Annotated in this window: 41 protein-coding genes, 5 tRNA genes and 1 pseudogene (1 of these 47 cut by a window edge); 15 read left to right on the forward strand and 32 right to left on the reverse strand. The window is 55.9% G+C overall.

From position 1 onward, the window contains the following. The 11 genes from HUV30_RS03755 to HUV30_RS03805 all read right to left on the reverse strand — a co-directional run. A protein-coding gene (locus HUV30_RS03755) for a response regulator (protein WP_174404100.1) crosses the window boundary here: on the reverse strand, nt 1-274 show its 5' portion. Its footprint begins 83 nt before the window's first position; the window shows 274 of its 357 coding nt (coding positions 1-274); its start codon is at nt 272-274; its stop codon lies beyond the left edge, outside the window. 96 nt (nt 275-370) lie between these two features. Next, nucleotides 371-1,765, reverse strand: a complete 1,395-nt coding sequence (gene hmcF, locus HUV30_RS03760) for a sulfate respiration complex iron-sulfur protein HmcF (RefSeq protein WP_174404101.1) — start codon at nt 1,763-1,765, stop codon at nt 371-373. Nucleotides 1,766-1,788: 23 nt separating this feature from the next. Then, nucleotides 1,789-2,469, reverse strand: a complete 681-nt coding sequence (hmcE, locus tag HUV30_RS03765; RefSeq protein WP_174404102.1) for a sulfate respiration complex protein HmcE — start codon at nt 2,467-2,469, stop codon at nt 1,789-1,791. Between the two features lie 39 nt (nt 2,470-2,508). Continuing rightward, nucleotides 2,509-2,652, reverse strand: coding sequence for a sulfate respiration complex protein HmcD (hmcD, locus tag HUV30_RS03770; RefSeq protein ID WP_174404103.1), 144 nt, complete (start codon nt 2,650-2,652; stop codon nt 2,509-2,511). A gap of 18 nt (nt 2,653-2,670) precedes the next feature. Further along, on the reverse strand, nt 2,671-3,831 hold the full coding sequence (hmcC, locus tag HUV30_RS03775) for a sulfate respiration complex protein HmcC (protein ID WP_174404104.1): 1,161 nt from the start codon (nt 3,829-3,831) through the stop codon (nt 2,671-2,673). Beyond that, a complete protein-coding gene (gene hmcB, locus HUV30_RS03780; RefSeq protein ID WP_174404105.1) occupies nt 3,832-4,941 on the reverse strand; it encodes a sulfate respiration complex iron-sulfur protein HmcB in 1,110 nt (369 codons plus the stop codon). It abuts the gene before it with no gap. A gap of 18 nt (nt 4,942-4,959) precedes the next feature. Then, entirely contained in the window at nt 4,960-6,567 is a 1,608-nt protein-coding gene (gene hmcA / locus HUV30_RS03785) for a sulfate respiration complex hexadecaheme cytochrome HmcA (RefSeq protein WP_174404106.1), read from the reverse strand. 520 nt (nt 6,568-7,087) lie between these two features. After that, the gene (locus HUV30_RS03790; RefSeq protein WP_174404107.1) at nt 7,088-8,026 is read right to left on the reverse strand and encodes an ATP-grasp domain-containing protein; all 939 of its coding nucleotides are present in this window, start codon (nt 8,024-8,026) and stop codon (nt 7,088-7,090) included. A 163-nt stretch (nt 8,027-8,189) separates the two neighbouring features. Beyond that, on the reverse strand, nt 8,190-8,816 hold the full coding sequence (locus tag HUV30_RS03795; protein ID WP_174404108.1) for an RluA family pseudouridine synthase: 627 nt from the start codon (nt 8,814-8,816) through the stop codon (nt 8,190-8,192). Nucleotides 8,817-8,864: 48 nt separating this feature from the next. Next, nucleotides 8,865-9,830: a hypothetical protein gene (locus HUV30_RS03800; RefSeq protein WP_174404109.1), complete on the reverse strand. Its 966-nt coding sequence runs from the start codon at nt 9,828-9,830 to the stop codon at nt 8,865-8,867. Between the two features lie 27 nt (nt 9,831-9,857). Then, the gene (locus HUV30_RS03805) at nt 9,858-10,463 is read right to left on the reverse strand and encodes a hypothetical protein (RefSeq protein ID WP_174404110.1); all 606 of its coding nucleotides are present in this window, start codon (nt 10,461-10,463) and stop codon (nt 9,858-9,860) included. A 166-nt stretch (nt 10,464-10,629) separates the two neighbouring features. Here HUV30_RS03805 and HUV30_RS03810 point away from each other — a divergent pair, with 166 nt between their 5' ends. After that, nucleotides 10,630-11,529: a helix-turn-helix domain-containing protein gene (locus HUV30_RS03810; RefSeq protein WP_308480937.1), complete on the forward strand. Its 900-nt coding sequence runs from the start codon at nt 10,630-10,632 to the stop codon at nt 11,527-11,529. Between the two features lie 28 nt (nt 11,530-11,557). Then, nucleotides 11,558-11,863: a putative quinol monooxygenase gene (locus HUV30_RS03815; RefSeq protein ID WP_174404112.1), complete on the forward strand. Its 306-nt coding sequence runs from the start codon at nt 11,558-11,560 to the stop codon at nt 11,861-11,863. A 232-nt stretch (nt 11,864-12,095) separates the two neighbouring features. Here HUV30_RS03815 and HUV30_RS03820 read toward each other — a convergent pair whose 3' ends face one another. The 11 genes from HUV30_RS03820 to HUV30_RS03870 form a co-directional block, all read right to left on the reverse strand. Continuing rightward, nucleotides 12,096-12,431, reverse strand: coding sequence for a zinc ribbon domain-containing protein YjdM (locus tag HUV30_RS03820; RefSeq protein WP_174404113.1), 336 nt, complete (start codon nt 12,429-12,431; stop codon nt 12,096-12,098). Between the two features lie 267 nt (nt 12,432-12,698). Beyond that, a tRNA-Asp gene (locus tag HUV30_RS03825) sits at nt 12,699-12,775 on the reverse strand. Between the two features lie 5 nt (nt 12,776-12,780). Next, nucleotides 12,781-12,856: transfer RNA gene (locus HUV30_RS03830), tRNA-Val, on the reverse strand. A gap of 77 nt (nt 12,857-12,933) precedes the next feature. Further along, nucleotides 12,934-13,635 (reverse strand): isochorismatase family protein, encoded by a 702-nt coding sequence (locus tag HUV30_RS03835; protein WP_243452059.1) that lies wholly within the window; start codon nt 13,633-13,635, stop codon nt 12,934-12,936. A gap of 499 nt (nt 13,636-14,134) precedes the next feature. Continuing rightward, a complete protein-coding gene (locus HUV30_RS03840; protein ID WP_174404114.1) occupies nt 14,135-14,575 on the reverse strand; it encodes a flavodoxin in 441 nt (146 codons plus the stop codon). Nucleotides 14,576-14,990: 415 nt separating this feature from the next. Then, on the reverse strand, nt 14,991-15,599 hold the full coding sequence (locus tag HUV30_RS03845; RefSeq protein WP_174404115.1) for an FmdE family protein: 609 nt from the start codon (nt 15,597-15,599) through the stop codon (nt 14,991-14,993). Then, a complete protein-coding gene (locus HUV30_RS03850) occupies nt 15,583-16,368 on the reverse strand; it encodes an ABC transporter ATP-binding protein (protein ID WP_174404116.1) in 786 nt (261 codons plus the stop codon). The genes HUV30_RS03845 and HUV30_RS03850 overlap by 17 nt, the downstream gene beginning before the upstream one ends. After that, complete coding sequence (locus HUV30_RS03855; protein WP_174404117.1) at nt 16,365-17,435, reverse strand: FecCD family ABC transporter permease; 1,071 nt, start codon at nt 17,433-17,435, stop codon at nt 16,365-16,367. Before HUV30_RS03855 ends, HUV30_RS03850 begins: the two co-directional genes overlap by 4 nt. 3 nt (nt 17,436-17,438) lie before the next feature. Next, nucleotides 17,439-18,566 carry an ABC transporter substrate-binding protein gene (locus HUV30_RS03860; RefSeq protein ID WP_243452060.1) on the reverse strand — a complete coding sequence of 376 codons (1,128 nt, stop codon included), beginning with the start codon at nt 18,564-18,566 and terminating at the stop codon, nt 17,439-17,441. 224 nt (nt 18,567-18,790) lie between these two features. Further along, on the reverse strand, nt 18,791-20,107 hold the full coding sequence (locus tag HUV30_RS03865) for a hemolysin family protein (protein ID WP_174404118.1): 1,317 nt from the start codon (nt 20,105-20,107) through the stop codon (nt 18,791-18,793). A 481-nt stretch (nt 20,108-20,588) separates the two neighbouring features. Then, entirely contained in the window at nt 20,589-21,446 is an 858-nt protein-coding gene (locus HUV30_RS03870; protein WP_174404119.1) for a DJ-1/PfpI family protein, read from the reverse strand. Between the two features lie 237 nt (nt 21,447-21,683). Between HUV30_RS03870 and HUV30_RS03875 the strand changes: the two genes are divergently transcribed. Beyond that, complete coding sequence (locus HUV30_RS03875; protein WP_174404120.1) at nt 21,684-22,709, forward strand: GlxA family transcriptional regulator; 1,026 nt, start codon at nt 21,684-21,686, stop codon at nt 22,707-22,709. A 190-nt stretch (nt 22,710-22,899) separates the two neighbouring features. On the opposite strand, the gene HUV30_RS03880 is transcribed toward HUV30_RS03875, so the two are convergent. The 8 genes and pseudogenes from HUV30_RS03880 to HUV30_RS03910 form a co-directional block, all read right to left on the reverse strand. Then, nucleotides 22,900-23,580 (reverse strand): GNAT family N-acetyltransferase, encoded by a 681-nt coding sequence (locus tag HUV30_RS03880; RefSeq protein ID WP_174404121.1) that lies wholly within the window; start codon nt 23,578-23,580, stop codon nt 22,900-22,902. Between the two features lie 317 nt (nt 23,581-23,897). After that, a complete protein-coding gene (locus HUV30_RS03885) occupies nt 23,898-24,659 on the reverse strand; it encodes an HNH endonuclease (RefSeq protein WP_174404122.1) in 762 nt (253 codons plus the stop codon). 285 nt (nt 24,660-24,944) lie between these two features. Further along, nucleotides 24,945-25,175, reverse strand: a complete 231-nt coding sequence (locus tag HUV30_RS03890) for a hypothetical protein (RefSeq protein ID WP_174404123.1) — start codon at nt 25,173-25,175, stop codon at nt 24,945-24,947. Nucleotides 25,176-25,204: 29 nt separating this feature from the next. Then, complete coding sequence (locus tag HUV30_RS18445) at nt 25,205-25,333, reverse strand: hypothetical protein (RefSeq protein WP_276512306.1); 129 nt, start codon at nt 25,331-25,333, stop codon at nt 25,205-25,207. Nucleotides 25,334-25,833: 500 nt separating this feature from the next. Then, nucleotides 25,834-25,910 (reverse strand) — tRNA-Asp (locus tag HUV30_RS03895). Between the two features lie 80 nt (nt 25,911-25,990). After that, nucleotides 25,991-26,067: transfer RNA gene (locus HUV30_RS03900), tRNA-Asp, on the reverse strand. 14 nt (nt 26,068-26,081) lie between these two features. After that, nucleotides 26,082-26,157 (reverse strand) — tRNA-Val (locus tag HUV30_RS03905). A gap of 795 nt (nt 26,158-26,952) precedes the next feature. Beyond that, a pseudogene (locus HUV30_RS03910) lies at nt 26,953-28,083 on the reverse strand (sigma-54 interaction domain-containing protein); the annotation flags it as partial. Nucleotides 28,084-28,693: 610 nt separating this feature from the next. Here HUV30_RS03910 and HUV30_RS03915 point away from each other — a divergent pair. From HUV30_RS03915 to HUV30_RS03925, 3 genes are all read left to right on the forward strand, one after another. After that, nucleotides 28,694-29,686, forward strand: a complete 993-nt coding sequence (locus HUV30_RS03915; RefSeq protein ID WP_174404146.1) for a 4Fe-4S dicluster domain-containing protein — start codon at nt 28,694-28,696, stop codon at nt 29,684-29,686. Continuing rightward, nucleotides 29,679-30,281 (forward strand): hypothetical protein, encoded by a 603-nt coding sequence (locus HUV30_RS03920; protein WP_174404125.1) that lies wholly within the window; start codon nt 29,679-29,681, stop codon nt 30,279-30,281. The genes HUV30_RS03915 and HUV30_RS03920 overlap by 8 nt, the downstream gene beginning before the upstream one ends. Before the next feature lie 429 nt (nt 30,282-30,710). After that, the gene (locus tag HUV30_RS03925; protein WP_174404126.1) at nt 30,711-32,189 is read left to right on the forward strand and encodes a DUF438 domain-containing protein; all 1,479 of its coding nucleotides are present in this window, start codon (nt 30,711-30,713) and stop codon (nt 32,187-32,189) included. Nucleotides 32,190-32,385: 196 nt separating this feature from the next. Here HUV30_RS03925 and HUV30_RS03930 read toward each other — a convergent pair whose 3' ends face one another. Continuing rightward, the gene (locus HUV30_RS03930) at nt 32,386-33,198 is read right to left on the reverse strand and encodes a sugar phosphate isomerase/epimerase family protein (RefSeq protein ID WP_174404127.1); all 813 of its coding nucleotides are present in this window, start codon (nt 33,196-33,198) and stop codon (nt 32,386-32,388) included. A gap of 479 nt (nt 33,199-33,677) precedes the next feature. On the opposite strand from HUV30_RS03930, the gene HUV30_RS03935 reads away from it, so the two are divergent. The 9 genes from HUV30_RS03935 to HUV30_RS03975 all read left to right on the forward strand — a co-directional run bounded on the left by HUV30_RS03935 (nt 33,678) and on the right by HUV30_RS03975 (nt 44,188). Beyond that, the gene (locus HUV30_RS03935) at nt 33,678-35,156 is read left to right on the forward strand and encodes a radical SAM/SPASM domain-containing protein (RefSeq protein WP_174404128.1); all 1,479 of its coding nucleotides are present in this window, start codon (nt 33,678-33,680) and stop codon (nt 35,154-35,156) included. Nucleotides 35,157-35,353: 197 nt separating this feature from the next. Then, nucleotides 35,354-35,692: a hypothetical protein gene (locus HUV30_RS03940; protein ID WP_174404129.1), complete on the forward strand. Its 339-nt coding sequence runs from the start codon at nt 35,354-35,356 to the stop codon at nt 35,690-35,692. 555 nt (nt 35,693-36,247) lie between these two features. Continuing rightward, on the forward strand, nt 36,248-36,484 hold the full coding sequence (locus tag HUV30_RS03945; protein WP_174404130.1) for a hypothetical protein: 237 nt from the start codon (nt 36,248-36,250) through the stop codon (nt 36,482-36,484). Between the two features lie 142 nt (nt 36,485-36,626). After that, complete coding sequence (locus HUV30_RS03950) at nt 36,627-38,063, forward strand: sigma-54-dependent transcriptional regulator (RefSeq protein WP_174404131.1); 1,437 nt, start codon at nt 36,627-36,629, stop codon at nt 38,061-38,063. Between the two features lie 271 nt (nt 38,064-38,334). Further along, entirely contained in the window at nt 38,335-39,672 is a 1,338-nt protein-coding gene (locus HUV30_RS03955) for a KamA family radical SAM protein (protein WP_243452061.1), read from the forward strand. Beyond that, a complete protein-coding gene (locus tag HUV30_RS03960) occupies nt 39,666-40,703 on the forward strand; it encodes a D-alanine--D-alanine ligase family protein (RefSeq protein ID WP_174404132.1) in 1,038 nt (345 codons plus the stop codon). Before HUV30_RS03955 ends, HUV30_RS03960 begins: the two co-directional genes overlap by 7 nt. Before the next feature lie 2 nt (nt 40,704-40,705). Further along, complete coding sequence (locus HUV30_RS03965) at nt 40,706-41,776, forward strand: D-alanine--D-alanine ligase family protein (protein ID WP_174404133.1); 1,071 nt, start codon at nt 40,706-40,708, stop codon at nt 41,774-41,776. A gap of 1 nt (nt 41,777) precedes the next feature. Continuing rightward, entirely contained in the window at nt 41,778-42,287 is a 510-nt protein-coding gene (locus tag HUV30_RS03970) for a GNAT family N-acetyltransferase (protein WP_174404134.1), read from the forward strand. A gap of 146 nt (nt 42,288-42,433) precedes the next feature. After that, complete coding sequence (locus HUV30_RS03975; protein ID WP_174404135.1) at nt 42,434-44,188, forward strand: histone deacetylase family protein; 1,755 nt, start codon at nt 42,434-42,436, stop codon at nt 44,186-44,188. 379 nt (nt 44,189-44,567) lie between these two features. On the opposite strand, the gene HUV30_RS03980 is transcribed toward HUV30_RS03975, so the two are convergent. Then, nucleotides 44,568-44,840, reverse strand: coding sequence for a hypothetical protein (locus tag HUV30_RS03980; RefSeq protein WP_174404136.1), 273 nt, complete (start codon nt 44,838-44,840; stop codon nt 44,568-44,570). Nucleotides 44,841-45,670: the final 830 nt, after the last annotated feature.

Consider the following 45,670-nt stretch of genomic DNA (forward strand, 5'->3'; position numbering starts at 1 on the left):
TGGCATGGTGCAGTCCGGGCAGTCCGCAGATGAGAATGAACGGAGTCTGCGACATGCCGTTCAGTGCCACCATATCCTTATAAAGCAGGGGGCCTGCTTCTCCGGGCATTTCCATGTCCAGTGTTATCAGGTCGGGCGGTTGTGCCGCTGCGTGGCGCACGGCCTGTTCGCGGCTGACCGCTCCTGTTGCTTCGTACCCTTGAGCCGTCAGGATGTTCACGAGATATTCGACGATGTTCTGGTCATCATCGACAACCATGATGCGTAAAGCCATGACGGTCGCTCCTGTTTGCACTGCGTGACAGACGAAGGGGCGCTGCCCTGCGGGCAGGAAATGCGCGGGGAGGCATGTGCCTCCCCGCGTCAGGCTCTATTCGTCTTCGTCTTCCTGCAGCTTCAGGTGATCGGGAATGATCGCCATCTTCAGGATCAGCGGCTTAAGGAAGGTCCAGCGGATGCCGATTTCAAACTCTTCCTCAAGGTCGCGGATGGCGTCCCAGCAGTTGTGGCAGGGAGCCACAACCAGCTTGCAGCCGGTAGCGAGGATCTGGTCGCGCTTGGTCTTCAGCGCTTCGTTACGCTGATGACGGTATTTGCCGATACCGTTGAAGCCGCCGCCGCCACCGCAGCAGTAGTTGTGCTCGCGGTTGGGGGCCATTTCACGGAAGTCTTCGGCAATGTAACTCATGATCTCGCGGGTAATGTTCGCAAGGCCGTGGTTACGCACGTAGTTGCAGGAGTCCTGAAGGGTGACAGGCTCCTTGATCTTCTTGGTCGGGTCGATCTTGATCTTGCCCGTGCGCAGCGCCTCTGCGAGCCATTCCACGTAGTGGATGTAGGGTGCGGGCGTAAGGCCATCTTCACGTCCGGCCCAGTAGGGGCCTTCAATGACGGTGGCACGGTGCGCATGGCCGCATTCGGTACCCACGACGCGCTTGGGGCGCAGGCGTTCGATGGCGGCGTAGACGGTTTCCACCTGCTTCTTGCAGGCAGCCCAGTCACCGGCGAACATGGCAAGAGAGGTCTGTTCCCAGCCGGTGCTCGGCACGGTCCAGTTCTCACCCGCAAGGTGGAAGAGGATTGCCGCTTCCGCAAGGTCTTCCGGATAGTGCTTGGGTTCGCGGGCATTCAGGGTGTACATGATGTCCGCATCTTCCTTGTCTACCGGAATTTCCAGGCCGGGCCATTCTTCGCCGTATTCGTCGGCCATCCATTCGCAGGTATCCACCCAATCTTCTTCGGTCACGTCCATCTGGGCGTTGTACACGCGGTGCATGCCGGAGCCGATCTTCATTTCCCACGGTACAAAACCCTGAGAGTAGAGAAGGCCGCGCAGGTAGCTGAACATGACGCCCATGTCGATGCCGTGGGGGCAGTACATGCCGCAACGGTTGCAGCAGGTGCACTGGGACCATGCAACGTCCACGCAGTGACGCATGAACTCGTTGCTCACATCGCCCTTTTTCTTGACGATTTCGCCAAGGGTGGACTGGATCTTATATGCCGGAACCTGCTTGGGATCACGATCGCTTACGCGATACAGGAAGCAGGAGTCGGCGCACATGCCGCAGTGGGCACAGATTTCGAGCCAGGTGCGGATGCGCGATTTGCAGGTTTTTTCAAGGGTCGCAGCCAGCGCGGGAACATCCACGTCCAGCTTCTTCATTTCCTCGTAGTACTGCGCGCCGCCCTTGTCGCCAAGAAGGGCCTTGAGGTCTTCTTCGGTGTTGACGGGGCGCTTATTGCAGAAAATACCTTCAGGCATTGGTTACTCCTAGAGGCTCGCTGTTACCAGGGGAAGGCGTAGTTCCGCTTCATGCCGCCGCGCTTGATGCTGTAGTCCATGCCCAGCTGACCGCGGGACATGAAGAAGAGCACGATGTGCGAGAGCTTGGTGAAGGGAGCGATGATGAGCAGCAGTTCGCCGGTAAGGATGTGGGCAGTGATCCAGAAATCATAGGTGCCCCAGTGCATACGGGCGACAAAGCCGGTCACGAACGGTGCCACGGAAACAGCCAGAATGAACCAGTCATAAGGCGTGGTGAGAATGCGCACCTCGGTCAGGGCGATGCGGCGCAGGGCCAGCATTACGCCGCCGATGATGGCGAGCACGGTCAGCACGTCTGCAACGATGGAAGGCAGCGCGGGCAGGCTGAAGCCGATAGCCTCTTCCAGCAGGACCTGGTGGCCCAGAAGGAACAGGGGAACCAGCACACCGCCGATGTGGAACAGGAAGAACGCGACAGCCATGAAGGGCTGGTCGCGCCAGCTGTACGTGCCACCGGGAATAAGCCAGCGGCGGATGGAGTGCAGGGCACCCTTGATACCGAGGGCCATATGGGGCTTGTAGGCAACGCGGTCGAGCTGCCAGTTCAGGCCCCTTACATACATGACGGCACGAAACGCGAGTCCCACGAAGAATACCGCGAGGGATATCAGCAGCATCGGTCCGGTAAGGAATCCAATCATTGTCTTCTCCTTGTCTTGCTAATGCGTGCTACGCGCAAGCTAGTACTTCCGGATCTTCTCGTCTCTGCCGGTGATGAACAGCCAGTAGCCGACAAAGCTGACCAGCGCCAGGCCCATCAGAATATAGACGATGGACTTGGTATGCAGCATGAAGTCGTGGAGGGTGTAGAAAATGTGTTCCATTGTTCTTTCTCCTTTGGCCTAGTGGGCGTCCTTGTACTCAGGATGCTCGTACAGAACAGGCATCTTGGTAGCAATGAACCGGTAGGTGGTGACGATCAGGGTTACAACGAAGATGGAGATGCCCACTTCCATCCAGCTGGGGAAGTAGCGCTCAGCAGCGGGAAGCTGCCAGTTGAAGGCAATCATGCTCACGTTGAAACGGTTGATCACGATACCGAGCACGCCGAAGACAGAGGCGATGCGCACGAGCTTGAGGTTCTTTTCACGTACGCCGAGGGCGTAGAGGAAAGAGGGCAGTGCGACAAAACCGAACATTTCGACGAGGAACCATGCACCGTAACCGGTGGCAAGGTACTGCCAGTCGTTGTCCATGGTGATGTCGAACACCTTGATGAAGAAGTAGCCCAGCAGGATGAAGGAGGCGGCCTTGGCCATGCCGAAAGCTACGCCGTCGGCTTCCTTCAGGTGGGTTTCGTCCATCTTGTCGTGCATGCCCTTGTGTGCCAGCGTTCCTTCAAAGATGACCATGGAAGCACCTGCCACCATGGAAGACATGAAGAAGAACACGGGCAGGAAGCTGGAATACCACAGCGGGTGCAGCTTGCCGGGGGCGATGAGGAAGAGCGCGCCGAGCGAGCTCTGGTGCATGGTGGAAAGAACCACGCCGAGAATGGTCAGGGGCAGAGTCAGCCTGATCACGAAGTTACGGATCTTGCGGAAGCCCAGCCATTCCAGAGCGGCGGGAGACCATTCCACGAACAACACGGTCACGTACGTGGCAACGCACAGACCCACTTCGAACAGAAGCGAGGTGGTACCCTGCGAGTATACCAGCGGATAAGGCAGGCGCCACGGATGACCAAGGTCGTACATCAGGGCTACAACAACGAAGAAGTAGCCGAGGAAGGCCGTGGTAATGGCGGGACGCACTGCGGAATGATAGCGCTTGAGCCCGAAAAGGTAGCAGGATGCGGAGGTTACGTACCCGCCGGCGGCGAGTGCTACGCCGCACATGAGGTCAAACCCGATCCAGATGCCCCAGGGGTTGTTGTCGTCAAGATTGGTGACAGCACCGATCCCTTTGTAGAAGCGCAGGAACGTAAGCACCAGACCGCCGGCAAGGATGAAGGCGGTAAGAACGTTGCCCGGCGTCCAGAATGATTTCTGGTTATTGCTCATTTATGCTTCCTCCTCCGGGGAATTCCCGGCGTCGGTGTCTTCTGCTTCGGCAGGAGCCTGCATGGCGGCGAGCTTTTCGTCGAAAGACTGCTGGGCTTCGGCAACGGCCTTCTTCACCTCGCGGTCAACAGCGGCAGCCTTGTCCTTGGCAGCCTTGTCCAGCGCGGTCTTCATGGCGTTGTCTGCATCGGCCTTGGTCTTGTCGATGGCTTCGCGAACTGCGTCGGCCTGTTCTTCCGCAGCGATCTTTTCCTTACGCTTGCTGATGCCGTAGGCACCTGCCAGCAGTACGGGCCAGATACCCACAACCATGGGAACCGCACCCAGTGCGCCGGAGGTAAGCTCGGGCGCGGAGGTCTTGCCCACTACGGGCATGCCCAGCTCGGTGTGCGGCACGGCAGACAGGTACAGCCAGCTGGTGCCGCCTGCTTCCTTTTCGCCGTAGATGTGGTTCTCGTAGCGCTCGGGGTACTTGCGGATGCGGTCACGGGCAATGGCGAGAAGGTCCTCGCGTCTGCCGAAGGTGAGCGCTTCCTTGGGGCACTTTTCAACGCAGCCGGGCAGCTTGCCTTCCTGAATACGGGGATGGCACATGGTGCACTTCTGCACCAGCGGATCCAGCGGATCATCGTATTCGAAGGTGGGCACGCCGAAGGGACATGCGACCATGCAGTAGCGGCAGCCGACACACAGGTCGCCGTTGTAGGTAACGGAACCGTCAGGATTCTTGGTGAACGCCTTGACGAAGCAGGCGGACGCACAAGCGGGTTCCTGACAGTGGTTACACTGCTGCTTGCGGAAGATGGGATGATCAAGACCGGCGGTGTTGTACTTGTTCACAACGGTGTAGGTCTTGGCATCGGTTCTGCGCTTGGTGTCCAGCACGGTCAGGTCGTCATAGGCGACCTCGGGCTTGGGCAGATTGTTCACCTCTGCACAGGCCTGCTCGCATTTGCGGCAGCCGATGCAGCGGGTGCTGTCATGCAGGACGCCCATGGCGTCCGGATAACCGTTGAAGGTGTGGGTTCCTGCGGCCTTGACCTTGGTTGCGCCCATGGCAGAGGCAAGACCGGCACCACCCAACAGGCTCAGGAATTTTCTGCGATCCATAACTGATCCTCCCGGGTCCTAGTTAGTGCGCTCGGCGTGACATTCCTTGCACGCCGTGGCCTTGGGCTTTTCAAGCTTCATGGCTGCGTGGCAGCCCATGCACTGCTGATGGTATGCAGCCTTCAGGCCGGGGCGGTCGCCCTTGTCGGCTTCGAAAGGCTTGCCGTGGCAGCTCTGACACTTGGGCGGCGTCTTGCTGACGGGGCTGTTATGATGGCAGCCCTGGCAGAAGGTGCCGGGATCGGTGTGGAAGCTTGCAGCCATCTTGTTGCCGGCCACTGCTGCGATCATGGTCTTCACGATCTTGCGGTGGGGCATCTTGGAAGGCTCGTACTTGTCGGCAATGGCGCCGATTTCAACGAACTCGGGAATGTCCTCGTCGCCGTAGACAGGCATGGTGGTCGGGCGTGCGCTCACAAGAGCGGATGCTGCGGCCAGCTTCTGATCCTTGTCCATGGCAGCCAGTTCATCACCCTTGGGAGCGTTCTTCTCGTGGCAGGTAGCACAGGACTGCTCGGAAGGAGCGGCCTTGGGCATCAGGCTGTGGCAGCCGGCACAGGAAGGATCGGTCTTGGCGGTGTTATGGCAGCCCACGCAGGAAGTCTTGCTCTTGACGGCGTGCATTGCCTGTTCCAGCTGAACGAAATTGCCTTCTTTCTTGCCTGCCACGGTGTGGCATTCAGTACAGGAGGCGATCTTTTCATGGTGACAGGTGCGGCAGTTGTCCAGAGAGGCTTCGTGCAGCTTGTGGTTGAAGGCCACTGCGGGCAGCTTTGCCTTCTTCAGGTCGTCAGCAACAACGAGGGTGGCATCAGGCTGGCCGCGTTCGAGACGGGGCACTTCCGTAACCACTTTGTACTGCTTCTGCGCTTCGGCGGTGTGGCAACCTGCACAGGTGACGGGACCGGTATCACCGGTGGTCTTCACGTGGCAGAGCACACAGGATTCGTGAGCGGCAACCTTGAAGGCGGGCTTCATCTTGTCAGCGCCTTCGGCAACGGGAGTAGGCTCGCTCTTATGACAGGCGCGGCAGGAATCTTCGGTATTCTTCTTCCATTCGGCCTTCTTGGTAGCGGGATCATACACGTGGTGGCATGCGCCACAGTTCACATCCTGTCCTGCAACCTTGATGGTCTTGGCGGAAATGTGACGGTAATGCAGGGACTTATCCATTCCCACTTCCTTCCATGCGGAAGCATCTGCGGGATTGGGATTGTGACAGGCGCGGCATTCGCCTTCCTGCGGTCCCGTGTTGTTGCCTGCGGCAGCCTGTTCGGCATGGCAGGCGAAACAGTTAGTGTGATAGAGTTTCTTGAGTTCTTCTGCGCTACCGTCCTCGGTGCGCATGAACTTAAGAGACATTTTACCATCCTGCGTTTTGTGACAAGCGGAGCAATCTTTGTTCAACTTTTTCATTGCTTCCGTATGCAGGTCATGGCGATAGGTAACAGCCGGCAACTCGGTGTTCCCCATTTTCCCGATCACATCGATGGTGACGATGTCAGCATAGCTACCGGCAGAGGATACCTCGGCCTTGGAGCTCCGCGCCTCGTGTCCCCAGACCGAGACGAGTGCTACCGCAACCAGCAGTCCCGCCCATCGCAGCAGTGATCTTCCTTTCATCATAGTGGCAGTCCTTTCGATGAAATTACAAACACGTCCTTCAGACTTCCCTCAGCCGATCGCCCTTCGCTCCGGTTCCCTGCGGAACGGCGGGACAGGTTGTAACCTTGCTGCATAGAAACGTGACAACAAGCTGGCAACTTGCTGTCATAACAGGCTATTCCATGCTGCTCATATCCTTTTGTCTACCTTGCGGGGCAAGCCCTTACAGGGTGGAACAAACCCATACCGTGTAGCGGTAAAAACCTACCATGTTGGTATGAGTTAAATCCTACCCATCAGGTAGGCGAAATGACTATGTGCGTCAAGGACAATTTTAGATTTTGCCGACAAGACTACGCGTGGATAATTGGCTGATTTAATTGGGATCATGATTGGTCAGATGACCAGTCCGGATGCGCCTAACTGTTCAAGAAGCAAGGCGCGGGAAGGGTTATGTACGACTCCGGTAGGAAATGATTCGCACCCGGAGGAAGGTGAAAAAAATCTTGGGGAAAGAGATAAAAAGGAAGGGAAAGGCGGATTAATGCCAGAGAATGTGGCCGAGCACGGTTTCAGCCAGATCCGTGCCGGTAAGATCGCGGATGGTGCGTATGCCGCCGGGGCTGAGCACATTGAATTCAATGACGTAGGGGAAGACAAGGTCGATGCCCGCGAAGGATACCCCCCTCTCCATGAGCCATGTGCCGAGCCGTGCGCACAGGGCAGCTTCATCCGCCGTGAGGGAATATGGTTCGCTGCTGGCCCCCTGCGCCAGATTGGTACGGTGGTCGTGCACGGCCTTGCGTCTGTACTGACCCACCACCTTGCCCGCAGCCATGAGCACGCGCACCTCGCCCTGCCGTATTTCCGGCACATAGCGCTGCAGCAGGCAGTAGCGGCCTTCGCCGTTGCCGGTCATGTTATGCAGAATGGCCCGTGCGTTGGTGTCCGTGCGGGAAATGAGAAACACATCACGGCCGAAGGCTTCCGCCGGGGGTTTGACAATCCATTTCTCGTCCGCAGGCGCATCGGGAGAGGCAACCACGGACCACAGGTAGTCCGCGTCGCATGAGGCGTAGGTTTCCGGATAGCGGAATACATCGCCCATGCCAGCCATGTAGTACTTGCTGTTCAGGTGCATGAGCGCGTCCACGGAATTGGCCACGGGGGTGGTTTCCGCGAGCAGGCGCAGCAGTTGCAGCTTGTCGAGAAAGGCTCCGCGCCTGCCGAAGCTGAGCACTTGCACGTGGTCGAAATCACGCAGCGGCATGTTCTGCGGTTCGGGGGCAATGTGCAGTTCGCCGGATTTCGTCAGCGAGGGCGCGTAGGTATCGCACACCACCATGCCGTTGCGCAGCCCCAGCGTGTCCATGGCCCCGAAACGAGGAGCCAGCCCCATGCGCAGAGCTGCGCGGGCGAATTCAACGCCGTTTTCCGGATCGTCAAAGGGACTGCGGACAAGAAGGCAGATGGTGGTCATGGTTGTATGAAGGTTACCTGTTTATGAGTTAGTCGCTGGATTGTATAGACTATCAGCGCCTTCATGAAGTCTTTTTTATGCTATCGGGTTGCGGTTGATCTGTGCGGGGGGCGCACCTGATGCGCATCCTCGCCAAGACACAATGCTCACATGCTCCGGTTCCCTAAAATTCGGGTACGGAGCAGAAGGCCATCTCTTCTTCCGTTGCCGGATGGCAAAAGCGCAGATAGGCCGCATGCAGATGCAGCATGTCGCCGTCTTCGGCATTGCCGTAGAGAAAATCGCCCACGATGGGGCAGCCCAGCCCGAACTTATGCGCGGCATGAAACCGCAGCTGGTGGGTGCGGCCGGTTATGGGGATGAATTCCACACGCGTGCGGCCCCGTCTGCGTTCCAGCACGCCCCATTCGGTGATGCCGATCTTGCCGTGGATGGGATCATATATCTGATAGGGGCGGTTGAAGATGTCCAGTCGTGTGGGCAGGGTTATTTCGCCGGAATCACCACGCACGTCGCCTTCCAGTACGGCGATGTAGCGCTTGTCCACACGGCGTTTGGCAAACTGGATGGAAAGCTCGCGCTGCGCGAAGGCCGAAATGCCGAATACCAGCAGGCCGGCTGTGGCCTGATCGAGCCGGTGCACAACGGGAATCTCGACACTCTCGGGAAACAGCGCACGCACGCGGTTCATGGCGCAATCCTGCTTGTGCGGTCCCACGCCGGGGACGGAAAGCAGGCCGCCGGGCTTGTTGACCACTACGATATGTTCGTCGCTGTACAGTATTTCCACAGGGTGTCCTTTGCATTCGGGTGCTGTTTCAGGGCAGGGAAGCGGGGTTTATCCGGTTACCGCCCGTTCTTCAAGCCCGCAGAGCATATAGCCGAGAATGGGGTAGCACTTGTCCTGACAGGATGGGTAGAACTCCCCGTGTTGGCGTGCGCCCGAGCGGCTTTCACGCCCCCAGTAGAATTCGGCCAGCCCCAGCGGAGTCATGTTGTGCAGAATGGCATATTGCAGCAGCTTGGGGGCGCAGCAGTCGCCCGTGCCGGTGGGAACACCGCGCCCTGCGGGGAAAATCTCGAACAGCGAGGCCGCCCTGTCCGCCCTGTTGCCGAAGCTGTGCACGCGGTACAATTCGTGGATGGCCCGCATGGAACGCTGCGAAAGGCCCTTGCGCTCGTCAACGAGGGCGGCGCGTTCACGCATGAGCAGGTCGATCCGTGTCGGGGCAGGGGCTTCGTCAACAGACATGGGGCCAGTGCCTGCCGTGACTACAGGGGCTGTAGTGTCGGGGATGCCTTGTGGTGCCTGCTCAGCCGCGTCGCGCTCATCGGCAATGGCCGCATCCAGTTCCCGTATGCGTCTGCCCAGCGCGTTGATGACGGGGTCATCCTTGGCAACCTGCGCGTCAAAGGCCGCAATATCTATGAGCGGCGGAACCCAGCCAGCCACATGCCACACCCGGTTGTACTGGGCGGAAAAAGCGCGCAGCGTGCCATAGCCACCGTCCTGTGTGCGGACAACCAGCACGCCGAACATCTGGCCCCGTGCCACGCCGTGCAGATAGTCCAGCGAGAAATGCGGATCGGCGGCATCGTCCGGTGCCTGCATGTCTATGCGCCCATGCTGCTCAAGAAGGCGCATGAGCGATGCGCATTCGGCACGCGCCACGCCTGCGGGCAGGGTATGTTCCCTTCCGCAACGCGGGCACAGGCCGCGCGTGGTGACAGCGGCATCATACAGCGGGTGCGATGCATCCGGTGCGGCGCCGTGCGGCAGGTCTATGGTTAGCGGGAAAAGCATATGCGGGTTTTCCGTGCGGCAGAGCGGTTAGCGCAGAATGCGTCCTGCCTGCTGCAGGCGGGCGGCCTTCCATACGAAATTGGCCACATCCTTGTTCACGTTGCTCTCGAACCGCTTGATCTGATTCACCACATCCTTGTCGAGCTGGTCCGATTCCGTACCGACGTACACTTCGCCCCAGAGGCGCTGGATGACAAAGGAGCAGGCCGAGAGAATGGCCACAAGTCCGCATGCCTCGTCGGTGAGTTCGGACGAATCCTTGCCCTGCAGAAAGCCTGCATGCAGCGAGTTGATCTCGCCGCCGCGCACGTTCAGGTAGTGTTCAAGCTGCGCCCCTGTGGTGGGTACATCCAGCCTCGTGAGGCGGAAGGGGGATTTCTTCTTGGTGTGCTCGCCAAGGCGATGCCAGAACGCGGTGAAGGCTCCGTAAAATGTCTGCGATGCAGCCTTATCCGCAAAGGCGGGCTGTTCTTCCCAGAAGATGGTGAAGAGGGCTACCGGATTGATTTCCGCAGGGGCAACCGTTTCACCCATCAGAAAAGCTCTTATGGCGGCGAAATCATAGGTGCAGGGGTACAGAGCAAGCTGGTTTTCTACCTGCTCACGTATGGCAGTATCGGAAAGAGTGGTCACTGGCAGCCTCCGTGCAGTTTCAGAAAAGAGTCCGGCGCCGGCGGAAAAAGTAAATCCCGCATGCGCCGGGTATCAGTAGCTCAGAGTGCCGCATATGTGAAGAGCCGCATGCAGAGGGGCAACGTCCCTCTTGCCGGGACGGGGTTCATGCAGTAACTCGCACGCCATGATACTCCGTAAGGATTCTTCCGCGCCGTGCCCGACAGGCTCAGAGTCTGCATCTCGGCGTGGTGAACAGGCCTTTCCTTGTCCGGCACTGCGTCCTTTTGTGGACAGATACTGGACATGGGAAGCTGGTTCCAGCCAATCTACCCTGCAGCCACGATTCTTTCCCGGAACCGGGATGGAATTGATTTTTCATTACGGCCCACCATTCAATTACCGGCTTGGAGCGGGAGAGTTACGACAAGCCGCTCCGGCACATGTTATGTGCCTCAGAGAAACATCGGCGGAACTGTTTCCGGCAGAGCATACGGGATTTCTGTCTGTGCGGTTGCGTTCGGGCGCGTTTAACCGCTTTTGTCCGACACCGGCCGGACATCTGACAGACGGGTTTACAGATGCCCGAGATCTGTTTGGCGTAGCTTTGGGTGACATGGAATTGCGCATTGCCGAGGCTGGAGACTTTTTTTCCAGAGTTGCGTTGGTGGAGGCATTTCTGCTGGAATGCTTCACGGCCAGGGCCGGTGAGTGGGATGAGCGAATTTTTGCTGCTGCCCAGCAACTATATTATGGATATGCCGAGGGGATCGTAGATTCCGCGCTGGCTCTTGCCGGAGTAGGGATACGCCAGTTCCAGCGGAGATTTCAGGAAGATATGGGGATGGGACCCAGGCAATTCATCAAGATATCGCGTTTTCACCATGCGGTGCGCTCTTTGTTGCTGAATGAAGCGGAGTCTCTTCTTGAAGTCGCCCTGCAGCACGGATATTATGATCAGTCGCATTGCATCCGCGATTTCAGGATGTTCGCTTCAATGCGGCCATCAGAATTTTTGCCAGTTACGCCTCGCATGACGCATTTTTACAATACGAGTCGGCCGGCGGGGTTTAGAGACGCTCCATGATAAACAATAACTTTCATGGAGGTAGCGAATGATAATTCTCATAGCGACGTTTCAAGCAATACATGGCAAGAGTTATGAACTAGAAGCAGCCTTTCGCGGAATGATGGGGCCGACTACAGCTGAACAGGGTGCGTTGGAATACCGCCTGCATCGTTCTCTGGAACGTAATGATACGTTTTTCTTTTACGAGAAATATGCTGACAAGGCTGCTATGGATTTGCATCTGGCGTCTTCACACTTTGCTGTCCTGATGGAAAAAGTGCAGCCGATGCTGGCGGGAGCACCGCAGGTGGATACGCTTGAGTTTCTGGAGGGGATTCCGGAAAGAGGATAACAAAAGGGGCCGCAAAAGCGGCCCTTTTTGTTTAATTGCGTTGTGAGCATGATTCCGGTCCGGGGATGCGGAAGAGCACGGGGTTAAGTATTGCCATGTATCACGCTTGATAATTGAATAAGACCCTATTGTTTAATGCGGTCTTCGTTCTTGAGTTCACGGCTTGAAGGTCGTCGGAGATTAGCTTTGTGCAGCTGTGTTGCCGGGGTGGGCTTTATTGGTCTCCGGAAAATCAGCCTTTCTTGACCACGGAGGTCTTCAGCATCATTGCGCCGAAGCCGGGAATCTTGCAGGAAATGTCGTGCACGCCGTCTTCGGGTTCGACGAGCTTGATGCCCTTGACCTTGGTGCCCTTCTTGATGGCGGAGGCAGCGCCCTTGACCTTCAGATCCTGAATGATGATGACGGTGTCGCCATCCACCAGCACGTTGCCGTTGGCATCCTTGTAGACACGTTCCCCGGTTTCGCCGGGCTTCATTTCAAAACCGCATTCCGGGCAGATGATCATGTTGCCGTCGGAGTACATGTATGCGGAGTTGCACTGCGGGCAATTGGGGATGTTATCCATGAGCTTCCAACCTGTAGTTTTGCCTCTCAGTTCCGGAGGCGTGTATCGAAAAAGGCCTGTTGGCCGCATCCTGACGCGATATTGCGATAAGGACAAGCAATCTTCGGTTCATGCGGCCTGTCCTGCTGGCAGGGAGCCGGTTGCCGTCTGCGCACGCGGTGGCAGGGGCCGGATGCTGACGGCACGGCAGGTTTCTGCAATTCCTGACCGCCCGGCAGCGGATAAAAGTAAAGGGCCGCATCTTGCGATGCGGCCCCTTGACTACCGTGGCGGAGCGGACGGGACTCGAACCCGCGGCCTCCGGCGTGACAGGCCGGCGTTATAACCGACTTAACTACCGCTCCGTTTGTGGTGGACGGTGCAGGGCTTGAACCTGTGACCCCCGCCGTGTGAAGGCGATGCTCTACCAGCTGAGCTAACCGTCCGTGAAGGAGCACTGTTTATATGGAGTCCGTTCCGCTGTCAACAGGATTGCGACACCTTTGTGACGGTTTCTGAAAAATTATTCTATGCTGATGTCAGCGGTGCGCGTCAGCACTGTTCTCTGGGCTGTTGCCGGGCCTGTGTGCAGCAGCCACACTGCGGCCTGTTCTATGTAGAGCGAAGAGGCGGAAAGGCCGTCCACCGGCAATATGACCTGCAATCCACGCTGGGCCGCACCCGTGGCCGTGTGCAATACCGCCCCGTGGGCTGCGGTGCCGGTGATGATGACGGCGTTAACCCGCAGGTCTTCAAGAATGGTCTGCAAGGGAGTGTTCAGAAACTTGTCCACGCTTGCCTGCACGATGGGGTCGCCATTTTCCGGAGTAACGGGCGGCAGGATGGTTTCGCGCGTGCCTTTGGTGGTGAGGCTGTAGACAACGGGCATTCCGGCCTTGCGGGCCTTGTCCATCAAGGCGGCTATGCGCGGCACGGTTTCAAGACAGCGTGGCCGGCGGTCTGCGTTGCAGGTGCGCTCTTCAATATCCAGTATGAGCAGAGCTGTTGTGGTGTGGTCCACAGACACGGACTGCAAGGGGGGAGGTGCGGGTGCCTCGGCACCTGACCATACTTCGGATATGTCTTTGTATTCGGCGGCGCGCACGGGCAGGGCGGCCAGCAGTACAAAGGCCATGCCCAGCATGGCAAGCTGCAGCAGGTGCCGCGTGAAAGATGACGAAAGGGCAACGGTGTGCGCTTTGGCAGTGTGGTTGAATCTGGACATGGCATACTCTCATGGCACTTGGCGGGCCGGTTGGGGGTTGCCGATAGAGGGGCATGGGGCCGACAGGGATATCTATTGAGGAGACCGGATATGGGAACTCCAGTATTCAGCATTGCCTTATGGTGGAAAGGTGTCAATGAAATCCTTTGGCGAGGCTTCCGTCTGGAAATCGGCGGTTCCGGTTTGGAAACCGTCAGGCAACCGTGAGGCAGCAGGCAAGGACTGGCCAGATGCCGGTCAAATCTCTGCCAGATACTGTTCAGATACCGGCTGGCTCCACAGTTCAGACAGCGGGAATGCAGGGGGCCAGTTACAATACAAGAAAAGGGCCGCCCTGGTAAAGGCGGCCCGTTTTTTGCCGGATGGCATCTATATATGGATGCAGTGTGTGCTTGAAGCGCGTGTCAGCATATTCATGTTGATGCACTATTGCCAGCTGGTGATGTCCGTGGAGATAGTCGTGGCGAGATCCGCCACTTCCCCCGCATCGGCACCGTGCCTACATCTTGCCGAGTACTTCCTCAGCCCACGCAACAACGTCTCCCTTGTCAGGATCGCCGTCAATCTTGAGGCCGTCCGTGACAATGTCTGCGCCAAGGGCTTCCAGCTTTTCTTCAATGGCATCCACTGCGCCGCAGAAATAGGTGTATGAGGAATCGCCGCATCCGAACACGGCAACCTTTTTGCCGCCAAGGCCGCTGTTTTCAAGTTCGTCGTACAGGGGGATGAAGTCATCCTGCAGTTCGATTTCCTCGTCGCCCCATGTGGAGCAACCGAGCAGCACGAGATCGTAGTCGCCACCAAGCGCCACGGCAGGAACGTCTGCCGCATTTTTCATTTCAACCTCAAACCCCTTGCGGGAAGCGGTGTCTGCAATATAGCGGGCCGTGGTTTCCGTATTGCCTGTGGTGGAACCGAACACGATAAGAGCCTTGGGCATGGTCATATCCTTTGGTTGCAGGTTGCGGGAGTGTTCCCGTTCATGATTGTGACTTGATATTGAAATTCAATTTCAATTGCAAGACCTATTTTGCGATGCGGAGAAAAATTTGGTTGCGCCTCGGCAGCGGGCCGTATGATTCTTATAGGAAGCAATGGAAACAGCCCTGTCACTCAGGTGGCAGGGCTGTGATGGTTGATGACAAAACTTCGTTTTCAGTAAACCCACATTCCCGTTAAGCCGGGACTGAAGTTCAAAAACGGATTTGCATCGCTTATACGAGGTGCAGGAACGTTAGGTTCCTGCCCGGCGGAGCCAAATTATACCAGAAATGACTTTGTCAGTAGTCTGAACAGCTCTGTCACTCAGGTGGTAGGGCTGCGATGGTTCAGAATGGGCACCTGACGGCAGCTAATCAGCGCTTCTGCTCCATGGTTTCAAAGCAGGGTATGCACAGGGTCTGTCCGGCAAAGCGTCTGGTGCGCGATTCCATGGTCATCTCGCCGCATTTGCCGCAGCACAGGCTGGCCAGTATGCATGCCGGACTCGGGGGCGGGGTTTCCAGCTCCTGCACATCGAAGAGGTTTTGCAGCGCTTCGCTCATGAGATAGGCCTGCTGATTGCTGCGCAGTTCTTCCGATTCTTTTTTCTCTTCCGCCGTGGCAACACCCTTGAGCACTTTGCCCATCAGTTCGCCCATGCGGGCCGTGTTTCCGCGTGCCTCGGGGCGCAGCAGGGCACGAAAGCCCTCTTGGGCAGGGCGGTTGTAAAAGGAAAATGCCATTTTGCCGTAATCGCGGTGGATGAGGTTGCCCTTGCCGTAGGTGCAGCCTAGCAGGTGCTGGATGGCGTCCACCCCGCACATGTCCGTTTCAACCACGGCAACAAGGTCGCTGTCGCGCGCGTCCGGCCAGCGCAGGCGGGCCAGTTCTGCCGCACGGATGCCTATGCTGAGTCCCGGACAGCTGTGTCCGTGGAAGTCGATAACCTTCCGGATGCGTTCTTCACTAAAGGTGGCGGGCATGGGCAGGTTCCTCCATGTGCATGGGCACCACAAACGGGTAGCCGTTGAGTTGATGAATTTCCACGGGCAGGCCGTATACCTCTTCCACAAGGCTGCCGCATAGCTCGGTGGTATTTCCGGCTGCGAACACCTTGCCGTCTTTCAGAAAAAGGTATTTGTGGGCGAACCGCAGGGCCGTGTTGAGATCGTGCATGGTCATCACGGCGGCAAGGCCATGGCTGTCCACGATATGTTTGAGTAGGGTCATTATCTCCATCTGGTTCCGCATATCCAGTGCGCTGGTGGGCTCGTCGAGCAGCAGAAGGCGCGGCTCCTGTACCAGCGCACGGGCAATGGCCACCTTTTGCAGCTCGCCACCGCTCAACTGGTCTATGAAGCGCAGTTCCATGTGCTTCAGGCCCAGTTGTCTGAGCACCGCATCCGTCATGCACAGGTCTCGCTCACCTGTTCCCCATCGTATGTGCGGTTTGCGGCCCATGAGCACGGCGTCGAACACGGTGAGCCGTGAAACCTCGTTGCGCTGGGCCACGTAGCCCACTTTTTGCGCTATCTTGAGCGGGGTGCAGGCGAGCACGTTGAGATCTTCCACCTGCACGCTGCCCGCTGCGGGCCGATGAATGGCGTTGATGCATTTGAGCAGGGTAGTCTTGCCCACGCCGTTGGGGCCGAGAATGGCCAACAGTTCGCCGCGTTTTACCTCGAATCGGACATCATCCAGCACCGGATGGCTGTTGTACTGGAACAGCAGTCCATGCACGTTGAGAATCATCGTCTTGTCCCCCGTATGATGAGGTAGATGAGAACCGGTGCGCCCATGAAGGCCGTAAGCACGGAAACAGGGAGCACCTGCGGCGCAAAGAGGAGCCGTGCCGCCGTGTCGGACACCAGAAGCAGCAAGCCACCGGCAAGTGCCGATGCGGGCAGCAGGAAACGGTGGTCTGCTCCTATGGCGCGACGCACCAGATGGGGCACTACAAGGCCCACAAAGCCGATTATGCCCAGAAACGCGATGATGACGGAGGTGAGCAGCGATGCCATGAACATGCCGAGCATGCGCACGGCATCCACCCGCACTCCAAGGCCGCGTGCTGTTTCGTCACCTGCATCGATGGCGTTGTAGTTCCAGCTGTTCGCAAGAAAGAACAGGGTGCAGCCGCCCGTTGCCATTGCGATGATGCCAAGCTCTTTCCATGACGCCCGGGCCACATCGCCGAAGGTCCAGAACACCATGGCCGCAAGCTGCACATCGTCCGCAAAGTATTGCAGGAACATGGTGGCCGCCGTGAACAGGGCGCCGAGAGTAACGCCGGAGAGCACCATCACTTCGGGCGTGGCACCCCGCGTGCGGGATATGAGAATGATAACGCCCGCCGCCAACAGGCTGCAGCCAAGAGCACAGCCGGTGGTGATGGCCGGATGCGTTATGGAAACCGCACCCACGGCGGATGATGTCATTGTGCCTGCAGAGAGAATCATGACGCTGAAGGCGGCACCGAAGGCCGCCGCGTGGGATATGCCGAGGGTGAACGGCGAGCCGAGCGGGTTGCGCAGAATGGATTGCATGGCCGCGCCGGAGACGGAAAGCCCTGCTCCGGCCACGATGGCTGTGAGAATCTGGGGCAGGCGTATGTTCCACACAATGGCCTGCACCTGCCTGCTGACCTCCAGTCCCGCAAGACTTCTGATCACTTCGGCTACGGGGATGCTGGCCGCCCCCGAGGCGATGGAAAAAACAATGCCCAGTGCCAGCGCACAGCAGGTAGCCAGCATGAACAGCAGCTTCATGCACAGGTAGCGGCGATAGGATGCCGGTGCCTGCCCGTCTTCAAGGTGCATGGGCTACCTCAGAGGCAGGGGCGAGAAGGCCAGCCCGCCGAACATGGCGTTCATTTCCGCAAAGACCGGCTTGCCCACGAGGAACGTGTAAATGCGGTCTGCCTGCACGGCGGGGTCTATGTCAGCAAAGGCATCGGGATAGAGAAGCGTACCTGTGTACCAGGCGTTGGCCAGAATGGAGCCGAAGTTCTGGGTGTACCAGTTGTAGGGCAGCACGCCGTACGCCGCGTCGCGTTTCACGGCGTGCAGGGTTGCATAGGCAGGGTCTGTCTGCAGTTCGTGCAGGCCGCTGGTTTCCTCACCCAGTTGCAGGGTGGCGAGATCGAGGAAAAGGTAGTCCGGATTCCACACCACGATCATTTCTTTTGAGATGTTCGCATTCTGCGTGGTCGTGGAAGCGACTTTGCCGGATTCGAGCGCAAGGTTGCGGGTTTTCACGAACATGAAGGGCGGATATGCCGGTTCGGTGGACTGAAAGCCGTGTGGGCCTTTGAAGGCCACCCCGCCGAGAAAGACGGATGGCGCATCCGCCGTGTTGATGCTCTCGCAGCGTTTCGCCAGTTGCGCAATCTGGTCTTCGAAAAAGGCAATGACTTCTTCTGCGCGCTGCTGTTTGCCGAGCACCTCGCCCATAACGCGCAGCGAGGAATAGAGCGTCTGCCGTTTGTCCGTGAGGTTGCCGTAATCGAGAGGCACAACGGTGATGCCGGTTTTCTGCTGCAGCTCACCCGCATCGTATCCTGCCGCAGGGTTGGTTTTGAAGATGATCTGCGGTTGGGGTTGCAGCCCCAGAATAAGCTCGGAATTATCATGCCCGCGGAACTCTCCGAAAATGGGCATGGTCTTGAACTGGGGATTGGCCAGAGCATAGGGGCGCGCGTCAAAGCTGCGGCGTCTGGTTTCTATGTCGTCCACGGCCACAATGCGGTCCTGTGCCTGCAGATAGACCAGCAGCCGCAGGCAGCCGGAGCCGGAACAGATGACATGCTGCGCATTGGTTACGGTCACCGGATTGCCGAGCGCATCCGTTACTGGGGTCTTTGCCCCGCATACACTGGCGGCAAGCAGCAGGCTGAGGGTCATGAGAGTGGACAGCATGCTTTTCCGCAACAGGTTTTCACGCAGCGTCATATCTATCCTCTGTGCTAAAATTAATTTTTTAGTAACACGTTTTGATTATGGCATAGAAAACTGTGCGTCAAGCGTATCCGATTATTGTTGAGGTAGTATCCCCCTCCGGTGTTCGGGGAAAAGAGAAGGGCAGGGTGAATAGTTCCGCCAGATATGCACAGGGCATGACAAAGGGCTGCATCGGCAGATGCAGCCCTTAAGGTTTTCAGGAGAGGCGGAAGAAATTAGTTGTGTGTATCCGGCTGCCTGTGTGCAGGGTCGGGCAGACGGCTGGCCATGACCTTGTCTATTCGGTTGCCGTCAAGGTCTACCACCTCAAGCCGCCAACCCTGCCATTCCGTGCTGTCAGCCGTGCGTGGCACCCGGCCGAAGAGCCACATCATCATCCCGTTCAGCGTATGGAAGCGGCCCTTGCCTTCTTCCGGCACAGATTTGAGGCCAAGGCGGTCCTTGAGATCGGATACGGGAATCATGCCGTCCAGCAGCAGGGAGCCGTCTTCACGCTGCACGGCCCACACGTCTTCGGGGTCACGGGGTCTGAACTCGCCTGCCAGCGCTTCCAGCAGGTCCTGCAGGGTGATAAGGCCAAGAATATCGCCGTATTCATCCACGACAAAGACCATCTGCACGCCGGATTCGCGGAACTGTTCCAGCAGCTTCATGCCGGTGAGAGATTCCGGAACATAGACTGCGGGTTGCAGGTATTCCGTGATGGTATCAGGGGGATCGCCTTTGAGCTGCTGCTTGAGCAGGCGCTTGGCCGTAATGACGCCGAGTACCTCATGCAGGTTTCCCCGGCATACGGGGTAACGGCTATGGTTGGAAGCGACAAGGAAGTCCAGGTGTGCTTCAAACGGCTGTTCGATGTCCAGAAAGACAATCTCGTTTCGGGGGGTCATCAGCGAGGCAATATGACGATCGTCGAGCCGGAACACGTTTTTGAGCATTTCGTGTTCCTGCTTTTCAATGATGCCCGATTCAGAGCCTTCCACCAGTATGGCGTGGATATCTTCTTCGGTTATGTCGCCGCTGTCGTGATTCCGTTTGCCCAGCAGCTTGAGAAGGCCGTCGGTGGAAACGGAAAGCAGGCACACAAAAGGCCGTGAAAGGAGCGCGAGCAGGGCAATGGGCCGTGCCATGAGCCGGGCAATGCGTTCGGCATTGGACTGGGCAAAGCGTTTGGGAACCAGTTCGCCGATTACGATGGAAAAATAGGTAATGCCCGCCACAACAGTGGTGGTGGCCACGATGGAGCTGGTTTTCTGTGCCATGCCCAGGTTGCGGAGTTGCTCTGCAAGAGGACCGGCAAGCGCAGCCTCGCCGACAATGCCGTTGAGAATGCCAATGGCGGTAATGCCGATCTGCACCGTGGAGAGAAACTGGGTGGGCTCTTCGCCGAGCCGGATAGCGGTGGCGGCGGAACTGTCGCCGTTGTCAGCCAGTTTTTGCAGGCGGCTTCTGCGGGCGGTGACAAGCGCTATTTCTGACATGGCGAAAACGCCATTGAGAAGTATCAGGGCAAAGAGCAGGGCGATGTCCAAAAAAGAACTCCTTTGAACGGTAGTGAGTTGGGGAGGGCGGTTCAACCTGTCATCAGTCCTACCCGTCCTACCCGTCCGGCCCGTCCGGTATGTCGGGCCTGTCCAGTATGTCGGGCCTGTCCAGTATGTCGGGCCTGACTGCCAAATCCGTCAGGTCTGCGAAATCTGCCATGTCTGGCAGGAGCTTCAGGTCTGGCAAGTGCTTCAGGTCTGGCAACCCAGGTAAGTCTGGCAGATCCGGATCGGGGCTGAAACCCGGAAGAACATCACTATACATAAGAAAGCTGGAACGAAAGACAAGGGAGCGGGCTGCCTGTTCATCTGTTTAGCCGAAAGATTGTTTGTTACGGGAAGGACCACGCGCCACAAGGGGCGATCGGGTATCACGATTCGCGCCATACCCGTTACACGAAGGGTGCGCCCAATGCGAAACAGCCCTGACGGTGTACCGTCAGGGCTTGCAGGTTCTTGATAAGGCTTTTTACGACGCTGCTGGGAGTGTTACCCCCAGCCGTGCGGCGTGTTCCTTCAGCAGTTGTGCTGCATCGGGGGCAACCTGCTTGAGATAGCCACCATATTGTTCCTGCACTGTTTTGACGAGTTCGGGTTCCGCCACCCTGGGAGAGCCGCAGTTGAACGGCGGGTGCGGATCATATTCAAGCACAAGCTGCTTAGCCATGGCCGTTTGGGTGTCGCACAGCAGTGAGAGCAGGGTGAGGCCAAAGTCTATACCCGAGGTGACGCCTGCTCCTGTCACGCGGTTGCGGTCGTGCACAACTCGCTCTGCAACCGGCACCGCGCCGAAATAGGCGAGCTGCGGGGCAAGGCTCCAGTGTGATGTGGCCCTGTAGCCTTTGAGCAGACCCGCCGCACCGAGGATGAATGAGCCTGTGCACACGCTGGTTACCCACTGCGCCTGCGCGCCCGTTGCGGCAACCCATTCGATCATGTCGTGCTTTGCGATCTGCACATACGGGTTGCTTGTGCCGGGTACGCAGAGAATATCCGTGCTCGAAATGTCAGCGTAGGTTGCCGTGGGAACAAGGCCCAGCCGCCTGTCTGACCGGTTCTCGGCAAACACGGGATTACGGTCTGCCGCCACAAAGTCCACGGAGAATTCGGCACCGGCAAGCACCTCCACTGGACCGATGAGGTCCAGCGCGGTCATGCCCTCATAGAGCAGAAAGGCGATGTGCGGCTTGCCCGGTATCCGTCCTGCCTGCTGTGAAGCGGACGGCTGCTCTCCGGAACCGGTCTGCGTGGAAAAGGCGCGGGTGGCAGGGGCAGCAAGGGCGGCCATGGCACCAAGGCAGGCTATGGAAAAGGTACGACGGTTCATGTTGTCTCCTTGATGGGGTTGCGGTTGCAGCAGACGGTAAGCACAGGGTGACCGGATGAATGGCAACGGTTGTTGCCGATGGCAGAAAGCTGTCGGCTGCGATTGGAGCAAGATACGCCCATGCGGGTGACCATGAAATCAGGGAGAAGGACATTAACCGAAAGAAATTCGCCAATACCAAAGGAAACGCGAGGTTGGTGATTGCCGGAATATCCTGCCGGTATTAGAAATGACGCCATGAATAAGCATTCTGCTAACGACGGCATACATCCCGCCTATCCTGCCGACGGCTCCGGCGTGGCGAAATCCCGTAATGCGCACAAGGTTGCCATTCTGGCGGTTCCTGATTTTGTTCCCTTCGACATCAGCATCCCGTATCAGGTGTTCCCGCTGGTACGGCTGGCAGACGGCCTTGCACCGTATGAAACGTGTTTCTGCGGACCGGAGGATGCAGCCGGCAGCCGAGAGTTCTCCATTCGCGCCGTGCATTCTTATGAGCATGCCCTGTTGTGCGACACGATTATGGTGCCGGGAGTGTATGACCCATTCGGTGTGGACGATGAAGCGTTGTTCCGCATGCTGCGCATGGCCGCGGCCAAGGGCATAAGAATCGCTTCCATATGCACTGGGGCCTGCCTGCTTGCGGCATCCGGCGTGCTGGACGGGCTTTCGGCCACGAGTCATTGGGAAATTACGCAGGCATTGGCGCAGCGGTATCCGGCCGTGCAGGTGGTGCCGGATGTACTTTTCGTGGACAACGGGCAGGTGCTCACCTCGGCCGGGCTGGCTTCAGGGTTGGACCTGTGCCTGCATATCATCAGAAAGGATTATGGCGTCTCTGCCGCTGAGCGGATTGCCGACTTCTTTGTCATGCCGCTGGAGCGCGAAGCAGGGCACTGTCAGGTTATCCGCCGGTATCCCGCGCATGAAAAGGACCGTCTCGCCGAGCTGCAACTCTGGATTCTGGAAAATCTGCATAAAGAGTTGTCGCTGGAAGGGCTGGCCGGACAGGTGTGCATGAGCACGCGCACCCTGCACCGCCGGTTCAGGGAGCAGGCAGGCGATGCCCCCATGGTGTGGGTTGCTAAAGCGCGTATCCGCAGGGCGCAGGCTCTGCTTGAATCGGGCAGTATGTCTGTGGAACAGATAGCGGCTGTAACAGGTTTTGGTTCAGCCACGGCGCTGCGCGATGGCTTCCGGCGGCACGTGGGCAGCAGTCCCTCTGCGTGGCGCAGAGCGTTTGCGCAGCGCGAAGCTTCATGATGACACTATGCTGCTCCCGTGTCGTATGAGCCCTGAAGAGAAAAAAGCCCTGACGCGTATTGCATCTGGGCTTTGTATTTCTGTGCCGGAGCCCTGACGAACGGGATGGTTTTGCGTTCGCAGTACTGGGGAATGCGCTGTAAATCGGCCGGAAAGGTAATCAAGATAAGGATTCTGTCTGACCGAGTGTCTATTTTGTGAGTGTGTAGATCAGGTGCAGCATCGGTTTGGATTTAACCATTTTACTAAATGAGCCGGTTATCTTTGCTCCAAGCGATTCAGCGACCTTTCGTGATGCAATGTTCTCGGGGCGTATTTCAAATACAACGCAGTCCAGATGCAGGCTGTTAAAAGCATGGTTGAGCAGTACTTGTGCGCTCTCGAAAGCATACCCCTTATGCCAGTGCTTCTTTTTGAATATATAGCCTATTTCATGATATTCCGAGCCATTAATGGTCGTTGGCAACAGTGCAGCCTGCCCCAGAACTTCATGGGTGGTTTTGTCGGAAACTAAGAAATAACCAAGGTTTTTGGTGGTATATAAATGAATACACTTATTCATCCATTCCATGACATCGTCATCGCTGAAAGAGTATTCCCATGCGTACATAACGTCAGGGTCTTGAAGTATGGATGCTAACTCGCCAAAATCCATGAGAGCCATTCTTCTGAGAACCAGCCTGTCAGTTTGCAGGAAGATATCGTCTGTATTGTGGTTGGTCGGCATTGTTTGATTCTGGTGTGAATGGTTTTGAGGGGGCAGTGTTCCTGATCGGGGATAGTCGTGCGCAGGTGTGCTTTCTGCTGCTGATCCCGTCGCTGTGCCGCAGGCTGCCCTGTCAGGACGAAGAGCAAGATATATAGAAATCATGGCTGGAGCGAAAGCCTCTGTCCGCGCAGCAGGCATTGCGGCGGGCCGTTGTGTTTCAATGTTTTCGAAGGATACCTTGACGGTTTATGGTTCGGAAATACGAAGCCCTGACGCATGCTGCATCAGGGCTTCGTATTTCCGTGGCGGAGCGGTACCTGACAGGCGGAACTCGAACCTGCGTCGACAGTGGGACAGGTAGCGACCGGCTTTAACTCACCAGAACTATTGCAGTGTGGATTTGTATTCTTTTGAATGCAATTTACCAACCGTTAATATAAGATGATAATTTATTTATCTTTAAACATTAACATGTTTTGTTAATTTGACTTTATTTGTAGTGCAGATTGTAGTGCATTTGATGGACGCCGAACAAATTGATCTTTACCAGCTTTTTTTTCGACGTAGGTTCTGAAAGTTCCGCTTTCAATCATAAAAAAAGCCTTTTCCTTAGCTTCCTCAAAAGAACTAAAATTGGTCTCACCGGCTACAAAATTAATTCTAAGGAAATACCCGATCGTTGTCTCAATTATTACAACTTTATGTTTTTTGTGATCTATCGAGTGTGAGCAAATGTAATTTTTGCTATGTAATTCTCTATCATTGTAACTGAACCATTTTGAAGAGTTAAGAAATGTTTTCAACCTTCTGTTGTATCGGTTTTGTGATTCTATATGGTTTGAAGCAAGAGTCGTGTCCGTTAAATTGTCACAACAATATGTTCCAACAATGATTCCCTGCCAATGTTCATGCTCTATAAAGTAGGCATGGCGAAGACTCGAACCACAAAGTTCACAGGTTCCGACTAGATCGCCAAGGTCCTCATGGTAAGCTAATACCCAATTTGTTTTGGGCATTATAATGCAATGTGTTTCCGCGTGACAACCTTTGCACAAGGTCGCACAATCATCATAATCATACTGCCATAGCTGGCGACCTCGAATATATTTTTTGTGATGAACCTGTAGAACCACTCCATCTTCTCGGCCTCTACCACACTTGGTACATCTAAAATTATCAATTTCTAAAATTTTTGTTCTAAAATTCTCCCATTCTTTTTTTTTGCAAATTGACGGCTTCATTTCACGCTCCTGTTTCACGCGGAGAGACTAGTTGCGTTAGATATGATTTATAATTGATAATAAAATTCAACACAGGGGAGCTCATCCCATATTCTAAGCTAGCAGCAATATCAATTAATAAACAAGATTTAACATATTTAAAGTTCTTATTTTATATTCCCTTTCTGCTCGCAGTTTGACTCAAGTTTTTGGATTTAACAAAGCGTTACAGGCTGCCAGTCGCAACGAAAAAGACTTTGGTATTTCGATCTAAGTATATGATTTCTGGTGCTTTCAATAGTCATCTTAGTGTCTTTGCTGGCGTAAAATGTCAAGAAATGTATCTCTACTGCTACGGCTGTGAAGAGGGAGGTCTTCATTAGCACCTTTTACGATTAGTGCCGCGCCATTCCAGTTGGCATCCCATCGCCCCTCTCCACTGCTACTTGTCACAGTTTCAAAAAGATTAAGAATGTCTTCGGTGTTATCAAGATCGAGATTCTCATCGATCCAAGTCTTAAAGTGTACGGGCTGCATATTTCCTCCTTATGATTTAAGACCATGTATTATTTGAAATGTCGATACTCCTTTTCAAATTTTTCCGCAACCAAATCAAAATCTATTCGAGTTGTTGAATCTCCGTCACCATAAAGAGCACATTGTTTGATGGTGGTTTTATATGCTTTGAGTGACATATGAACCTCCCAACTAATGCCAACAGCCTTTTGAGCCAGAGCGAGAATAGTCGCGCCTCCGTCGCCGTCGCTGCCCTCTCTTTCCCAATGTCAATGAACAAGCAGGGTTCGGCAAAGGATAAATTAACATTCTATTTTGTCAGCGACGCGTGGTGAACTTATCAACATCAATGATAAAATGTAGCCTTTGCAGGCAAGCGTTTTTGGCTTGGCACCAAGAAAGGCAAGGTTTATCCATGGAATATGAATGGCTCCCCATGGCTGACGAGCTTTTCACTTTCCTGCTAGGCCATAGCTATACGGCGGTCAAGGGGGGGGGGGGGGCTAGCAGGCGACCAAGCCGGTTGATGTTGAACGAAGGAAAAAGGCTTTAAGCTAACTCCCTAAGATCCTATTAATGGCGGACGGACCGGATTTGACCCCGCGGTGACAGTGGGATGGAGCGGAGGCCGTGAATAGAAAAAGCCCTGACGCATGTTGCATCAGGGCTTTGCATTCCGTGGCGGAGCGGACGGGACTCGAACCCGCGGCCTCCGGCGTGACAGGCCGGCGTTATAACCGACTTAACTACCGCTCCACGTGGGGAGATCGATTGCTCGATCATAATTCTGCCTAAAAAAACGGATGCGTTCTTTCGAACGCATCCGATGTACTCAATGGCGGAGCGGACGGGACTCGAACCCGCGGCCTCCGGCGTGACAGGCCGGCGTTATAACCGACTTAACTACCGCTCCGTAGCATTGTAAAGTGGTGGGCGGTACAGGGCTCGAACCTGTGACCCTCGGCTTGTAAGGCCGATGCTCTCCCAACTGAGCTAACCGCCCACATGAGGAAACACCTTTTAGTGAATCCGTGCTTCGCTGTCAACATCTTTTTCGAGAAACCCGATCAGGCTGTTTTCAGTGTGATCCTGAGCCGTTGTTAGGTCCAGAACCGTGAAGCGAGGGCGTTTTTACGCAAACCACCGTCTCTTGGCAAGCGATTTTTTAAACCATAATCAAAAATGTGTTCATCGCTATAAATAGTGAGTTGTTTCATGTTGTTACAATCTCGTATTTTGCGCACAGGTGTTTTACTATGTCTTTGTGGAGTGCTGCGGGCAGAAGTGATGTATAGAACTCTAAAGGGTTTTCATAATAATCCGATAGACAAGTAGCGGGCGTCGTTTCCGGCCCGGTTCGGGAACATCATGGCATACCGGCCATAAATTCATCAGCGTCAGGGCACCTGACGGTAAGCACGGCAGTACGGGGCGACACCATCCGGCATGGGGAGATGACGGAGGCGCAAGCCCGCTTCGTACACGGTTCTATGAATCGCAAAAACCTGCCTCCGTTACATGATGAAAACCGTAAGCGGCGTCCGCAAATTTTTGTAAGCCGCTCCCCGACTTTATTGCCGCCCCGTGCAACTGCCTGCACGGGGCGGCCTTCTTTTGCCGGATGGCAAAACATGCCGGATTTCCGGTAACCGGAAGCCCCTTCGGGAACTGAAAAGGGCCAATCATGCCAGTGGGTCGTGCTTGCCAATCATGCCAGGTGGTCATGCCTGTCGATCATGTCCGGATCATGTATGTCAGCCGCGCCTGCCGGAAAAATCACTACGCCTGATCTTTCCGGCTAGCTGAAAACGGTTCTACGCAGATCTATACCCCACTTGAGCATACGGTTGCGTACCGTGCCCCTGTGAATTCCCAGAAGTTTGGCGGCCTCCGTGATATTGCCGTTTGCCTGCCGCAGCGCCTGCATCAGTTCCTGCTTCTGCGGGGGCAGGGCGGAAGTCTCTGTATTGCCAGTTCCGTTTTCACGGAGCTGCGCAGCGGTCAATGGGCGGGAGGCGGGCGCCTGTCCGGTAGCCGCCTGTCCGGCATTCATCTGTTCGGTAGTTATCTGGCCGGCAGTCAGAGAGGCCGGAAAGCAGCAGGCGGCGATTTCAGGGTGCGAATCTGCCGTGAGACCGGGAACGAATTCCGGCGGGCAGGAACAGGCGTTGGCACCATCCACCATATACATTGGCAGGTGTTCCAGCTCTATGGGGCCGCTGTCTCCCACCACAAAGGCGTATTCAATGGCGCTTTTAAGTTCCCTGATGTTGCCCGGCCATGCGTATTCCGCAAACAGTGCGGCAGACTCTGGCGCAAGGTCGGGGATGTCTTTGCCTGTGCGCTCACGGCACAGAGAGATGAAATGATCGGCCAGCAGGGGAATGTCTTCGCGCCGCTCCGCAAGGGCAGGCAGGTGGATGGGAATGACGTTGATGCGGAAGAGCAGGTCTTCGCGGAACCGTCCGCGGCGCACCAGTTCCTGCAGGTTGCGGTTGGTGGCGGAAATGATGCGGGCATCCACGGTTATGGAGCGGTTATCGCCCACCCGTTCAATGCGCTTGGATTCCAGCACCCGCAGCAGCTTGACCTGCGTGGGCAGTGGAATGTCACCTATTTCATCCAGAAAGATGTCGCCACCCTGTGCGGATTCAAAGCGGCCTGTCCGCGAACGCACGGCTCCGGTAAACGCCCCCTTCACATGGCCGAAGAGTTCGCTTTCCAGCAGTGACTCATTCAGGGCCGCACAGTTCAGTTGCACATACGGGCCGTTGCGGCGTGCGCCAAGATCATGAATGGCGCGCGCGACAAGCTCTTTGCCCGTTCCGGACTGCCCGCACACGATGACGGGGGCATCGCTCATGGCTGCCCGTTCTATGATGGAAAATATGCGGCGCATGACAGGCGATGTGCCCACCATGCCTGCAAACAAGTGGGGAGTGCTGTCGTTGTGGTGCTGTGTGCGCTTCATGTCATGTCCGGAACGTATTATTTGTGCATTTGATAAATAAATGGTGCATAATCGATTGATCATATGGTTAATCCAAGTTTAGTGGCTGGTAAAGGGGGTATTCGTATGTTTTGTGTGAAATTCTGTAATTCAGGGTGGTTGTTTGATGCTGGAATTGCGCGGCATGGTTTCTGCTCATGAGCTGTATATCGGGCTGTCCGTCAGGCCGGTACTCCGCTTCAACTGACAGTGAACAAGGACTATGCACATGATACGATTCTCAGCGCGTCGAACCCTCCACGCTTTGCACGAAAGCCGGAAGCCCAATGATGTCTCTCGAATGCTACAGGACGGCACGCAATGCGTTCAGGGTGCGCTGCAGTCGAGCGGCAAACCCGAACGCGGGATTGTTGACCTCGCTGCGCCGGAATTCGGAGTGCTGCATGGTGGCGAGTCGCATGTTGCATCACGTGTCGAGCCTGAAGCCGGAGTTATGGAAGCCGTGAAGAGCGTTCAGAAAGCGACAGGCCCCGCAAAGGGCAAGACCACAACGTCACGGCAGGGGCGAGGGTATTCATCTTCAAGACGGATGTTTTTGAAAGCACTGGGCTTTGCAGGGGCCGGTGCTGCCCTGCCCTTGGCCGGACCGGGTGTGGCCCGGGCAGGCGTGATGGGATCAGGCGAGGCAAGTGCCGCTGCCGGACCTGCGGAAGAACTGGTGACGGTGCTTGATCTGAGCAAGTGCATCGGATGCGGAGCCTGCGTCGAGGCATGCCGCGAGAGCAACGGGCATAAGTTTCCCCGTGCGAAAAAGCCATTTCCGGCCATGTATCCGCCACGGGTCAAGGCCGAGGACTGGTCGGAAAAGCAGCAGCTGGACGACCGCCTTACTCCCTACAACTGGCTGTTTTTGCAGAATGTGCAGGTGGAGCATGCAGGCACGGTGCACGATCTCTACATGCCACGGCGGTGCCTGCACTGCGTGAATCCGCCCTGCGCCAATCTTTGCCCGTGGGGGGCCGCCCGCAAGGAAGATAACGGCATTGTCCGTATTGATGATGATTTATGTCTGGGGGGCGCCAAATGCCGCCTTGCCTGCCCGTGGCACATTCCGCAGCGCCAGACCGGCGTGGGGCTGTATCTGCGTCTGCTCCCGTCCCTTGCGGGGAACGGGGTGATGTACAAGTGCGACCGTTGTTACGACAAAATTGCTGCCGGTGGCCAGCCTGCCTGTGTGGAGGTCTGCCCGCAGTCCGTGCAGACCATGGGGCCGCGCAGCGAGATGGTGGCGCTTGCCCGCTCGCTGGCAGAGGACATGGACGGCTACCTCTATGGGCTTGAAGAAAACGGCGGCACCAACACCATCTATGTTTCGCCCGTGCCGTTTGAAAAGATCAACGCCGTTCTGGAAAAAGGGCCGGGCAAGCCGCATATGGGGCAGGTTGGCGATGTTATGCGGCCTGAAACCGCCCTTGCCAAGGCGCTGGTGGCAGCTCCCGTGGCAGGGCTGGTGGCAGGAGCCATGAAAATAGCCTCTACCATCCGCAAGGAACGCCGGATCAGGGAGCACGACAATGACTAGACTGATCTCGAACACCCATTCACCGGCATCCCGCCGGATCGCCCGAGTGTGGTTTGGCATCATGCTGCTCATGACCGTGACCGGCATGGGGCAGATGCCCATATTCAAGCGCTACTATATCGCGGATATCCCCGGCCTCGGCTGGCTGGCAGACCCTTACACGGTGCACTGGGTGCACTATGCGGGAGCCATAGCGCTTGTGGGGCTGGCGGCGTGGCTGGCGATTATGCATCTGGCAGGGAGTTTCGGATACCTGCCCGCGCAGCCCATGCAAATGAGTCAGTCTGGGGTGTCGGGCCAGTTTGGTGATGTGGGCCATTCGGGCCAGTCGAGCCAGACAGGATATTCGGGCCATTCGGGCCAGGCGAGTCAGACCGCAGGGCTGACAACCTCCGGCAAGGTTCGCATTGCGCTGCTGGTGCTGATCATTATCACCGGCTACATGCGCGTTGCCAAGAACCTGCCCGATTTTCACTGGTCGGCAGCTATGACCGTATTCATAGACTGGTCGCATCTCGGTTTTGCCATGCTGCTCGGAGTTGTTGCAGTCATGGCGCGGCTGCGTGGCAACGGAGCATATGTGCTGCGGCGGTAGCGCGTAAGAATCATTATATAAGCCTGATAGAAAGGGCTCCGGAACGTATTCGGACCTCTCAGGGTAATGACGCCCCCTCGTTTCAGTAGAAACACATTCTCGTTAAGCCGGAACTGAGATTCAAAAACGGATTTCCATCGCTCATACGAGGTGCAGGAACGTCAGGTTCCTGCCCGGCGGAGCCAAAAAAATCCAGAAATGGCTTTGCCAGCAGTCTGAGGGCTTCGGAACATGTTCCGGAGCCCTTTTTCTGTTTTTTGTGCGCTTATGTGATCTAAATCAACCCAATCGCCTCAGGTTGTGCTATTCTGACACGCAAAGACAGTGAGTAGCCCGTAAACAGGTCTGCAGCCGTGCCGATGCAATGAGGCTGCGGGCCGCAGGTATGCATCATACAGAACAATTGCAACGCAAACCGAGGAGTTTCACATGGAAATTCGTCAGGAAACCAACATTCTGGATATCACCAAGGCCTATCCCTTTCTTGTGGATGCCCTTGCCGAGTATAATGGTGCTTTTGAAAAGCTGCGTAATCCCGTGCTGCGCAACACGCTTGGCCGTGTGGCCACGCTGGGACAGGCTGCGGCAATGGGGCAGGTGAAGCCGCTTGATCTGCTCATGTTCGTGGCGCAGGAGATAATGCGGCGCACGGGGGAAGGCGTGACCGTCATTCCGCCGGAAGTGAAGAATCCCGAAAAGCGCGGGCTGACCGATGATGAACGGCGCGCGCGTCTGAAGGAGATGATTCGCGCCCTGCACGACGGTGAGAGCATAGAATCCCTCAAGTCACGCTTTGCGGAAACCGTGGGCGATATTACTCCGGCAGAGATCGCCTCGCTGGAACAGGCGCTGGTGGCGGAAGGGCTGCCGGAAACCGAGATCAAGCGCCTGTGCGATCTGCATGTGGAGCTGTTCAAGGGGGCGCTTGATTGCCACGAACGGCCTTCCATGCCGGAGGGGCACCCTGTGCACACCTATATGGCGGAGAATGCGCAGGCCGTGGAGCTTGCGGATGAAATTTTGTCGCAGATCGACCGCATGGGCGCATCGGTCACGAAGAACGTGTGGGCCTTTTCCGACCAGTATATCCGGCAGGCGTTCGAGGAGCTGGAAAACATCCGCATCCACTACACCCGCAAGGAATACCAGCTGTTCCCGCTGCTGGAAGAAAACGGCATAGAAGCACCCACCAAGGTCATGTGGGAGGTGCACGACGATATTCGCGCGAAGATAAAGAAGACTGCGGAGAAATGGGACCGCGAGAATCCCGGCCCCACGGCAGTGAATCTGCGTGAGCTTTGTCTGGCCGTGAAGGATATGGTCTACAAGGAAGAGCATGTGCTGTTCCCCATGGCGCTGGAATCCCTGACCGAAGGGCAGTGGTCCAGAGCGCGGCACGGCGAGGACGAGATAGGCTATGCGTGGGTAACGCCCGGAATTGAATGGATGCCCGGCGAAGTGAGCGGGGGCGCCCCGCGTGGGGTGCTTGCCGGTTCTGAATCCTTTATCCCGCTGGATACAGGCAGGCTCTCGCCCAAGGTGCTGAACCTGATGCTGAAGACCCTGCCCATAGACATGACCTTTGTGGATGCCGACGACAAGGTGGCCTACTATTCCGACAGCTCGCACCGCGTCTTCCCGCGTTCTGCGGGCATTATCGGCCGCGATGTGCGCAACTGCCATCCTTCTAAGTCGGTGCATATGGTCGAAGAGATTCTGGCGAAGTTCAAGAATGGCGATCGCGATTCTGCGGAATTCTGGCTGCAGCTGAACGGCATGTTCATCCACATCCGCTATTTCGCGGTGCGCGATGAGGCTGGAGTCTATCTTGGCTGCCTTGAAGTGTCGCAGGAGCTGAGTGCGCTCCGTGCGCTTGAAGGAGAACGCAGACTGCTCGAATGGTCCTGATCTCCGCTGATTGGGCAGCTGACTGTCCAGTTGCGTGTGGCCGGTTGAGTGTGTCCAGTGAGGGCCAGTAGAGTCGGCCAGTTGAGTCGACCTGTCGAGTCGGCCAGTTGAGTCGACCTGTCGAGGCGGCCAGCTGAGTCGATCTGTCGAGTCGATCTGGCGAGTCGATCTGGCGAGTGGTCCGGTGACTAGCCTGTTATAATCTGATGGTATCCTGCAGGTCCGGACGGGTCTGCATATACGACACAGACATTTCAAACGCCCCTTCGTCATGCGGTTCCAGCGTGGCGGAGGGGCGAACGTCGTTCCTGCGCAGGGAATCGAACAGCAGTTCCAGCGGGATGCTGCCCGCGCCGAGCCCGAGATGCTGGTCGTCCGTTCCGTCATTGTCGTGCAGGTGCAGGTGGCCCAATCTGGGTGATACGGCGTCCACCCATTCCGCGAGGTCCTGCTTGCGGAAGCCGTGGGCAAAGGCGTGCCAGTGGCCGATATCCAGACAGAATCCGGCCCGCTCTTCCGGCAGCTGCTCCAGCAGGGTGAGAATGGCGTGGGGAGTACGCTCGTGGGTGTTTTCCAGATAGAGGCGCGGACGCGAAGGGCAGCCGGAGGTGATATCCAGCACGGTTTCCCATGTCTGCGTGGAACGCTCCACCCAGCGGGCCATGTGCGGAGCGTGTTCGCCTCTGTTGAAATGCGGATGCCCCACCATATGTACGGGGTCATATATGGATGCAAGCTCTGCCGCGCGGGTGAGGGTGTTGCGCGTGGCGGCGAGAATGCCGTTGTTCATGCTGCCGGGAGAAAGGTCAAAGAACGGCAGGTGAATGGCGCTGGTCAGTCCCGCATCACGAAAGCGCTCTGCCATTTCCCTGTGCCATGCCTCCGGCAGGGATTGTACTGCTGTGGTGTCCATGCCCAGTTCAGGGTGCACGCCACGGGCAATGAACATGTCCACATAGGCGGGCGTATGGTGGGCATAGCTGAGGGGCAGATTAACAAAGAAAGGCATGGCGGCTCCTTGGCTGGTTCATTCCGGACCTGATTCCGGCTGAGCCCGCATACCATTCCGTGCCGTGAAGGTAAATGGTGATTGTATAGATTGACCGATTGCAGATATTTCATTGTTGTTGTAGGTGTTTTAATTATTGGCACATGGAATTGGAGTCTTTATTCTTGATATATTTATTCAATAAAAACAATCATATTTCTCAAAAAACTATAAAGGAGGTTGAGTCTATGGATTATAAGAAGCCCGAAGTTTTGGCTCAGGGTGCTGTACAGACAGCTGAATGCCGGCCTAATTCTAAGCCGAGCGGTAGACCTTGTAACCCGCCTGGCCCCGGTGGGCGTTAATTGATTCTTGCCAGTCCCTCGGTTCTTCCGGGGGACCTTTTAATTATGGTTAGTTGTGAACAAGTAACTCAGGAAAAGAGTAAGTCGAGCAGTGAATGCGTAATCAATATTTTATTAGTATGCCGCAGGTGTTCTATGTATTTTAAGCAAAAAGATAGAGTCATGTTTAGGGATTATGGGGAGTTTGGCTATATTGTTGATAATAAAATCTTTGGATACAAAGCGAAGGTCGGCGATGATCGTGATGTGGGTGATAAAGTATTGTCAAAGAGTGCTTCTGTGTTTTTCTCTGTTTTGAGTAAAGAACCTCAAAGTTTTGAAATAATTGTTAGAAAAATTTGTTCCATATTTTCAGATGTTGATATTGACGTAATTAAAGAGGATGCTGCGGAGTTTTATGAAGTCCTAGAAAAAGATGGTTTTATTGTTTCTGGAAAAACATTTGAAGATTGCAAAAATAGTGATGTTAAATTTTCGTATAATATTTGCATTTCAGAAAATATAAATGATGGATATTCTTCTAATGCTGTTTATCCTGAAATTACTTCTAGAGAATTTATAGAGCGATATTTGGATGGTGTTCCAAATTTAACAAGTTTGCATGTAGAAATTACAAGTAGATGCAACGAAAGATGTGTGCATTGCTATATTCCACATGAATACAAGGTCAGAGATATCGATGATGATGTTTTTTTTGATATATTAGATCAGTGTAGGGATATGAGAGTTCTTCATATCACATTGAGCGGTGGAGAGCCTATGTTGCATGGCAGTTTTTTAGATTTTCTCAAAAAAACTAGAGAGATTGGTTTGTCTGTAAACATACTTAGTAACTTAACACTGCTTGACGATGAAATAATAAGTGAGATGGCTAAGAATCCACTGTTGAGTATTCAGGTGTCACTGTATTCTATGGATCCTGATATCCATGATAGTGTGACATGTGTAAAGGGTAGCTATTCAAAGACAAAGGATTCAATTCTAAAAATTGTTGCGAATAATATCCCTTTACAGATTAGTTGTCCTGTATTGGTAAATAATGTAGAGTGTTATAAAGACGTTGTGAGGTGGGCTGAGGGGATGAATGTGTATGTTGTTACTGATAATGTAATAATAGCGCAGTACAATAACGATGTTAAAAATTTGAATTATAGGTTGAATAATCGTGACGTAGATAAGATTATCAAAGATAAATCAGGTAGTGGTGATAAATATTTTCAGAGGATGAGAGAGGAGGTTGCAAAAAAAAAGACTTCTTTGCCAACTGATTATATTTGTAGTGTTTGCAATTCCTCTTTGTGTATATCTGAAAATGGAAGTGTTTATCCTTGTGCTGGCTGGCAAGGTTGCGTCGTTGGTAATGTGAATGAATCTTCGATTAGTGATATTTGGAGATCTTCAGATAAAGTTATATATCTAAGGGGATTGCGGAGGAGTGATTTCCCAAGGTGTCTGGAGTGCGAATACAAAGATTTCTGTACTATGTGTATGGTCAGAAATGCGAATGAGAGTCCAACTGGTGACTTGTTTGAAATTAATGAATATTTTTGTAACATCGCGAGATTGAATAAGAAAGTGTATACTGACTGGCAGGATGGACAAGAAGGTGCATAGCCTAAATGCAAGGGAAGGGGCATGAGTTGTCTGCAGTTCATCTCGGTTGCGACTTCTTCTTCACATCCCCGCCACATTCCCCCTTGCTCTTCCCCCCGAAACAGGCAAGAAGGACTCCAGAATAGTGTGTGGCGTTGCAACCTGTGTTGCCGCGCCACCCCCAACCACACACGACAACTAATCCCATGGAGTTTCCCATGCCTGTAGTATGCAACGAAGCGTTTGGTGATGTTTTCTTCGGTGTTGAAAGTGACGGTGCCGAAACCTGCACTATCCAGAACACAAAGGCCGTGCTGCCCGAAGGCATTTTCTCGGCCATGGCAGAAATGCTGCTCGTGAACGCCGATATCAAGTTTGAAACCGCCTCCTCGCAGTATGCCTTCCGCTTCACCAGAGCGGCAAAGGAATGCACCGCGAGCCTTGCCGACAAGAGCAAGGGCGGCGAAGAATGGATCTCCGGTAGCTGGGAAGATTCCATAGAGTTCTGGGAAATGCTCGAAGAACTCGCCGAGCAGTCTGAAGAAGTCGCCGAATAACACGTCTTTTGCGCGGGCGATCCCGTTTCTTTGCTGGCAGGGCCATATGCCTTGCCATACCGGAGAAACCAGAGGGACGCCCGCGTTTGCTTTGCCCGCCAGCATATTCCGACAACTATGACAGGCCGTACGTGCCTGCTCGTCTGTATCTGGCAGCCTCGTCTTGTCATCATACTGCCCCGTACGATTTTTGCTTTCTGACTTCTCCGGCCTGCGAGCTGATCGCAACGGTATTCTACATCTATATATAATAGGGGCAGACCACAGGTTGTTTGCAGATAGGGGGGGCTGTTTTTGTCCAGCCAGTGCGCTGTATCCTGCTTGTCTGGTAACTATGAGCTGATCATTGGATGCTCGGTGACTATCGAATGTTCATTTGCCGAGCGTCTGGCACCATCCGGTAACTGCAGCCGTACCTGTTCCGGCTAGTTTGCAAGACTCTGTACGGTGCTGCATCCGGCAGTGCCATGCCCGGTCGCGCATCCTCACTGTTCGTTCCTTCCCGTTCGTCCCATCCCCGTTGCGCAGGCTTTGGCAGTGGGCTATCATGCCCGGATGCTGGTAATAAAATGTGCGGCATGCCGCAGAAAGTTGTGGAAGTATTTCAAGATAGGCAAGGGCGAGGTGCTGCGCTGCCACAAGGACAGGATAACCAAACTGTATGAAATGGAAGAACGCGACGGCAAAGTCTGGTGCCTGTGCGGCAAGCCCGTAGGCATAGACAAGGGCGGACATTTCAGCATGATACGCAATGCCTTTACCTACGCCGGGACCAAGGATCCGAAAAAATGATACCCCCTTGCTAAATACTGCCAAATGGCGCAAGGGGGTGGGTGTCCGAGGCTGCTGCCTCCGGCCTTCCGCCGTGGAAGCACCGGACGTGGCGTCACACTGAAACCAGCAATGCGCAACCCGTAACGGGACCACAAGGATCATGCAGCATATTCTTGTAGCAACGGATGATCAGGCCGCCACCAAGGCCATTGTACGCAGCTTTTCGTCTCAGGCGGAGACCAGTGTCGTGCGCCATCCGGACGACCTGAAACCGGCGCTGGCCAAGCGCCCGTACGACGTCATCTTTGCCGACATGGCATGGATCGACCGCTCGCCCGAGCGCAGCTTCGATACCATCCGCACGGCATTACGTTCCCTGTGGGCCATGGCTCCCAACCTTGAGATTATCGTGCTCACGGCGCAGGAAAATATCCGCGAGGCGGTGAAGTCCGTGCGCGCCGGTGCCGACAACTATCTCACCTATCCCGTAACGGCGGAAGAAGCATCTTATGTTCTGGAAAGCCTGCGCGAATCGCGCATGATGCAGACAGAACTGGAATATCTGCGCTCCGCCGAGCATTCATCTGCGCTCATTCCCCTGCAGCAGGTGAAAAGTCCGGTCATGCAGGCCGTATTCGATAAGGTGCGGCGCGTGGCGCAGGCCAATACCACCGTGCTGCTCACGGGGGAGACAGGCACAGGCAAGGGCGTGCTTGCCAAGCTTATCCATGCCCAGAGCAACCGTGCCAGCGGGCCCTTCATGGGCGTGCACTGCGGAGCCATTCCCGAAACGCTGGTGGAAAGCGAACTCTTCGGCCATGAAAAGGGCGCATTCACCGGTGCCAGCAAACGCAAGCCAGGGCGGTTTGAAGTGGCCGCCAAAGGCACCATCTTTCTGGATGAAATAGGCACCATATCCCAGCCCACGCAGGTGCGCCTGCTGCAGGTGCTGCAGGACAAGGTGTTCCAGCGTGTGGGCGGCGTGGTGGATATTCCCATGGAAGCCCGCATAGTGGCTGCCAGCAACGTGGATCTTGAGGAACTGGTACGCAAAGGCGAGTTCCGTGCCGACCTGCTGTTCCGTCTGAACGTCTTTCCCATCCGTGTGCCGTCTCTGCGCGACCGCCGTGAAGATATTCCCCTGCTGGCAGAAATGTTCCTCCAGCGCCTGCGTCAGCAGTACATGAAAAAGATAGAAGGGCTGCACCCCGATGTGCTGGACGCGTTCCAGTCCTACCCGTGGCCGGGCAATATCCGCGAACTGGAAAACCTGATGGAGCGCGCCTACATTCTGGAAACCTCGCACATGCTCTCGCCGGACAACTTTCCGCCGGATCTTTTTGTGGGCGGCGCGCCCCTTGCCAACGTTTCGCTCGACCTTTCGCTGCCGCTTTCAGAGGTGCGCAATCAGGCCAAGGAACACGCCCAGCGCCGCTACATAGAAGAACTTATCGCCGAATGTCGCGGCAAGGTGAACCTTACCGCCGAGCGCGCCGGCATTACCACGCGTCAGCTCAGAAAACTGCTGTGTCGCTATGGTATCGATAAGTCTCGGTATAAGCCGGTAAAAAACGGAATAAAAAGTGCCGATATTTAAGAAGCGGAACATATCATTCCGCATCGTTTGCTAGATCAAATCTAGATTTCAAGCGCGATCATCAATACGGGCCATAGAGGGTACAATATTAGCGGAACTTCATGTTCCGCTTTTTATTTTGCCGTATGTTGAAATTATCATACATATCATCCGGTTAATGTGTTGGCATGTGAGTTGCTGATGGGAACTCGTATTCTGCCATATTGCATGAAAACGCAGGGCCAAGGCAGACTTGTAACGGCCCTTCGAAATACCCAATCTGGAGATCGCTGTGAGTAGCAACATAGCCGAAATTGAACAGTCTCCCATGGAGCCTCCCTCTTTACTCGGAGTGCAGAATCATTCCGTGTACTCTGACATATCCTTCCCTGTCGGCATGCGATTTGCCGTTGAAAAGGAACTCCCCCCGGCTTTTGCTATCAGTGAGCGTTCGGACGCCTTCCGCAGACGCTTTTATCCCGAAGTAAATCTCAAGACGTGGTGTGACTGGCACTGGCAGTATGCAAACCGCATTACCTCGCTGGAACAGCTGGGCACCATGCTCTCTCTTTCGCCTGACGAACTGGATGCAGGTACCGGCCTTGCGGCGTTGCCCTTTGCCGTTACTCCCTATTATGCCGCCCAGTTCGACCCTGCGAATCCGGCAGACCCCCTGCGCCGCACCATGGTACCCACCACTGCGGAATGGGATCTGAACCCCGGTGAATCTGCAGACCCCCTTGGTGAAGACGGCCACAGCCCCGTTCCCGGTCTGGTGCATCGCTACCCCGACCGTGTGCTGTTCCTCGCAACGGATGCATGCTCGGCATACTGCCGCTACTGCACCCGCTCCCGTCGCGTGGGCAAGCCCGGTTCCACCAGCACGGTGCGCAAGCGCTGGCCTGCCGCCATCGAATATATTGAAAATCACCCCGAGGTGCGCGACGTGCTCATCTCCGGCGGCGATCCTCTGACCATGTCCGACGCAGCGCTGGACCATCTGCTCTCGCGCCTGCGCCGTATTCCCCATATCGAAATCATCCGCATCGGGTCCAAGGCGCCCATTGTCATGCCCCAGCGAATCACCCCTTCGCTGCTGCGCGTGCTGCGCCGTTACCACCCGCTGCTCATGAGCATTCACTGCACGCACCCCGGCGAGCTGACCCCCGAAGCGACTGAAGCGCTCGGTCGTCTTGCCGATGCGGGCATTCCCCTCGGCAGCCAGACTGTGCTGCTCAAGGGCATTAACGACGATGTGCCGACCATGACCAAGCTGATGCAGGGCCTGCTCAAGACCCGTGTCCGCCCGTATTATCTGTACCATTGCGACCCCGTGCAGGGTTCCGCGCACTTCCGCACCCACATCTTCAAGGGAGTGGATATTGTCCGCGGCATGCGCGGGCATACCACCGGCTACGCCATTCCCACCTACGTTGTGGATGCCCCCGGAGGCGGCGGCAAGATTCCGCTCATGCCCGATTATGTGCAGGGATACGATGGTGAAGATCTGGTGCTGCGCAACTACGAGGGCAATCTGTACCGTTCGTACGACCCCGCCGCACCTGCTGCGCATGAATGCGGCGACTGCGGCAAGGGCTGCAGCGGTTGCAACGGAGGCTCTTCGTGTTAGTCGGACTTACCTACGACCTGAAAGCCGATTATCTCGCCATGGGGTTTTCGGAAGAAGAAGCTGCTGAATTCGACAGCCCCGCGACTATCGAGGCCATCGAAGAGGCCCTTCAATCCCATGGCTTTCTGACAGAGCGCGTGGGCGCGTTGCCGAGTCTCGCGTCCGCGCTTCTGCAGGGGAAGCGGTGGGATATGGTGTTCAACATTGCGGAAGGTCTGCACGGGTTCGCCCGCGAGAGCCAGGTTCCCGCGTTGCTGGACTATTACAACATTCCCTGTGTGTTTTCAGACGCCATGACGCTGGGCGTGTGCCTGCACAAGGGTATTACCAAGCATGTGGTGCGCGACAAGGGGGTTCCCACTGCGGACTTTGCCGTTGTGGAAGACGCGGAAGGTGCCTACGCGGTGAACCTGCCGTATCCCCTGTTCGTGAAGCCCGTGGCGGAAGGAACAGGCATCGGCGTGGGCGCTGCATCCAAGGTGCGCACCCGCGAAGAGCTGGTGGCTGCCTGCGAGCATGTGCTTGCACGGTATAACCAGCCTGCGCTGGTAGAGACCTTTCTCTCCGGCCGCGAACTGACCGTGGGTATTGTCGGCACCGGCCGTAATGCCCGCGCGCTTGGCGCGCTTGAAGTGGTGTTTGCCTCTTCGGCGGAATCCGATGCCTACGGCTATGTGAACAAGGCGGAATACCTTGATCGCATGCAGTATCATCTGGCTGAAGACGAAGTGGGGCGCTATGCCGCGCAGGTTGCGCTGGATGCATGGCGTGCGCTGGGCTGCCGCGACGGTGGCCGCGTGGACGTGCGGCTGGATGCCGACGGCGTGCCGAATTTCATCGAGGTAAACCCCCTTGCGGGGCTGCACCCTGTAAACTCCGACCTGCCTATCCTTTGCTACAAGATGGGCATGACCTATCGGCAGCTTATCGGTGACATCATGGAATCAGCGCTGGAACGCACCGGTCTTGGCTCCATGCCTGTCTCCCCCGTCCATCAGGCCGGTGAATCCGCTGCGGAGGCGGTGCGCTAGCCATGCGCGCCGCAGTCATACACAATGCTTTGAATGGAACACGACCCGATCAGGAAGACACGCTTGTGCAGGCCCGCGCCGTGCACGAAGCGCTTGTCTCGCTCGGCATCGGGTCGTCCATTCTGAGCATGTCGCTTGATCTGGAAGCCGCCCGCACAGAGCTGGCGGCCCTTTCCCCCGACATCATATTCAATCTTGTGGAAGAGCTGGCGGACGATATCCGCCTTGCGCCGCTCGCGCCGTCTCTTTTTGCGCACATGCGTCTGCCCTTTACCGGATCGGATGCACAGGCGCTCACTCTTTCCGGCGACAAGGTGCTGTGCAAGCGCATCCTTGATGCGGCCGGTATTCCTTCGCCCGCGTGGGTATTGCCGGATGGCACCTGCGGCGGAATGGGGGCCGGCGGGAAGGCTGGCGGTCATGGCTTTGTGACGGGGCGCTATCTGTGCAAATCGGTACATGAGCACGCCTCGCTGGGGCTTGATGAAGATTGCCTTGTGGATGCAACCACCGTGAAGGATGTGACAGACCGCCTTGCCGCCTGCATCGCACGGCACGGAGGACACTGGTTTGCGGAACGCTATGTGGACGGGCGTGAGTTCAACATTGCCATTATCGCTGGCGTGAATGGTGACGAACCGCAGGTGCTGCCTTTTGCGGAAATAGAGTTTCGCGATTTCGGCGCAGACAGGCCGAAGATAGTGGGCTATGCCGCCAAATGGGATGAAGACTGCTTCGAATACGTGAATACCGTGCGGCGGTTTGCTTTTCCCGAATCGGATGCGCCTTTGCTCGCCATGCTTGCATCCGCCACCAAAGCCTGCTGGCACGCTTTCGGGTTGGCCGGATACGCGCGTATAGACTATCGTGTGGACGGAGACGGTTCCGCAGAGCATCCTTTCGTGGCATATGTGATTGATGTGAATTCCAACCCGTGCATTGCGCCGGATGCAGGTCTTGCTGCTGCCGCCCACAGGGCAGGGCTGGACTATGCCGCGCTTATCAAACGAGTTGTTGATGCGGGACTGAACCAGACTACCGCACAGAATATTGTATACGCAGCAGGAAAATGACATGTCGGCAGAATCGTCCGTATTGCATATAGAAGCGGTAACGTACCGGGAAACGGTCAGGGAATCCGATGCCGCTGATGTGCGGCACATTGTCCATGCCACAGGCTTTTTCACACCCGATGAGGAAGATGTGGCAGAAGAGCTGGTGCTGGAACGTCTCGCGCAGGGTGAAGACAGCGGGTACTACTTTGTCTTTGCGGAACAGGATGGTACCGTGCTTGGCTACACCTGCTACGGCCCGACTCCCGCAACCGAAGGCACCTATGATCTCTACTGGATAGCCGTGGCCCCTGCCTGTCACCATATGGGCCTTGGCAAACGCCTGCTGGCCGTCACCGTGGATAAGGTGCGGGCCATGGAAGGGAGACTGCTGTTTGCAGAAACTTCCGGTATGGAGAAGTATGTTTCCACGCGCAGATTTTATGAGCGTACCGGCTTTACGGCAGAGGCGGTGCTCAAGGATTTTTACCGCCCGGGTGATGACAAGGTCATCTACCGGCTGGAAGTGTAGGCAACGGCGGGGGATTGGTAGTGGCTTGTGTTCGCCGGAGTCGCAGGCAGGACAGGTAGTCCGTAAGGCCGGATGCGGCACAATGCCATCCTTTACGGCCCGCCACCTGCCGGTAATGTTTTTACCCAGGTATGAAGGAAACGGCCATGTTCCGCATTCGTCCCATATACGACACGCGCCTTCCCATAGATGTTCAGGCTGTCGAAAAAGCGCAGGAGATTCTGCGTGAACGTTTCCCGCTGCTGGACGAGGAAGATGTGCAGCAGCTCCCGGAGCAGCTCGCCAATCCTTTTCTCAAGCAGTACCGCTCCATCCTGTTTGTGGCGGAGGACGGCCGCGCCAATGTGCGCGGGTTTGCCTTGCTCTGCCATTTCACTGACCTGCATTTCTGCTATCTGGATTTTATTTCCGTCAGTCTGAAGCACGGTGGCGGGGGAATCGGTTCCGTGCTGTACGAGCGCATCCGTGAGGAAGCCCGCGCACTGGGAGATTCCGCCCTGTTCTTCGAGTGTCTGCCCGATGATCCGGCCCTGTGTCGTGACACTGCGGCGCTGAAGGACAACATCGCCCGCCTGCGGTTCTATGAACGGTACGGCGCGCGGCCCGTTATTGGCTCAGCCTACGAGACGCCGCTGACAGAGGGCGGCGATTGTCCGCCGTATCTGGTGGCCGATCCGCTCGGCAAGCCGCTCAAGGTTTCCCGTTCGCAGGTTCGCAAGGTGGTGCGCGCCATCCTTACCCGCAAATACAAGGGAACCTGTTCACCCGAGTATACGGAAATGGTGGTGAATTCGTTCAACGATCCGTTCGTGCGTCTGCGTGAGCCGCGCTATACTGCCGGGGAGGATGTGCCCCCGGTGCCTCCTTCCAGGGTGAGTGGCGATATGCGCATTGCCCTGGTGGTGAATGACAAGCACGACATCCATCATGTGCGCGAGCGCGGATACGTGGAATCGCCGGTGCGTATAGACAGCATCCGCAAGGCTCTGGAGAAGACCGGTCTTTTCGAGGAAATGTCAGTGCGTCATTACCCCGAAACCCATATCACCGCTGTGCACGACAAGGACTACGTTTCCTACCTCAAGACGGTGTGTGCCAAGCTGCCGGCAAACAAGTCGCTCTATCCCTATGTGTTTCCCATCCGCAATGCGTCGCGGCCGCCGCGAGAGCTGCCCGTGCGGGCAGGGTACTATTGTATAGATACCTTCACGCCGCTCAATGCCAATGCGTATAACGCGGCAAAGCGGGCGGTTGATTGCGGGCTTACCGCGGCGGAATCGCTGCTGTCTGGCAGGCGCATGGCCTATGCGCTGGTCCGGCCCCCCGGTCACCATGCGGAGAGCAGGGCATTCGGCGGGTTCTGCTATTTCAACACGTCGGCAGTGGCGGCGCACAGGCTTGCATCACTGGGCAGAGTGGCCGTGCTGGATATCGACTACCACCACGGCAACGGCACGCAGAATATCTTTTACAAGCGCAACGATGTGCTGACGGTATCCATCCACGGGCATCCTCGGTTTGCCTATCCCTATTTCAGCGGGTTCTCGGAAGAGGTGGGCGAAGGAGAAGGGCTCGGCTTCAACCGCAATTTCCCGTTGCTGGAAAAGGTCGACGGGCACCAATATTCAAACGTGCTCGTGCGTGCTTTGCAGACCATCAGGGAGTTCAAGCCGACATTTCTGGTTGTCGGTCTGGGGCTGGACCCGGCCAAGGGGGACCCTACAGGCACGTGGAGCCTTGCGGCAAAGGATTTTGCCCACAATGGCAGGCTTATTGGCAGGCTTGGTCTGCACACCCTTGTGGTGCAGGAAGGCGGCTACCGCATCCGCTCACTCGGGGTGAATGCGCGTAACTTCTTTGTGGGATTGTTTGAAGGAATGTCAGAGGGAGTACGCCGGTAACAAAGAGCGCGCAGCCTTAAGGGCTATCTGTGCGCAGGCAGTACAGATGTCTTTGAGGTGTTGGTGAATCGTTTTGCAGGCGGGTGTTCCATGAGGAATGCCCGCCTTTTCTTTTTGATATGGAACGTGATCTGACTGCTGATGGGAGAAGGGGGGGCAGGTCTGGAAGACTGATTATGTAAGGCAGGGCGGCCCGCGGTGACTGGCAGATCTGGCAGATTGGGCAGATCTGGCAGATTGGGCAGAACTGGCAGATTGGGCAGAACTGGCAGCAGGAACGTCAGCTGGACTGTCGAACATAATCATCAGCAGGGCAGGCTGGCAAAAAGAGTCTGGCAGACGAGTCCGGCAGAAGATTATGGCAGAACAGTTCGGCAGGCTAATCGGCTTTGTTGAATCCTTCAGGATCAGGGCCGCTATCAGTGCTGCCGTTGCTGCCGGAACCGATGATATCCCGCACCGCCTGCAGCGTCTGCCCACGGTCCTGAGCCAGTCGCTGCCATTTCTTCTTTTCCTTTTTCAGCGCCTCGATGGTGTGCAGCATGTCGCGGATGGTGTGGGCCGGATACCCGTATGCGGCGAACTGCCCCTTGCGGAGTTCTTCATCGTTGAGCTGGCGGATGGCATTGAGTTGGCTTGCGTTCAGGATCATGGCGGTCGGGTAATCTATGGTTATGGGTTGTGAGTCACAGCGGATGATTCAGGAGTTGGCATCCTAAAAAAAGTCGGTGGAAAAAGATAGGAGAAAGAGGAAGAAGCCATACTGCAAAGCAGTTATGCTGTGTTGCCGTATGGTTTATGCGGATGACGGTCAGAAGATAAGGTAGGGCATTCGTGGATGCCGCACAGCAGACAGAGTAGCTTGGAGTGCCCTTGCTATGAATGCGAGGAAGGGGAGGTGGCTTGTAAGAGGAGGGGGCAGGGTAGGATAATACGATAGAAGACGGCAGAAGGCTTGAGATAGGAATGGGAGACGAATAAGACATGATGAGTGAAGCATTGATTTAAACCGTTAATTCAGCTAGATAGCCTATCTTTGGTGAAAAATCTCAAAAACCTTGTTGACGTGCGTCGCTGATTTGCTTAAACCCTCCTTCCCTGCACCGGCAGGGACAGTTCTTTCACATCACGAGTTCTTCCATCTCCCTTGTATATTTGGGAATCGATCGTAAAGACCGGTTCCGACAGGCAGAGCAGATCGCCGAAAAAAGTTTCAAAAACAACTTGACGGTGAACGCGAAGCTCTGTAGAAGCTGCCTCTCGCTTCGGCGAGAAGTTCTTTCAAAAACACAAGGGCGTCACATCAGGGTTTCACCCGACCGCATGAAGGCATTCAGTGAATGCATCATGAAGCCGCAAGGTTCAGGTCACCGGCTGAAACGACTTCGAAAAAAAGTTGAAAAAGATGTTGACGGAGCGATGAGGAAGTGCCATAAGCCTCCCTCGCCGCTACGGAAAAACGCCGTGCGGAACTTGAGGTTC

It is taken from the genome of Desulfovibrio subterraneus, from assembly GCF_013340285.1.
Taxonomy (GTDB): domain Bacteria; phylum Desulfobacterota; class Desulfovibrionia; order Desulfovibrionales; family Desulfovibrionaceae; genus Halodesulfovibrio; species Halodesulfovibrio subterraneus.

Bases quoted from the DNA above. Each gene is read 5' to 3' on its own strand.
- HUV30_RS18445 (WP_276512306.1), bottom strand. From the start codon at position 25,333: ATGTCACTCAAAGCATATAAAACCACCATCAAACAATGTGCTCTTTAT.
- HUV30_RS03860 (WP_243452060.1), bottom strand. From the start codon at position 18,566: ATGACGCTGCGTGAAAACCTGTTGCGGAAAAGCATGCTGTCCACTCTC.
- HUV30_RS03875 (WP_174404120.1), top strand. From the start codon at position 21,684: ATGAATAAGCATTCTGCTAACGACGGCATACATCCCGCCTATCCTGCC.
- HUV30_RS03950 (WP_174404131.1), top strand. From the start codon at position 36,627: ATGCAGCATATTCTTGTAGCAACGGATGATCAGGCCGCCACCAAGGCC.
- HUV30_RS03850 (WP_174404116.1), bottom strand. From the start codon at position 16,368: ATGATTCTCAACGTGCATGGACTGCTGTTCCAGTACAACAGCCATCCG.
- HUV30_RS03975 (WP_174404135.1), top strand. From the start codon at position 42,434: ATGTTCCGCATTCGTCCCATATACGACACGCGCCTTCCCATAGATGTT.
- HUV30_RS03965 (WP_174404133.1), top strand. From the start codon at position 40,706: ATGCGCGCCGCAGTCATACACAATGCTTTGAATGGAACACGACCCGAT.
- HUV30_RS03930 (WP_174404127.1), bottom strand. From the start codon at position 33,198: ATGCCTTTCTTTGTTAATCTGCCCCTCAGCTATGCCCACCATACGCCC.
- HUV30_RS03915 (WP_174404146.1), top strand. From the start codon at position 28,694: ATGTTTTTGAAAGCACTGGGCTTTGCAGGGGCCGGTGCTGCCCTGCCC.
- HUV30_RS03890 (WP_174404123.1), bottom strand. From the start codon at position 25,175: ATGCAGCCCGTACACTTTAAGACTTGGATCGATGAGAATCTCGATCTT.
- HUV30_RS03810 (WP_308480937.1), top strand. From the start codon at position 10,630: ATGATACTCCGTAAGGATTCTTCCGCGCCGTGCCCGACAGGCTCAGAG.
- HUV30_RS03925 (WP_174404126.1), top strand. From the start codon at position 30,711: ATGGAAATTCGTCAGGAAACCAACATTCTGGATATCACCAAGGCCTAT.
- HUV30_RS03835 (WP_243452059.1), bottom strand. From the start codon at position 13,635: ATGTCCAGATTCAACCACACTGCCAAAGCGCACACCGTTGCCCTTTCG.
- HUV30_RS03970 (WP_174404134.1), top strand. From the start codon at position 41,778: ATGTCGGCAGAATCGTCCGTATTGCATATAGAAGCGGTAACGTACCGG.
- HUV30_RS03790 (WP_174404107.1), bottom strand. From the start codon at position 8,026: ATGACCACCATCTGCCTTCTTGTCCGCAGTCCCTTTGACGATCCGGAA.
- hmcA (WP_174404106.1), bottom strand. From the start codon at position 6,567: ATGATGAAAGGAAGATCACTGCTGCGATGGGCGGGACTGCTGGTTGCG.
- hmcB (WP_174404105.1), bottom strand. From the start codon at position 4,941: ATGGATCGCAGAAAATTCCTGAGCCTGTTGGGTGGTGCCGGTCTTGCC.
- HUV30_RS03980 (WP_174404136.1), bottom strand. From the start codon at position 44,840: ATGATCCTGAACGCAAGCCAACTCAATGCCATCCGCCAGCTCAACGAT.
- hmcD (WP_174404103.1), bottom strand. From the start codon at position 2,652: ATGGAACACATTTTCTACACCCTCCACGACTTCATGCTGCATACCAAG.
- HUV30_RS03870 (WP_174404119.1), bottom strand. From the start codon at position 21,446: ATGAACCGTCGTACCTTTTCCATAGCCTGCCTTGGTGCCATGGCCGCC.
- hmcF (WP_174404101.1), bottom strand. From the start codon at position 1,765: ATGCCTGAAGGTATTTTCTGCAATAAGCGCCCCGTCAACACCGAAGAA.
- HUV30_RS03855 (WP_174404117.1), bottom strand. From the start codon at position 17,435: ATGCACCTTGAAGACGGGCAGGCACCGGCATCCTATCGCCGCTACCTG.
- HUV30_RS03820 (WP_174404113.1), bottom strand. From the start codon at position 12,431: ATGGATAACATCCCCAATTGCCCGCAGTGCAACTCCGCATACATGTAC.
- HUV30_RS03880 (WP_174404121.1), bottom strand. From the start codon at position 23,580: ATGATTTCTATATATCTTGCTCTTCGTCCTGACAGGGCAGCCTGCGGC.
- hmcC (WP_174404104.1), bottom strand. From the start codon at position 3,831: ATGAGCAATAACCAGAAATCATTCTGGACGCCGGGCAACGTTCTTACC.
- HUV30_RS03815 (WP_174404112.1), top strand. From the start codon at position 11,558: ATGATAATTCTCATAGCGACGTTTCAAGCAATACATGGCAAGAGTTAT.
- HUV30_RS03845 (WP_174404115.1), bottom strand. From the start codon at position 15,599: ATGCCCGCCACCTTTAGTGAAGAACGCATCCGGAAGGTTATCGACTTC.
- HUV30_RS03840 (WP_174404114.1), bottom strand. From the start codon at position 14,575: ATGCCCAAGGCTCTTATCGTGTTCGGTTCCACCACAGGCAATACGGAA.
- HUV30_RS03885 (WP_174404122.1), bottom strand. From the start codon at position 24,659: ATGAAGCCGTCAATTTGCAAAAAAAAAGAATGGGAGAATTTTAGAACA.
- HUV30_RS03945 (WP_174404130.1), top strand. From the start codon at position 36,248: ATGCTGGTAATAAAATGTGCGGCATGCCGCAGAAAGTTGTGGAAGTAT.
- hmcE (WP_174404102.1), bottom strand. From the start codon at position 2,469: ATGATTGGATTCCTTACCGGACCGATGCTGCTGATATCCCTCGCGGTA.
- HUV30_RS03940 (WP_174404129.1), top strand. From the start codon at position 35,354: ATGCCTGTAGTATGCAACGAAGCGTTTGGTGATGTTTTCTTCGGTGTT.
- HUV30_RS03935 (WP_174404128.1), top strand. From the start codon at position 33,678: ATGTATTTTAAGCAAAAAGATAGAGTCATGTTTAGGGATTATGGGGAG.
- HUV30_RS03920 (WP_174404125.1), top strand. From the start codon at position 29,679: ATGACTAGACTGATCTCGAACACCCATTCACCGGCATCCCGCCGGATC.
- HUV30_RS03800 (WP_174404109.1), bottom strand. From the start codon at position 9,830: ATGCTTTTCCCGCTAACCATAGACCTGCCGCACGGCGCCGCACCGGAT.